The organism is Vibrio sp. Y20_XG_PY13 (assembly GCF_024181925.1).
GTDB lineage: Bacteria > Pseudomonadota > Gammaproteobacteria > Enterobacterales > Vibrionaceae > Vibrio > Vibrio parahaemolyticus.
This window is the reverse complement of the sequence record NZ_JAMZAL010000004.1, coordinates 1-57,671: the sequence shown is the minus strand read 5'-3', so window position 1 is coordinate 57,671 and position 57,671 is coordinate 1. Positions and strand designations below refer to the sequence as shown.

Below are 57,671 nucleotides of genomic sequence, written 5' to 3'. Positions count from 1 at the left end.
TCCTCGATATGCACGGCATGACACAACAAGAAGCTAAACGCGAACTTGGTGCCATGATCGCCTATTGCGTAAAAAACGAAATTCACTGTGCGTGTGTTCAACACGGTATTGGTAAACACATTCTGAAGCAAAAAGCCCCACTTTGGCTGGCTCAGCACCCTGATGTGATGGCCTTCCACCAAGCACCGTTAGAATTTGGCGGTGACGGCGCGCTGCTGGTTTTACTCTCTATTCCAGAGAAGTAACACATACACTCTAAGAATAAGAAAGGCAGGATATTCCTGCCTTTTGTTTATCTATATCTAATTTTTAAATGCTTATTTTAGATGTCTTTCTATTTAAGAGATCGATTTATCTTTAGATAACGATGACTTAGACGCTTAAGGCGTAATATGCCAAAGCACCTCACCACGCTGTGTTTGTGGTTCGTATTCGATGCACACTAAACCAGAGGTTGGGAACATTGGAGGCGTCATCTCTTTCACAAACTCAGACGTCAAATAACCAACTAACGGTAAATGAGAAACAAACAATAGAGACTCTAGTTTCTCGACTTCAATGAGCGCGTTCGCAAAATCAAACACGCAATCCGATTGACCGTATGGTGTGATGTCGTCACTGGTCTCGATGCTTTTTGTCGAGAAAAACGTACTGATTTCTTGCCAGGTTTGCTGAGCACGGATGTAGGGGCTCACCAACACTTTGTCAAATTGAGCAAAACCTTGCTCAGCACAAGCTCGTGCAACAGCCTCTGACTCGGTTCTGCCTCTTTGGGTCAGTTCTCTTGCTGCGTCTGAATCTGCGAAATGCTCAGCTTCGCCATGACGCATGATGAATATTTTCATGTTATTTCCTAGGGATAGCTAACGCTACCAAAAGGTTGACTGCTATCTTTATAGATAACCGTGGCTAATTTTAATAATGACGAAACAAAAATACTGATATAATTATCTGTTCATTATACCAATTCGCTTGCTAAAGATAGCGACTTTCTTAACAATCTATTAAAAAGAATATACTCAGTTCATCACATTCTACGATGAAGTCATGAACTCAGTGCATTCCTTCAAACAGCTCTACCCCATACGCAAAAGCGATGGGCCCAATGCAGTACTCTTACGAATAACAAAAATGCGGCAAGCAGTATTTGTCGGACGCAACATTTGCGCTACCCCCTTTGGGGTTCATAATTAATGTAATGCGAAATCTGGAGACGCATCGTGCACCTAAGTCCAAACGATTCAAACCAATACCGCTACCTTACTTTGAGTAATGGCTTGCGCGTATTGCTGATTCATTCTGATACAGCTCAACAGTCGGCAGCCGCCCTAGCTGTGAACGTTGGACACTTCGACGACCCAGTTGATCGTCAAGGTCTGGCTCACTATCTAGAACACATGCTTTTTTTGGGTACGGAAAAATACCCTAAAGTGGGCGAGTTTCAAAGTTATATTAGCCAACATGGTGGAACGAATAACGCGTGGACAGGAACGGAGCACACCTGCTTCTTTTTTGATGTCACTCCAAGTGCATTTGAAAACGCACTGGATCGCTTTAGCCAATTCTTTACCGCGCCACTGTTTAATGAAGAAGCATTAGATAAAGAGCGCCAAGCGGTCGACTCTGAGTACAAGCTGAAATTGAATGACGACTCGCGTCGCTTGTATCAAGTCAACAAAGAAGTCATCAATCCAGAACATCCATTTTCAAAATTCTCTGTCGGCAATTTAGATACGCTTGGCGACCGAGATGGTCAGTCTATTCGTGATGAAATTGTCGAGTTTCATCATTCTCAATATTCAGCCGATCTTATGACGCTGACGTTGTTTGGGCCTCAATCTCTTGATGAGCAGCAAGCTTGGGTAGAAGCCATGTTCGCTGACATCCCTAATCATCAATTAAGTGGCAAATCGATTGATGTACCGATTGGCACTGAAGACAGCACCGGAATTTTGGTTCAAATTGAGCCCATCAAAGAGTTTCGCAAACTCATTCTCACCTTCCCTATGCCGGGAATGGATAAACACTACGGCGTGAAGCCTCTCTCTTATTTCGCTCATTTGTTAGGTTACGAAGGCGAAGGGAGCTTGATGCTTCAACTGAAAAGCAAAGGCTGGATCACTTCCCTATCAGCCGGCGGCGGGGCAAGTGGCAGCAACTATCGTGATTTTACGGTCAGTTGTACACTCACACCAGAAGGGTTAGACCACGTTGATGACATCATTCAAGCTGTCTTCCAATATCTAACCATGATCAAACAAGACGGAATGAATGAGTGGCGCTACCTAGAGAAGCAAGCAGTATTGGAGTCTGCATTCCGCTTTCAAGAACCTTCACGCCCTCTCGATTTAGTTAGCCATTTAGTCATCAATATGCAGCATTATCAGCCACACGATATTATCTATGGCGACTACAAAATGTCGGGCTATGATGAAGATCTGCAACGTTCTCTGCTGCAATATTTATCTGTCGACAATGTCCGCGTTACGCTGATCGCCAAAGGACTTGAGTACAATCGCACTGCGGAGTGGTATTTCACCCCCTACTCCGTCACTCCATTCAGTAGCGAGCAAAAACGCTTCTTCCAACAAATTGATCCGCGTTGGCAGTTTGTTCTGCCAGAGAAGAACCCGTACATTTGTTACGACCTCGACCCAATGCCCTTTGCAAACGGGGGATCACTGCCGGAGTTGATTGAAGATCTCGAAGGTTTTCGCCTGTGGCATTTGCAAGATGATGAGTTCCGAGTGCCGAAAGGCGTAGTGTACGTTGCGATCGACAGTTCTCACGCGGTCGCATCGCCTAAAAATATTGTGAAAACACGTCTTTGTGTCGAAATGTTTTTGGACTCACTAGCCAAAGAAACCTACCAAGCTGAAATCGCGGGCATGGGCTACAACATGTATGCACACCAAGGAGGGGTAACTTTGACGTTGTCGGGCTTCAGCCAAAAACTGCCACAACTGCTTGAGATGATTTTACGCCGTTTCGCCGCTAGAGAGTTCAACCCGACTCGGTTTGAAACCATCAAACAACAATTATTACGTAATTGGCGAAATTCATCTCAAGATCGCCCAATTTCTCAACTGTTCAACGCATTAACAGGTTTGTTGCAGCCCAACAATCCTCCTTTCGCGACGCTTGCAGAAGCGCTGGAAGAGATTGAAGTCGATGAACTGTCGACATTCGTCGAGTCGATTTTGGCGGAACTCCACGTAGAAATGTTCGTTTATGGCGACTGGCAACGTCAACAAGCGCATGATATGGCAACAACCTTGAAAGATGCCTTGCGCGTAAAAGAACAGCGCTACGAAGAAGCACTGCGTCCGTTAATTATGCTCGGTCAAAATGGCAGTTTTCAGCGCGAAGTGCATTGTAATCAACAAGATTCTGCTGTGGTAATTTACCACCAGTGTGAAGACATCGAACCGCGCAGCATCGCTCTTTATTCTTTGGCCAATCACCTCATGTCGGCAACCTTCTTTCATGAGATTCGCACCAAGCAGCAACTCGGCTACATGGTCGGCACTGGTAACATGCCACTGAACCGTCATCCGGGGATTGTGCTTTATGTGCAATCGCCAAACGCAGCCCCTGCGGAATTGGTCACCTCTATCGATGAATTTTTAAATGCATTTTACATGGTGCTTTTGGAGCTCAACGACTACCAATGGCACAGCAGTAAACGTGGTCTTTGGAACCAAATCGCAACCCCAGACACGACTTTACGTGGACGAGCGCAACGCTTATGGGTAGCAATAGGCAACAAAGATACCGAGTTTAATCAACGCGAAAAAGTACTAGCCGAGCTCAAAAAGCTAACAAGAGCAGACATGATTCGCTTTGTCGTTAACGAACTGAAACCGAGAACAGCAAACCGGTTGGTCATGCACTCGCAAGGTCAAGCACATGCCGATGCTCCTCGAATTCACTTAGGGCAAGAAATTGGCTCTATCGAAGAATTTCAGTTACGACCAAAAGATTGTGGTCTGGGCTAAGACCACCTCCGTAATGGATAAATTGGGCGGAAGTCGAGCTGTAAAATATGTGAGAAACCCATCAATTTACTAATACGACTTGGATAGTCTTAACAGAAAATTGAAATTACGCGATTGCCGCTTATGCTCTAATTACCGCACAAAAAACATGTGCATGTAGATGAGGCACTCATGAAGAAACTATTACTACTTGCTGCAGTATTATTACCATTCGCATCCGCTCATGCAGAAATCACAGTAAAAGGTGACGATTTTGAGTTGAGCAAAGATTGTGTTCGCCTAAGCGGTGACAATATTTCCGTCAAATCCGACGATTGCTCTTCTAAAAACTGGGATGATAAAGACAAAAAAGGAAACGCTAGCGTGCATGGCGATGACAACCCAGGTAAAGGACATAACAAAGATAAAAAAGACAAGAAGAAATAAACGCTTCTGTTCGAAAAAAGGCTTGCGCGATGCAAGCCTTTTTAATGTTCAGCGTTTCAAGCACTTAGTAGAAGGTACGACCTTCACCCGCTCTAGTCAGCAGTCCGTCGCATGGCGCATAACGATCGCCATATTTCGATGCAAATTCGTTCATTTTCTCAACCAGTTCTTTCAAACCGAATTGATCCATATAACGGAATGGCCCGCCAAGGAACGGAGGGAAGCCAATACCAAAAATCGCACCAATATCGCCATCGCGCGGAGAGCGAATAATACCGTCGTCCAAGCATCGTACTGCTTCATTAAGCATTGGCAGTACACAGCGCAACGCAATATCGTTATCGCTGAGCTTCGATTCTGGCGTCAGTTTGAGTAGCTTGTAGATGGATTTATCGACTTCTTTCTTCTTACCTTTGTAAGTGTAGAAACCTTTCCCGCTCTTGCGTCCTTTGCGACCGTCATTCAATAAGATATCGAATACATCAGGACCTTTGAATCGCTCGCCCAACTCATTGACTAGAATCGGCATGATCTTCGCTCCAATATCAACACCAACTTCATCAAGTAACGTGATTGGCCCAACAGGGAAGCCGAAATCCAACAACGCACCATCTAACTTCTCAATCGGCTCATTTGCCAGCAAGATATGCGCAGCTTCATTCATGTAAGGCGCAAGAATGCGGTTTACGTAAAAGCCAGCTTTGTCCTTCACAACGATTGGGGTTTTACCCTGTTTCTTAGCCAATGCGACAACTGTCGAAATGGTTTCATCAGACGTTGTTTCATGCGGAATCACTTCCACCAGCGGCATTTTTTCTACTGGGCTAAAGTAATGTAAACCGACGATGTTTTCTGGTCGCTCTGCCTTTTCTGCAATCTTGTGGATTGGTAACGAAGACGTGTTCGTAGCAAAAATAGTTTCAGATTTTGCGTTTGCTTCAATGTCCGCAACCATCTGTTGCTTTAGATCCAAGTCTTCGAAAACCGCTTCGATCACAACATCAATGTGGTTGTAACTTGTAAAGTCTACGCCACCTGACAGTTGCAACATCTTCGCCTGTAAATCGGCTTTCGACAGGATGCGACGTTTGCGCTGCTTCTCAAACAACTTGTAGTTGTAGTTAAGCGCATTCAACACACCGTCATTGCTCACATCTTTGATTCGAACAGGCACTTTTGCTTTTGCAACCGTTACATGGCTGATCCCAGCGCCCATTAAGCCGCCACCAAGAACACCCACTTTTTTCACCGCTGCTGGCTGTGCATCCGTGCCGTGTTCCTTCTTCATTTCAGTTGTCGCGAAGAAGATAGAGCGCAATGCCTTCGATTCGGAGCTCATCACAAGCTCACCAAATCGTTTCGCTTCAAGCTCTTGCCCTTGTGCAAAGCCTTTTTCCAGACCGTGTTGAATCACTTCAAGAATCGCGACCGTTGCTGGATAGTTGCCACGGGTCTTCTGGTTGGTTTTCTTCGCAGCTTGTTCGAAAACAAGCTTACGACCTAACCCACTGCCCGACATCAACTTCTCTTTCGTCGATTGCTTTTTCTTGCCCTTGTTCTTGCCTTTGTCGATAAACTGTTTTGCTACGTCGAGCAAAATGGTGTCAGGGACACACGCGTCCACAACGCCCAGTTTTTTGGCTTTCTTCGCGCGAAGCTGTTTACCCGTCAGGATCAAGTCCAATGACGGTAACAGACCAATCAAACGTGGCAAACGCTGAGTACCGCCAGAGCCCGGTAATAGACCGAGTTGAACTTCTGGTAAGCCTAAGCGTGTCTTATCGGAATCCGTACAAACACGGTAATCACATGCAAGCGCAAGCTCTAAACCGCCGCCCAAACATGGGCCATGAATAGCCGCAACTACAGGGTAAGGTAAGTCAGACAGTTGTTGGAACAACTCTTGACCTTGTTTTGCCAATGCTTGTGCTTCATTCGCTGTGGTACATGCCTCCAACATACGAACATCGGCACCTGCCACAAAATTATCCGGTTTTAAGGAGTGAATGATCATCCCTTTGATGCCACTAGAGTCTTTTAGCTGAGCAAAAATTTCTTTCATTTCATCAGCAAAAGCTGCCTGTAGCGTGTTCATCTTTTCATTCGGTACGTCGATCGCTAACCATGCAATGTTCTGCTCATCAACGTTAAGACTAAATGCTTTTTGCTCGCTCATTACTCAACCTCCAGAATCATTGCTGCGCCAAGACCACCCGCAGCACAAGCGGTATTCAATGCAATACCACCACCACGACGTTTCAGTTCACGTAGAGTTTGCGTCATCATACGCGCACCCGTCGCCGCGAATGGGTGACCGTAAGCGATTGAGCCACCGAGCACGTTGAATTTATCCATGTCGATTTCACCGATCGCTTTCGAACGACCTAGGTTTTCTTGAGCAAACTTATCTGAGGCAAACATTTTCACGTTTGCCAATGCTTGAGCAGCAAACGCTTCATGCATATCGATCAGAGTCAGATCCGACAGTTCCAAGCCCGTATTTTCGAGCACTTTCGCAGTGGCGTAAGTCGGTCCCATCAGCATGTCTTTTTCCACACCAATCGCTGAGAATGCGTAGCCACGGATGTAGCCAAGAATTTCCATGCCCAACTCTTTCGCTTTACCTTCGCGCATCAGCATCACTGCCGCGCCGCCATCAGTCAGCGGCGTACTGTTTGCTGCGGTAACACTGCCGTACTGGCGGTCAAATGCAGGACGTAACTTTGCATAGCCCTCTAACGTCGAGTCGTGACGAACGTTGTTGTCTTCAGAAATCCACTTTTTGTAAGGTTCAGGGAAAGCGGTCATCACCTCACCTTGGATTTTGCCTTCTTTCCAAGCTTGGGATGCCAATGTATGAGAGCGATGAGCTAGCGCATCTTGTTCTGCGCGTGAGATACCGTGCGTCTTCGCCATTTGCTCTGCCGTTTGTCCCATCGACAAACCCGTCGAGTATTCCGCGACGGCTGGCGGAACAGGCATGAGATCTTTAAAACTCAGACTCTTGAGAATATTGAGCTTCTGACCCAATGTTTTGGTTTTGCTTAGAGCCAACAGGTTAGCAGCAAGTTTTTTGGACACACCGATAGGAAGTACAGAAGATGAATCCGCACCACCAGCGATACCAATTTCAATGGTGCCAGCCATGATGCTCTCTGCTACGTTTACCGCCGCTTGGAAGCTCGTCGCACACGCACGCGTCACGCTGTAAGCGTCGGTATGGATGTTCATCCCCGTGCCCAATACGATTTCTCGTGCTATGTTTGGTGCTTCAGGCATTTGAACCACTTGTCCAAACACCACTTGTTCAATTAATTTCGGATCAATATCTGTTCGAGCAAGCATTTCGCTTACTACCATTTTCCCTAAATCGACCGCTGGCACTTGGCTAAATTCCGTGCTTTGACGAGCAAAGGGAGTTCGAAGCCCCGCTACAATAGCAACACGCTCACCATTGCGTGTTTTTACTTCCTGCTTGCCCATTGTTTCTCCTTAAATACAAGAGGTCTGACCTGATGCATTGTAATCAATTTGTTAAATTTATCAAACGTGCGTTTAAATAAACGTGAAGCAAGTAGATCAATTGCTCTAGTTCATTGATTATATTGAATAACTATAGAAGCTAAAAACGGCAGAAAGTGTGTGGCAGGTAAAATTGAAGCAAAAAAAAACCACACATAACTGTGTGGTCGGAATATCTATAAAACAATTAACTTACGCCAATTGAAAATTAATCAGTTTCCTGATTAGGAGAAAGTAAAGTCAGCCTTCAAAAGGAAGTGTCATCTTGCTCAACATGTTAGTCACAAGGACTAACGAGATGACAAGATGTACTATAACCCCTTCACTGCTTGAGATTTTGAAATAGATCAATTTTATGGTGATTTTACGATCTTTGAACGCATCTAAATGCCGCCTCTATTCAAGTCCATTCACAAGCTTGCTACTCAAAATACGCATCAGATATATAAATCCAATGCATTTAACCAAGTCATTGATAACTAAATGATGATATTGTTAACAAGCAAAACTGCATCACTAAAGATAATATCGGTTATTTGTGTATACACTTTTATATACCGACTTAGCTTGTAACGAATGGATTTATCACTCGATACTGGCTTAGATTGGCTTAGCAATAAGTGATGGATTAGAAGTAAAGTCATGCTCAAAACGTATAATAAATACACAGAGCGAGGATGGAGGCTCCTGTGGCCATATTAAAAATGTTTGGAAAGAAAAATTCCAACAGTCCGGTCAACTCTGATATGGACAAACAAAGAAAATATGAAGCGCTCGTCCGGGGCTATCACCGCGATTTGTACCGCTATGCATACTGGTTGTGTAAGGACAAAGCAATTGCGGAAGATTTAGTGCAAGAGACCTGCTTACGTGCATGGAAGTCTCTCGATAGCCTTCAAGATGAAAAAGCTGCGAAATCTTGGCTTATTACTATATTAAGGCGAGAAAACGCGCGTCGCTTCGAACGCAAACAATTTGATTTAGTTGATATCGATGACTACGGCAACGATGCTAAGGTCAGCGACGATCCTCATCATCAACAAGAATGGCTTCAAGCACAGATCATGAGGTTGGATGTGGAATATCGTGAACCTCTGTTTCTTCAGGTTATTGGCGGTTTCAGTGGAGAAGAAATCGGCGACATTCTTGATTTAAATAAGAACACTGTAATGACTCGACTTTTCCGAGCTCGAAATCAACTTAAAGAGATGTTGGATTCTCAAGATACTAAGAGAGGACAAAAAAATGGATGATTTAGAATTTCGTCGTCGTATTTTGTCGGATCCAAAACAGAAGGATGAAGAGATTCTGCAAGCGTTGGCCGCTAGCGATGCCAACAGTAAGTTTGTTGATGACGTTTTGGATCTCGACGCGAAAATTAAGCAGGCCATGAATGTGGATGTGCCAGAGGATCTTGCGGATAAAATATTGTTTAGCCAAACCTCTAGCGCGCTTGACGAAAAAGTCGTCAAACCCAACTTTGTCCGCAAAGCCATGGCGCTTGCAGCTTCTGTTGCCTTTACTGCGGGTTTACTGGTGGGGCAAATCAACTGGGGTAACATTCTGGTGCCTCCTGCGCAAGCCAGTCTCGCAGATACGGCTATTAAACATGTCATTCATGAAGAGTCGTTTGTACGCCATTTAGATGAAAACGTGCCGAGTTCCCAGATCAACGCGAAGATGTCGCCATTTCATTATCAGTTTAGTGACAACTTCCCGTACCACGTTTACTACCTAAACCACTGTGGATTTGGTGAAGCTAATGCTCTGCACATGGTTTTTCAGGGTGTAAAGGGCAAAGTAACGCTCTTTATTACGGGAATTTCTAGCCAACAAACGGCAGATTTTGAAAAAGAAGGTATGACAGGTATCGTCCAACCCGTTGGTTCAACCAGCATGATTTTAGTCGGCGAACAAGGTGAAGACATTGACGCTATCGCCACTAAACTGGCGCCTATGCTAAAACCAATGTAACAACTTCACCAACTTTAGCTTAGAAACATTGAAATGCCGTCAAACGCTCTCATTTGGCGGCATTTTTGTATTAATCGCTCACAAAACATTCACCACATCGATTGCATTTAGAGTTTAAACTCTAAATTATGCACTTTAAGTGCAATTTCCCGTCTTTTAGACATCATTTCCGCAATTTTTATTCAATTTTATCTAATGGTCGGATTTGTCTAGCCCACTCTTGATACTACTATCTGCGCCACTGAGCAAAAGCTCAATTTATCGTCCAGAGAGACGAATCTAATAAGGAAAAACAAATGACTCAGAATACGCGTCTGTTTAAAAAGACTCTCCTAGCAGTAACGGTAGCTTTTGCCTCAGGTCAATCGATGGCAGCAGGTTTCCAAATTAACGCTCAATCAGCAACTGGCATCGGCCGTGCATTTGCTGGTGATGCAGTAATCGCCGATAACGCGTCAGTAATGGCTCGTAACCCAGCGGCAATGGCTCTTTTTGATAAAATGGAGCTGTCACTTGGTTTTGAAAGCATTACTTCAATGATTGAAGTGAAAGATGCGAAATACAGAAATTTCATGGGTCAGAGCGTTGATGTTGCTGACACAGATGATGTGGGCGACACGTCAATCGCGCCAAACATTCACCTAATCGTTCCAGTAAATGACAAGTTTGCTTGGGGCGTAAATGCTTACTCAAACTTCGGTACTAAAACTGAGTTTTCAGATAACTACACAGCAACTGAATACGGCGGCTTAACTGACGTTAAGAGCGCAAACTTTGGTCTTGCTGGCTCTTACCGCTTAAATGAACAATGGAGCTTTGGTGCAGGCGTTGATTTAATCTACGGTCAAGGCACGATGAAACGTACAACAAGCTCTTCTATTCCACTTGTTGGCGGCAAAAAAATACTAGATGTAGATAAAGCTGATGGTTGGGCTGTTGGTTTCAACGTTGGTACCGTGTACGAACTGGATGAAAACAACCGTTTTGGTCTAGCGTATCGTTATAGCCCAGAATTTACGGCAAAAGACGATAAAGGTCAGGAAATCACTCTACCTCTACCAGATATGGCTGAGTTTTCTGGCTTCCACAAAATCCAAGATACCAAGTTTGCCGTACATTACAGCATCCAATACATTGGTTGGAAAGATTTCGACCAAATTGATTTTGAAAACCTAAATCAAGGTTTGCTTAAAGGTGGTTACTCGAAAGACTATCAATGGCAAGATGGCTGGCACTACGCAATTGGTGGTACTTACTACCTAAACAATAACTGGACACTTCGTGCTGGTTACATGTACGACACCAGCGCTCAAGATAAGGTAACATCTATCTCGGTACCAGATTCAGATCGTCAGTGGTTCTCAACAGGTTTCTCTTACCATATCGACAACAGCTCAAACATTGATTTTGGCTTCACATACTTGCTAGGTGACGATGTAAAAGTCAATGAGAATACTCAATTGGCCCCTGGTCTTTCTACAGGTGTAACAGCTACAACGCACGCAGACGCTATCCTGTTTGGCTTACAATACAGCCGTAGCTTCTAAGAAAATTCCTTATATTTAATGTAAGTAAACTCTATATAAAAGGCTGGATTTCCAGCCTTTTTTCTTATCTAACACTTATCGTCCGCTCAATTTGAGTGAACACGTGTATCTAAAAATCACAATTAGACCTCACAGGTGTTCGCTGAGTTTTTTTCATTCTACTATCATGGTTAGATTATAAAACCATAAACAAACAACAAATTAGAACAAAACACCAAATACATTCATGTTCCGGATTTTCATTTCTAAAGTAATAACTCTACCTTTAGACTTTTGCCCCACGTTATAATTAATTCAGCGAACATTAGAATGAAAACCAACAAGACTTTCCTATCAACAGCAGTAGCACTTAGCCTACTTGGCACTTCAGGCATGGCAAATGCAGCAGGCTTCCAATTAGCTGAATATTCTGCAACAGGTCTAGGTCGTGCTTACGCTGGTGAAGCAGCAATGGCTGACAACGCAAGTTCTCAATGGCGTAACCCAGCAATGCTTACTTACCTAGAGGGCACTCAAGTGTCTGTTGGTGCCATCTATGTAAATCCAAACATTGATATCAATGGTCAAACCACACTTAAGCATCCAGTAAATCAGAGTGTAATTAACTCCTCTTCAACCTCTTCAGATGACTTCGCACATGATGCGATCATTCCAAACTTCTACCTATCACACCAATACAACGAACAATTCGCAATCGGCCTAGCGTTCGGTACGAACTACGGTATGGAAACGGATCTAGGCAAAGGCTTTGCCGCCTCTCATTTTGGTAACGAAGCAAGCGTAACCACAATGGAAGCAAACCTAAACGCAGCATACAAAATTAATAATGCGGTAAGTATTGGTGGTGGTATTCGTTACATCATCGGTGAAGGAAGTTTTGGCGCTACGACTCCTAAAGTAAACGTATTACAAAAACCTCAAGGTACGACTCTTAAGTACATGGAAGGTGACGATACGGCTTGGGGTTGGCAATTGGGTACAGCGTGGCAGATCAATGAAAACAACCGCATCGGTTTCACGTACAAATCTGAGGTTGAGCTAAAGCTTGAAGGTCATGCTGAGGGCCTTGGTTTTGGCTTCGGTACTCCTAAGCTTCCACAGCTGCGTGACAATGGCTACATGTACCTAAACCTACCAGCAACGGCTGAACTAGCGAGCTTCCACCAAGTAACAGACCAACTTGCGCTACACGCAAGTTTCAACTGGACTGACTGGAGTTCTTTCGAGAAGCTAGAAGCTCACCTAGAAACCGCTGGTACACACATGGTGAAAGTGGAAAACTGGGAAGATAACTACCGCTTTGCAGTTGGTGCGACTTACCAACTTCAACCTAAGGTAGCCCTACGTACTGGTATTGCATACGATACGTCTGCTGTAAGTGATAAGAACCGCACGATCACTATTCCAGAAACAGACCGTACTTGGTTAAGCATCGGTGCAACTTATGACTGGACGAAAGACTTCAGCCTAGACGCTGGCTTCACTTACATTATCGCAAAAGACGCACCAATCGTTGAGTCTCGTGGCTACAAGTCAGACGATTCAGCTGAAGTAGTTGGCGGTCAATTCGTTGGTGAAACAACGGGTAACGTTTGGCTAATCGGTGTTCAAGCGAACTACCGTTTCTAATTACTCGTTAAAAAATCGAGAGACAAAAAAGGCTTAGCACTTGCTAAGCCTTTTTTATTGCGTTCATTTTATTTGAAACATCAACGATTAGAATTCATCTAGATATTCGTCTAACAACGCTTCTTCTTCCGGATTCACTTCTTCTACCGTGTCGATTTCTGCTTTAAAGTTTTGACGCTGAATGTAGACATCTCGAGTCAGTACATAAGGATCTGGAGAACTATCAAGCTGTGCTTCTTGCGGTACAAGCAACGCTCGTTTTTCCAAACCTTCTAATGCCCACTTCCCTAAACCAGCCCAAATATTCAAGTAAGATAATGGGAGATACATACCATCGACGGTATCTGTCACTTCTCGCAAAGTATAAGGACCATAACCAGGTATCATAAAGTATGGGCCATTCCCTACGCCATAATGACCAACAGCACTGCTGAACTCTTTATTGTCGTACTTGGTGATACCCGCCGCAGTTGCGATGTCAAATACACCGAGAATACCGAACGTAGAGTTAATCCAAAAACGGTTAAAGTGATCCACCGCTTTGCTACCGTTACCCATCAAAAGGTTGTTCACCATGCTTGATGGTTCATCAAGGTTTGACAAGAAGTTGGCGATACCGGAACGAATAGGCACAGGTGTGTATTCAACGTACGCGATCGACACAGGACGAACCAAATACGGATCTAAGTACTCGTAGTTGATTTCCCACATCGTGCGGTTAAAGCCTTCTAACGGATCATACACATCAGAAGTCGTTTGATTTGTCTCTCCTTCACTTGTTACTGCCTCCTCAGGCGCACTCGAACAGCCAACAAGACCAAGTGCTAACAGTAACATTAGGTAGGATTTACCCTTGTTATACATTCTATATTCCATAACGACTATTAATATACTTAAGCAACCTCATTTAAAAATGTATGACCAACGCCAAAAAGCAAATGCAGGAACAACCAACAAGCTCAATGTTAGCGATAAATACATTTTAAAAGTCACTTGAGTATATAAACAAAGGCCAGCAAATGCTGGCCTTGGTCATTTTACTTGATAGTTTAGAGTCATACCACTAAATGGGCCCGACATTGACTAAGTGTCATATATCAGAGACAACAACTAACTATTGATACTGTTTATCGATGGTCACTGCAACCGGTTGACCGAATTCAACCACATCGCTTTCGCCATGCCAATCTTGGTCGCGCGTTGCAACATTGCCATCAGAATCAACACGTACACGCACGATAAGTTTTTCTAACGATGATAGTTTTTGCCCTTGCATCATCGCATTACCGTCATCTAGCACCACTGTTCGTGGGAACGAACCAAGTGGATAGCGAGCGGCTGCGACCGGCATTGGTGAACCATCAGCACGATGAATTGAGACAATTAATACCGCGTTAGGATCAAGCTGCGCTTCAGGTGCGACATTAATCGTTACTGCCACACTTTTATCCGGAGAAACCACTTCACCCATTTGTTTGCGTGCATGGTCGATACTGCGTGAAAGGCTTTCGTATCGGCTATCGTCAGGACCGATCATCTGCTGCATAATGCCCCAGTATTTAATTGCTGCGGGGTAATCTTTACGTTCAAATGCATCAAATGCGAGCAATGAGAACACGCGTAAATCCACGTAATCTTGTTGCATGAGCTTACCAAGTAAAGAACGAGCCGTTGCTTGGTCCATCTCGTCTTGAGAAAGCATTAACGCCTGAGCGTAACCTAACATAACGTCAGGATCTTTTGGCTCAAGAGCATACGACTTTTTCATAGAATCGATGGCTGTCGTCACATCGCGGTTCGCTAATGCAATACGACCGAGTAGCAACCAACCGGTTGAATCTTCTGGTTGATAATGCAGGCGCGTGCGCAGTGCCAACGTTAAATCAGCCATTTCATCATCGCTCAGAGGTTCAGAAGACGACGACATCAGCTTCTTAGAAAGCTCTGGCAAGTTAGACGTAACCTCTTGCCATTTCACAACATCTTGAGATGCGCCAAACTTGTAATAAAGCCCGTAACTTAACGCAACCGTAAGAATCACAGAAGGAATAAGCACAGCCATCGGCGAGACTTTGGTTTCCTGACTCATTTTCTGTGCAGGAATATCATCCAAAAGTGACTGCTTAAGATCAGAAATCAGATCTTCTTGACTCTCGACAAGACCTTCTTCTGTTTCTTCTTGAAGCTCAGAAAGACGATCTTTATAAAAAGCTTTGTTCAACTCATCACGTAAGATGTCGTCGTTGTTTGCTTTCTGCTTCAGAAGAGGCAGCGCAACTAACGCACAAGCAATCAACGTAAGAATAACGGTGGAAATCCAAAATAGAGTCATTACTTATTATCTCCGTTATTCTCTTCTTCAAGCAGTGCTTTTAAACGCGCTTCTTTTTGCTCGTCCCATTTCTCGTCGTTGTTTGCCGTGACTTTTGCTTTTGACTTTCGGCTACGAAGCACGATCAAACCAAAACCGCCCAAAACCACAGCCAGTGGACCAAGCCATAAAATCGCTGTCGACATAGTGAATGGCGGATTGTAAGTCACGAAGTTGCCGTAGCGCGCGATCATGTAATCGACGATCTCTTCTTTTGACTTGCCCTCTTTCGTCATTTCGTAGACCTTGTGGCGCAAGTCTTGAGCAAGTTCGGCATTCGAATCAGAGATGGTGTTGTTCTGACATTTAGGGCAGCGCAATGTGTGTCCTAGCTCTTTGAACTGTTGCTCCTGCTCTAAGTTGTCAAACTCATACACTTCAATTGCAGCATGTGCCGCCAACGAGAATGTTAGGGCTGCAAACACTGCTAAAATCACTTTTCTCATTGCTTCGCCTCCTCAACCAGCTGGTTGTACATCGGTGCTAACGTGTCAGCCCAATTTCGAGGGTTAACATCACCTACATGACGGTAACGAATGACACCATTCGCATCGATAATGAAGGTTTCCGGTGCGCCGTACACACCAAGATCCAGACCCAACATACCGCTGCCATCGAACAGACTAATTAGGTATGGGTTACCTAAATCGTTCAACCAACCGATCGCTTTGTTTCGATCATCTTTGTAGTTCATACCGATGATCTTCACGCCTTTACCAGCAAGTTCGTTGAGATATTTATGCTCTGCGTAACAGGTAGGACACCATGTAGCCCACACATTTAACAGCAGAGGCTCACCTTTAAAAATCGACTGATCGTACTGTTTACCCGGTTCGGCCAAGTCTTCTAAGTGAAACTTAGGAACAGGTTTGCCAACTAAAACAGATTCCAGCTTTGTTGGGTCGTCACCATCTTGGTTACGAACCAACTGTGTTGCGAAGATCCCCGCCAGAACTAAGAAAGCAACCAACGGGATAAACAAGATTTTCTTATTCATTTTATGCTACCTGCTCGTTTGACTTTGCGTTCTTTTTCGATGACTTACGGAAGCGGTAACGCTTATCAGAAATCGCTAGTGCGCCGCCTAATGCCATGATCAAAGAGCCAGCCCAGATCCAACGTACGAACGGCTTGTAGTAAATGCGCACCGCCCAAGAACGGTTATCTTCCAAACGCTCCCCCATCGCGATGTAAAGGTCGCGAGTGATGCCACGATCAATGGCCGCTTCTGTCATCATCGACTTCGCGGTGCGGTAGAAACGCTTCTCGGCATGAAGTGTATTGATGTGCTTACCATCGTGTGTGATTTCGAAATCAGCGATGTAACCATCATAGTTCGGACCGTCTTTATCGCGAAGACCCGAGAAGTAGAAATCATAACCTTCGATTTGGAAGTGTTCACCTGGCGCTAAACGCACATCACGCTCAATGCTGTAGTTTTGTACCATAGCGATACCAATGATCGTCACAGCAAGACCGATATGACCAAACATCATCGCCCAGTGGCTACGTTGAAGCTTACGAACACCTTCAGCAAAACTGTGACGGTGCGTCGCACGCTCATGCAATTCGAACGCATGCATTGCCACGATCCAAATCGACATAACCCAGCCGATGTACGCCATCACTGAGAAGAAATCAGCAAATAGGAATACACAAACCGCCGCCAACGCCAGAGACACAGTGCCCGACACAAGCATAGGCTTCACAATCGAAGACAACTGGTCACGCTTCCAACGGATAAGAGGACCGATACCTAGCAAGAAGGCAAACGGCATCATCAGCCATGCGAATAGCATATCGAAGAATGGGGCACCGATAGAAACCGAGCCCAAACCGAGCTGCTTGTGAACTAATGGCAACAGCGTACCAACTAAAACAACCACAAGAGCTGCAATTAGCAAGACGTTATTGGCAAGAAGTGCATTTTCGCGCGACACTAAATCAAAGTTACCACGAACACGTACCGCCGCACCTTTCACCGCGAATAGCAGTAAAGAACCACCGATAACGAAGACAAGGAAACCAAGGATAAACATACCGCGAGAAGGATCGGACGCGAACGCGTGTACCGACACCAAAATGCCCGAACGAACTAAGAAAGTACCTAACAAACTCAACGAGAATGCAGAGATCGCTAGCAATACTGTCCAAGCTTTAAATGTACCGCGTTTTTCCGTTACTGCTAGCGAGTGCATAAGTGCAGTACCTGCTAGCCAAGGCATAAAGGATGCGTTTTCTACTGGATCCCAGAACCACCAGCCGCCCCAACCAAGTTCGTAATAAGCCCACCAAGAACCTAGTGCGATACCCAAAGTTAGGAATACCCAAGCCGCCGTTGTCCAAGGACGAGACCAGCGCGCCCATGCTGTATCAAGACGACCGGTCATTAGAGAGGCAATCGCGAACGAAAACGCAACAGAGAAACCGACGTAACCCATGTACAGCATTGGTGGATGCACAATCAGCCCAGGGTCTTGCAGAAGCGGGTTCAAATCTCGACCATCAACAGGGAAGAACGGTAACGTACGTAGGAATGGGTTTGACGTTAAGATGATAAACAGTAGGAAACCTACTGAGATCATACCCATTACGGCAAGTACACGTGCAACCGACTCTTGTGGCATACCGCGGCTGAATGTAGCAACCGCGACGGTCCAACCTGCTTGGATAAGCACCCAAAGCAATAGGGAACCTTCGTGTGCACCCCATACCGCTGTCAAACGGTAGTACCAAGGCAGTTGGCTGTTTGAGTTACTTGCTACGTATTGCAGAGTGAAATCGTTAGTATAAAAACCCCAACACAAAATCACGAACGAGAAAAACAGCATGATGAACATCGACCAAGACAGCGGTCGAGCGGTATTCATCAGCATCGTATTATTGTTTGATGCGCCCCATAGCGGCAGTACAGAAAGCAGTACCGCCATCGCTAAAGATAAAATGAGGGCAAAATGGCCGATTTCAGCAATCATTCGCCGCTTCCTTGTTTTTGTTCACTGCTGTATTGCAATGGTTCATGCGTTTTCTTCATGGCTTCTGCAATTTCAGGTGGCATGTATTCTTCGTCGTGTTTAGCGAGAACTTCAAACGCTTCAACTGTCGTTGCGTCTTTTAGAACACCTTGCGCAACGATGCCCTGCCCTTCACGGAACAAATCAGGAAGAATACCTTCATAAGTGATCGTTACTTTTGGACCCACATCATGCAGATCAAAGCTCACTTTAAGAGAGTTAGGATCACGACGAACCGAGCCTACAACCACCATACCACCAATACGAAGACGCTGACCAACCTCAGGTTTAGTACCATCTGGCTTACCGTTGACCAGTTCAGTCGGCGTGTAGAAAAGGTCCATATTTTGGTTAAGCGCATATAGCATCAAACCGATGGTGGCACTGATACCGATAAAGATCGCCAGAACAATACCTAGCCTCTTTTTACGTCTCGGGTTCATAAGGTGTTCTCCATATTCTTCGCTGCGTCAATACGCGCTTGACGGTCAATTTTCGCTTTCACTTCTTTCATTAATGCATCACCGCGACGTAGGCTGGTGATTAGAAGGATAAGCATTGATAAAAAAGTAATGCCGAACGCGCTCCATACGTATGACGCATAGCCACCCATGGCAAAAAAGTCGCTCAGAGATTCAAAGTGCATCGTTAATTACCTCACTGAGTTTTGTCTATTGCGAGCTCGCGAACCCAAGGGCGATGACTTTCTTTACTGATGATTTCGTTACGGAAACGCACCATAGTCACAGCACCAAAGAAGAACGCAAAACCAAAGATGTTCAGCAACAGTGGCCAAAGCATGTCGGATGAAATTGAAGGTTGTTCGAATTTCGTAATTGTTGCGCCTTGGTGAAGCGTGTTCCACCACTCAACAGAGAAGTGGATGATTGGCAGGTTCACTACGCCAACAATCGCCAAAATACCCGCTGCTTTTGCTGCCGTTTTTTGGTCATCAAACGCGTGGTAAAGTGCTATCACACCAAGGTAAAGGAATAGAAGAATAAGTTCAGAAGTAAGACGAGCATCCCATACCCACCAAGTGCCCCACATCGGTTTGCCCCAAACGGCACCGGTCAGAAGAGCAATAAAGGTGAATACTGCGCCGATCGGTGCCATCGCAAGAGCGGCCATATCTGATAAGCGAACTTGCCAAACCAAACCGATAAAGGCAGCAATCGCCATCGACATGTACACGCCCATAGACCAAATAGCAGATGGAACATGAATATAAATAATTCGGAAACTGTCACCTTGTTGGTAATCAGAAGGCGCAAACGCCAGTCCCCAAACGGTACCTACCGCTAGGCATACGAGGGCCAATACAGAAAACCAAGGTAAGAACTTACCACTCAAACGGTAAGCTGCTTCTGGCTTGGCATAAGGATGTAGCCATTTCCACATGTTTAGTTCTCACTCTTACTTCAGGGACACTGTCTAAGGGGTCGAGACCGTAGCAGTGCTTTAATAATAATTCTTTGATCAAGCGTCGTGTTAATGACACTTTATTGAGTTAGTTAACACTAACTCGCAACGCGGCGCTGATTGCAAATGGCGTGAGAGTTATCGCGCCCATTAGCATTGCACCTAAAATCGCCAATTGACCGTTATACGCCATACCTAACGCAGCAGCATCAATCGCCGATGTTGCGAAAATCAGAATTGGGATATAGAGCGGAAGAATAAGCAAACTCAAAAGAACGCCGCCCTTTTGTAACCCAACTGTCAGCGCCACACCAATAGCACCGATAAAACTCAGTGTCGGGGTGCCAATCATTAACGTGAGCACCACAGACAACCAAGTGTTGAAATCCAGAGAAAGTAATACTGCCAATAGCGGGCTGATCAAAATCAGCGGTAATCCCGTTAGCACCCAATGAGCTATGACCTTAGATATCACCACAAGTTGCAAGGGAATTGGCATGAGCATCATTTGCTCTAACGCACCATCTTGAAAATCATCACGAAATAGACGTTCTAATGATAATAATGCCGATAGCAATGCGGCAACCCAAACAATGCCCGCTGCAATACGTGCTAACAAATTAGGTTCAGGCCCAATACTCAATGGAAACAAAGTAATAACAATAATAAAGAACCAAAGCGGGTTCAAAATGTCGGCTTGGCGACGAAATGCAATCAAGAGTTCGCGGCGAATAATAGTTGTCATGGCCGAAATCATATCAATCACCCAATTTTATTTTTCTAAGTTTAGGGCTGTCAGCAAACATATCTTGGTGCGTCGTTAACATCACAATGCCACCGTTATCGGCATGCTGAGCAAACAGAGCTTCAAGCACTTTGACACCTTGTTTGTCGATTGCTGTTAGTGGTTCATCCAAAATCCACAAAATCTGCTTACTTAGCCAAAGTCTAGCCAAAGCAACGCGACGCTGCTGACCCGCAGAAAGTTGTGCTACAGGTACATCTTCTCGCCCCGCAAGCCCCACTTGGGTTAAAGCAGTAAAGATTTCTTCATCGGAAGTGCTGTTATTTTGAATAGATTGGTAAAAACGTAAGTTTTCAAATGCGGTGAGTTCGCGCTTTACGCCAGTTTGATGGCCGAGAAATAGCAAGTCTTGGTGGAAGACATCACGAGATTTTTCAACCTCTTCACCTTTCCACTTGATCATTCCTTCTTCTCTATCGCCTAACCCTGTAATAATGCGCAGCAGCGTCGTTTTACCTGTGCCATTACGCCCTTCGATCTGGACTAACTCACCAGGCTTAATTTCAAATTGCAGGTTTTCAAACAGGACCCTTTCATCACGGATCGCAGTCAGGTTAGACACTTCTAACATAGGGCTTCAACTTCATAAGGAACGAAGGGCTATATTAACACAGCTTACTTGTGACAAAACAGGATAAGAAAGCAGGGATGTATGTAAGTTCATGTATTTTTGTTAACTTACTGTCACACTTTGATAAAATTAACCATAAGTGGCTATAAGTTTTTATTTTAGATATAAAAAAAGAAGCCGAAGCTTCTTTTTATTCTCTTTATCGTCGACGCCCACGCGGTGGGTAATTCGAATCATCGGAAGGTTGACTGCTTAATGGCGGGATCTTCTCTTTTCCAGCCAGTTTTTTCTGCAAAGAGAGCATCAACTCTGCTTCTGCTTTTGGCAGTTCACACTCTTCGATTAGCTCGTTGATATCAGCCCCTAACTGCACCATTTTGGTTGCTCTACTGTATAAGCGACCATCAGTATCAGCGTGTTCTAGTTCGCGAATTCGCTCATTAAGATGTTGGATGATATCTTGCTGCTCAGTTACTTTTTGGCCAAGGCCAACTACAACCGAACGTACCTCTAGTAGCTGTTTGTTCAGCTTCTGCACTTCTTTATCCGCGTGTCGTGCCTGCGCTCGCTGTTGGTCCATTTGCTTTTGCAAACTAGCACGAATGCGCAGCTGCAACACAACCAACACCAATACAATAAACGCAACGCCACCCGCGAGGAATGGTACAGATAAAAAAGTATCTTCAGCCATCATCATTCAGCCAATTATAGGTGAGCCATCTCGTCCCATTCGTCGTCAGTTAGCAGCTTGTTCAAATCAACAAGGATCAGAAGCTTACCGTCACGGTTGCTTACACCTTGGATGAATTTCGCGCTTTCGTCTGTACCTACAGAAGGCGTAGTGTCGATCTCAGAAGAACGTAGGTAAACCACCTCAGCAACGCTATCTACCAAGATGCCGATAACTTGACGCTCTGATTCGATCACGATGATACGTGTGTTATCAGTTACTTCGCCTTCCATCAAACCGAAGCGTGAACGTGTATCGATAACCGTTACAACGTTACCACGTAGGTTGATGATACCTAGTACGTAATCTGGCGCACCTGGAACTGGAGCAATTTCAGTGTAACGAAGAACTTCACGAACTTGCATTACATTGATGCCGTACGTTTCTTCTTCTAGTTGGAACGTCACCCACTGAAGAACTTCGTCATTCGATGTATCTTTCTTCACTTCTACTTCAAAAGCTTGAGACATAGTTAATCCTCGTTAATGTCGTTCCCGACTTAAATCTAATTCAGTGATTTTACATCTAAACCGGCGTTTAGCATGTCTATAAGTGCTTGGACATGAATTAAAGCACACATTTTTTCTTTCACCATGCCCGCTAGCCAAGGGCGTTTACCCGCTTGTTCTCGCCAACGAACATTGTCGCCATTTAGGGTTTCAGTACCCAATAGTTGGTTACTGGCCAAACCCCACATGCTTTCACCAAGCATGACAACGTATTGGTAGTTATCTTTGTATTCATCCCCACGGAGTTTGTCTGCCATCACCCACTTTGCAGTGTCGACGACATCAAACTGCTGTTCGCGGTTCGTCTGTAAACCTAAGTACCAGGCTGGTCGACCGATAAGGTGGTTGAGCTCGGTAATGCGATGAATGCCACCCAATTCATCGAGCGGTACGGCAAATGTCACTTCGTTGACATCAAAGTAAAGCACTTGAAAATCTTCACTTCTTTGCGTGCCTTCCCACGTATTGGGGATCGCAGGGCTCGCCTCGGTTTCCAGTTGCGTTTCGGTTTGCTGTTCTATCGCGATGTCTTGTTCTATCTCAGGAACAACTTCTACCGCTTCGACTTGAGCTACCTCAGTTTGAATTACTTCAGAAACAGGCTCTTCTATCACCCATTCTTGAATTTCTTCAACCACTTCTATTGGTGACTCAACAGCTACTTCAACGTCTGGTTGTATCGACTTTGCGTGAATCGCAATATCGATGGTGTTCTGTTCCAAAATGTCGTCTATGTCTAACTCATCTACGACATTGGTCGATTCGAGTTGACTCAATAACCTTTGAACGTCTTCTAAATTCGGCGCTTCCAGTTGCGGTGCGTAGTTTTCGCTAAACTGGTAAGAGTCTGACTCTGCGTATTGCATCTGGAGCTCTGGCTCTGGCTCTGGCTCTGGCTCTGGCTCTGGCTCTGGCTCTGGCTCTGGCTCTGGCTCTGGCTCTGGCTCTGCAGAGGATAGCTCCTGAGCGAGCAAGTCAAGCTCATGTTCGAGATCAGTCACCTCAACTTCTTCACCGAGTAATGCACTGAAGTAATCATCAAGCGCCTGCTCGCTGGAAAGTACGCTGTTACTGCTCATCGAACGCTAACCTCTCCAAGTAAATCAATAGCTGTTTGTACGCAAACACACCACGGCTACCGGATGCAAAGTGCGACGCTGGTAAGTGTTTCAAACTTGCGTCTCGGAACTTGGTGTCAATCGGTACTGCGGAAGTCCACACTTGGTTCGGGTAGTCTTTTTTCAGTTGCGTCAAAGTCTGCAACGAAGCGCGAGTTCGCTTGTCGTACATGGTTGGTACGATGGTGACTTTGAACCCATCTGGACGTGATTTCTGCATGATCGTCAACGTACGAATCATACGTTCCAAGCCTTTCATCGCGAGGAACTCAGTCTGTACTGGGATCAAGATACGATCACTCGCCGCGAGTGCATTAACCATCATCACACCGAGGATTGGCGGACAATCGATCAACACGTAGTCGTAATCTTGCGAAACCGCTTGAAGTGCGCGCTTCAAAATCAGCCCCATGCCACTGCGGTTACCCATTACGCGGTCTAGCGTAGCCAATGACATGTGCGCAGGAATGATGTCCATTCCTTCCAACTCGGTTTCTAAGATCAACGGCTTAACCGTATCGCGAGTGAACGTCTTTAGCTGAAACAGATCAAACAAGCTTGATGACACGGTATCTGAGTCGTAACCAAGATAAGTCGTCAGTGACGCATGAGGATCGGTGTCGACCATCAATACACGATGACCTTTCTGGCTCAACAAACCTGCTAGTGTCACTGTTGATGTGGTTTTACCTACCCCACCTTTTTGGTTAGCTACACTCCAAACGATCATGATTTATCCTACGCTAAACCCACTTCCACCAGCATGCGTTCTGCAATTCGGTCAAGAGGTAAATCTTCAGAAGAAATGCCCGCTTTAGCAACAGCTTGAGGCATACCGTAAACCACACAGCTTTCTTCGTCTTGTGCCCAAATGGTTGAGCCTGCCGATTTCAGCATACGTGCACCTTCTCGGCCATCTGCACCCATTCCGGTGAGCACCATAGAAAGCACTTTGTCGCCGTAAACTTTCGCCGCCGAGCCAAAGGTCACATCCACACACGGTTTGTAGTTCATGCGATCACCGCCATCAATGATGCGAAGGCGAGCAGCACCTGCACGACCATCAATCATCATTTGCTTGCCGCCTGGCGCTAGGTAAGCCACACCAGCTTGTAACACATCACCGTCTTGTGCTTCTTTCACTTGGATCTTACACAACGTGTTCAATCGACTTGCAAATGCCGCCGTAAATGTCGCAGGCATATGCTGAATCAGCACGATTGGATGTGGGTAGTTCATCGGCAGACGAGTAAGAATTTTTTGTAAAGCAACTGGGCCACCAGTGGATGTGCCAATCGCTGTTAACTGGTATTTCTTACCCGATGCGCGGAACTTGGTTGCTGCCGGCCGAGCTGGAGCCGATGCGGCAGGCGTAGCGGTTCTTGAAGCCAGTGGGCGCGCAGCACTAGTTGCAGCAGCTGGACGCGCTACAGGACGGCGCATGAAAGCACGCTTGGAGGCAATTTGAATGACACGTTGCTGAAGCAGCGAAACCGCTTCATCGCGGTTACGTGCAATATCTTCAAACTTCTTCGGTAAGAAGTCCAGAGCACCAGCGTCCAACGCATCAAGAGTTGCTTTCGCCCCATCATGAGTCAGGGACGAAAACATCAGAATTGGCGTTGGAGATGCAGCCATGATTTCACGCACAGCCGTAATGCCATCCATAACTGGCATTTCAATATCCATGGTGATGACGTCCGGCTTGAGAGCTTTGGCTTTTTCGACCGCTTCTCTGCCATTTACCGCAACGTCAATCACTTCTAGGCGCGATTCTGAGTTGATGATTTCGCTTACGCGACGACGGAAAAAACTCGAATCATCAACGACTAGTACTTTAATCGCCATTTTGTTCCTTTTCTTTACGTCAGCTTAGATGCGCGAAGCTGCTGCGTATTGCTTCAATAGATCTGGCACATCAAGAATCAATGCAATGTGACCATCACTGGTAATCGTCGCACCAGCCATACCTGGTGTACCTTGCAATAAGTTATCTAATGGCTTGATAACCACTTCTTCTTGACCGATAAGCGTGTCGACGACAAAACCAACGCGTTGGCTGCCGATCTGCACAATCACAACATGACCATGACCGATGCGTTGCTCCACGCGAGGAGACTTAGACGCCAACCAGTTTTGTAGGTAGAACAGTGGAATAGACTTATCGCGAACGATGATGGTTAACTGACCATCTACCACGTTGGTGCGGCTTAAATCTAAGTGGAAAATCTCGTTTACTGACGCAAGTGGTAGTGCAAACGGATGACCGCCAACACCCACCATTAAGGTCGGCAAAATCGCTAGAGTCAGTGGCACTTTGATGGTGATCTTCGTGCCCTTGCCCAGCTCTGAATCGATATCGATAGAACCGTTTAGGGTGTTGATCGCCGTCTTAACTACGTCCATACCCACACCGCGGCCTGAAATATCAGAGATCTTCTCTTTACTTGAGAAGCCAGGGGCGAAGATAAGGTTGAAACACTCTTTATCCGATAAACGCGCTGCTGCATCTTCGTCCATCATGCCGCGTTTTACCGCAATGCCACGAAGTTTATTAGGATCCATACCGCCACCGTCATCAACGATAGCCAATTCGATATGGTCACCTTCTTGTGAAGCAGATAGGATGACTTTACCAGTGCGCGATTTACCCGCTTTTACGCGGTCTTCTGGCATTTCAATGCCGTGGTCAACCGAGTTGCGTACCAAGTGGATCAATGGATCCGCTAGCGCTTCTACCAGGTTTTTATCGAGATCGGTTTCTTCACCGCGCATTTCCAGCACGATGTCTTTATTTAGGTTACGCGCCAAGTCACGTACAACGCGAGGGAAACGGCCAAATACTTTCTTAATTGGCTGCATGCGCGTTTTCATTACTGCACCTTGAAGGTCTGCAGTAACAACGTCTAGGTTTGCCACAGCTTTCGACATTTCTTCATTGTCGCTGTTCAAACCAAGACTTAATAAGCGGTTACGTACCAACACGAGCTCACCCACCATGTTCATGATGGTATCTAGCGTTGATGTATCAACACGTACCGTCGCTTCTGCTTGTGGCTTTTTCACCGCTGGTGCAGACGCTTTTGACTCCTCTTTCACCGCCACAGGTTTTGCTGCTGGCTTAGGAGCAGAGGCTGGCGTTGAAACCGGAGCAGGCTGTGCAACAGGTGCTGGTTTTGGCGCTTCTGGAGCTAGAGCGGAAGCAGGCTTAGTTGCCATATCAAGCTCTTCAAGCGTTGGGCCTTTGCCCGCACCGTGTAGCTCGTCAAGCAGCTTCTCAAACTCTTCATCTGTCATCAGGTCGCTATCGCCTGAAGCAGCTGAAACCGCAGGAGCAGCAGGTTCTGGTGCTTTAGGCGTCTCTACAGGAGCGGCTGTTGCTGCTGAAGGGCTCTGACCAACACCATGCAATTCATCGAGAAGACGTTCGAATTCGTCATCGGTGATATCGCCATTGTCCAGAACAGGCGCACTTGCTTGAACAGGTGCAGCCGCTGCTGGAGCTGATGTCGATGCGCCTGGTGCAGCACCTTTACCGTGCAGCTCATCAAGAAGCTTTTCAAACTCGTCTTGAGTAATTTCGTCGACAGAACCTATAGAACCCGCCTCCGTTATGTCGGCTGCAGGGGCAGCTGGCACTTCGTTAGCAGGTTCTGGGATAACTGGTTCTGGAGTAACGATAGGTTCTTCAACCACTGTAGCTACTTCGTCTTCAGACTCAGGCTTACATAGACGGTGCAGTTCATCTAGCAACGCAGGGTCTGCAGCTTCTAACGCTTCTCGATCTTGCACAGCTTGGAACTGGGTATTTACCGTATCCAACGCCTTCAACATGGTATCCATGAGGCTTGGCGTTACAGAACGTTGGCCATTTCGCAACACGTCGAACACGTTCTCTGCACCGTGGCAGGTGTCGACCAGTTCTGCTAAGGATAGGAAACCGGCACCACCTTTCACGGTATGGAAACCGCGGAAGATAGCATTAAGTAAGTCTTTGTCTTCTGGATTGTTTTCTAACTCAACCAGCTGCTCAGAAAGCAGCTCTAGGATTTCTCCGGCCTCAATTAGAAAGTCCTGAAGGATATCTTCGTCTAAATCGTAGCTCATACGTTACCTTTAAAATCCAAGACTGGACAACAAGTCATCGACTTCGTCCTGCGATGAAACCGCATCTTCTCTCAGTTCTGGATGAAGAATAGGGCCTTCGGCTTCGCTTGATTGTTTAATCTTTTTATCTGCCGGTTCTGACAAAACTTGAACCTGTTCTGCTGGTTTTTGGCCAGAGAATACGGTGAGGATTTCCACCAAACGGCCTTCTACTTCGTTTACCAGCGTAATTACGCGACGAATAATTTGACCCGTTAAGTCTTGGAAGTCTTGCGCCATAAGAATTTCGGTCAACTGACCACGCAATTCAGTGCTATCACCTTCGACCTGAACAAGCAGTTTGTCGATACGGTGACACAGAGCTTTGAATTCGCTTAATTCAATGCGCCCGTACATGAGTTCATTCCATTGAGGACGAACTTGTTGAAGGCAATCATGCAGGTTATCGGCGATTGGAAGGCAGCAATCTACTGCATCCATCGTCTTGTTTGCTGCCAGTTCCGTTTTCTCGATCACATAGTGCAGACGATCCCGAGCATTCGGGATTTCATCTTTAGCTATTTCGGTCATGCGTTGATCGAGGTTGAACTGCTTTAGTGAATCATGAAGGTCTCGAGTCAGCGTTCCGATTTCTTGCAAAACCGGATTCTCTGTACCTTCATATAGCGAGGCAACAAGCATGTTCGCTTGATCTTGTTCCCCGTTTTCTAGCATTTGAACGAGCGACTTCGCCTGCTCTAGTGAGATCATTCTGAATAGACCCTTTTACGTTTAGTTCTTCTTATCGCTTCGAAAACGTCAAACGAGTCATTTTATGTGTATGTATTATTTGGAATAAACGACTCGAATAACAAAGAGAAAGAGAGAGTTATAAACGTTCGAAAATTTTCTCTAATTTTTCTTTTAGTGTTGCAGCAGTAAATGGCTTAACAATGTAGCCGTTTACACCTGCTTGAGCAGCTTCGATGATCTGCTCACGCTTCGCTTCAGCCGTGATCATAAGTACAGGAAGGTGCTTAAGCTCTGCATCGGCACGGATGTGTTTAAGCAGATCGATACCTTGCATTCCTGGCATATTCCAGTCGGTTACAACAAAATCGAAGTCACCTTTTTTCAGCATTGGTAATGCAGTTAAACCGTCGTCGGCTTCTTGAGTGTTATTGAAACCCAAGTCACGAAGCAGGTTTTTAACAATACGGCGCATTGTTGAGAAATCGTCAACAATAAGGATCTTCATGTTTTTATTCAAAATTGCCTCCACTGAATCGTAAAATCAGTGTTTTTAGTCATTTTGTGTCCACGCACTGAGCTTGGTGCGTAAACGTTGCATCGCTTGGCTTAGTATTTGGCTTACACGAGATTCGCTTACACCTAATACATCACCAATTTCTTTCAAATTGAGTTCTTCGTCATAATAAAGCGAAAGTACTAAAGCTTCACGCTCTGGAAGCTGTTTTATTGATTCAACCAGTGCTTTTCTGAACGATTCATCTGCTACACCCTTAAATGGGTTGCTGTCATCAGTTTCATCTGCTGGTGAAATCACATCATCAGAAACGCCTAAATCTTCAATACCAACTAATCTTGAGCAGTTTATATCGGTCAGAGCACTATGATATTGATCCAGTGACATCCCGAGATGTGCTGCTACTTCAGAATCTGTCGGATCACGATTTAACACGCCTTCCAGCTCTGCGACCGCTTGATTAATTTCGCGATTATTCTTATGAACAGAACGCGGTACCCAGTCACCTTTGCGCATGTCATCTAACATGGCGCCACGAATGCGGATACCAGCATAAGTTTCAAAGCTCGCACCTTTAGAACCATCATAATTCTGCTGAGCTTCGATAAGACCGATCATGCCGGCCTGAATTAAATCCTCTACCTGAACACTCGGCGGTAAACGGCCTAACAGGTGGTGAGCAATACGCTTAACCAACACAGAGTAGCGTTCAATGAACGCTTGCTGACTATTAAACTTGCCATGCTGGTCATAGGTTATCGCTTTATTCACCAAAAGGGTCCTCTGCGAATTCGGTACGATTTAGCAACCTTTCCACAAAAAATTCCAAGTGTCCACTTGGTGTTTTCGGCAGTGGCCACATCAGCGCTTTGTTTGCCAATGAGCTGATAGCTAAAGCCGCAGGAGAGCGAGGGAACGCATCAACGACAATTTTTTGTCTTTTTACGGCTTGTCGTACTTTATCATCTAATGGAATACATGCTACGAGCTCAAGGCTTACATTCAAGAACCGCTCTGTGACTAGCGTCAACTTTGCAAACAATTCTCGACCTTCTCGGTAGCTTCTGACCATATTTGCAACAACTTTAAAGCGTTGGACTTGGTGTTCTTTGCTCAAAAGCTTAATTAGTGCATAAGCATCAGTGATAGAAGTCGGTTCGTCACAGACTACTACAACTACATCTTGAGCTGCACGAGAAAAACTAATAACCATATCAGAAATGCCAGCTGCTGTATCAATTAGCAGGATGTCCATTTCATCTTCAAGACTACCAAATGCGCGGATGAGTCCAGCATGTTGAGCATGAGAAAGCTCTGTCATGCTTTGTGTGCCAGAAGTTGCAGGGATTATCTTTATACCATAAGGGCCTTCAACAATCGCATCTTTTAGCTCACATTCACCCGCTAGCACATGTCCCAGGTTACGTTTTGAACGAATTCCGAGCATTACGTCAACATTAGCCAGACCTAGGTCAGCGTCGAGAACCATCACCTTTTTGCCTTGGCGAGCCATGCAGATCGCCAGACCCAGCGTTACGTTAGATTTCCCCACACCACCTTTGCCGCCAGTAACAGCAATCACTTTTGTCAACGATGGTTGTGTTAAGCGACGGAGGCCGCTTGCTTGATCGTGTATCATATTCTCAGTCATAGTAGTCCGCCGCCCTAGAGTCCTTCGTTGTCACTGTTCCAAAAGTGAGGTTCGTTCTCTGTCGACTTCTCTAACAGTTCGTTTGCTTTCGCAAGCATGTATTTTGGTTGTGCTATCACAATGTCTTCAGGCACGCGCTGACCATTTGCTATGTAAGCCACTGGCATTGCGTTTTGAATCACCACACTAATGAATTCACCTAAACTTAATGACTCATCAAGCTTAGTGAGAATACAACCCGACAGCGGAATGCGTCGGAAGTGATCAAGAGTTTCTTGTAGAACTCGACGTTGTGCGGTAGCTGGCAAAACAAGGTAGCTATGAATCACTTCACCACTCTCTTGCATTAGGGTATCGAGCTGCTCGGAAAGCCTCACATCTCTTTGTCCCATCCCTGCCGTATCGACCAAAATCAGTCTTCTGTTTCTTAGCTGATATATAACATCGGCTAATTCGTTAGAATCTTTAGCAACTCTTACAGGACAACCCATAATTCTCCCGTAAATGGAGAGTTGCTCATGTGCACCTATGCGATATGTATCTGTTGTCACAAGGGCCACATTGTCGGCACCGTATTCCATGGCTGCGCGTGCAGCAAGCTTCGCGACAGTTGTCGTTTTTCCGACGCCTGTAGGGCCAAGCAATGCAACCACACCACCACGTTTTAAAATATCTTGTTTTGGTATGTTAATTTGATCCGCAACGAGTGACAGCAAAGCCTTCCACGCACGTGCAGGCTTGGTGTCTTCTGGGATGTAACATGCCATTTGGTCTGCAAGCTCAGGAGACACGCCCATACGCTCTAAGCGTTTGATAAGCATGGCTCTTAATGGCTCACGACGTTCTACTTCTTGCCACATTAACCCGGAGACTTGATGTTCCAGCAGACGACGAATCGAGGTCATCTCTTCGCGCATGTTCTCCAGCTCTTTTGCTGACTCGTCACGCTCTTCAGAGGATGGGCGACGACGGTCATAGCGCGTAGGATCTAACTTCGGCGTTGGTCGCTCAAAACGGTTATCTTGAGCAATCAATTTCGCCAAAGGAGAGTCCGGCTGGTATGGCACGGGCTTTTCTTGGTTGTAGCTTTCGCGGTGCTTATTTTGGCGTTGCAATAGGGCTGATAACGAATCTTCGTTTTCCGCAACATGATCGTCAGATTCTGCTGCGCCACCACTGTATTGCTTCAGCATGTTCGCGAATCGCTGTGTCATCGAGCCTGATTTTTCTTTGCTGTTTTGTAGGCTAATTTTATCTTCATCTAAACTGCGATCTTGAAAACGATCGGCCGCTGATGACGACATTTGACGATGTTCGTTATAGCGATTCGATTGAGAAGCACCACGATTTGATTGCGAAGAAGCACTGGATGAAGACGGATTGGATTCATTATCCACTGCAGCAACAATCGCTACACCGCCTGCCACTTTCTTGTTTGACATGATCACCGCATCTGCACCCAACTCCTCTTTCACTTGGAGCAGCGCTGATCGCATGTCTTTGGCAAAAAATCGCTTTATTTTCAAACTATGAATCCATTAATGATGCGTGAGATTAATTACCCACGGCTTGCACAATTCTGATCTGTTTTTCATCCGGTATTTCTTGATAAGACAGTACCCGGAGATTAGGTATTGTGTTCTTCACAAACTTAGCCAGTGTGGATCGCAACACGCCAGACGTAAGTAGAACGGCAGGTTCGCCCTTCAACTCTTGCTCTTGCGTTGCATGGCTTAGTGAAGACTGCAAACGTTCAGCGAGTCCTGGCTCAATGCCAGCAGATTCGCCTCCCGAGGCTTGCATAGTTTGATGCAATATTTGTTCCAGATCAGGAATCAAGGTAATCACAGGCAGTTCTGGCTCTATACCATTGATTTCCTGAACAATTAGACGTTTCAGACTGATTCGAACCGCCGCTGTTAATATGTCAGGTTCTTGACTCTTACTTGAGTACTCAGCCAAGGTTTGTACGATGGTACGAATGTCGCGAATTGGAATGGCTTCATTCAACAAGTTCTGCAACACTTTCACCACCACACCTAATGGGAGTTGATCCGGTACAAAGTTCTCCACCAATTTCGGTGCACTTCGGCCTAGCATCTCCAATAAATTCTGTACTTCTTCATGACCAATCAACTGCGATGCGTTGTTGGTTAATAACTGACTTAGATGCGTAGCCAAAACCGTCGATGAATCCACCACGGTATAACCGAGAGCCTGAGCGTGCTCGCGCTGCTCTTCACGAATCCACACGGCTTCTAGGCCGAATGCCGGGTCCATGGTCGGTTCGCCATCAATCATGCCGTAAACCTGACCTGGGTTAATCGCCAATTCTTGGTCTGGGCGAATTTCCGCTTCACCCACCGCAACGCCCATCAGGGTAATTCTGTAGCTGTTTGGCGTCAGCTCAAGGTTGTCACGAATGTGTACTGCTGGGATCAAGAAACCAAAATCTTGTGAGAGCTTTTTACGAACGCCTTTCACGCGCTCTAATAACTCTCCGCCTTGGTCACGATCCACCAGCGGGATCAATCGATACCCCACTTCTAAACCAATAATATCAACAGGTTGAACGTCATCCCACGACAACTCACGTTGAGAAATCGGCTCGCTGCCATCTTCTGCTTTCGCAGGTAATGCTGGTTCTTTTGCTTTCTGCTTCTGACGCTTGTCAATCAAGTAAGCACCCGTGCCAGCAGCGACGGCCAACGTTAAGAAAGCAAAATGCGGCATGCCTGGTACGATACCCATCACGCCTAAAATTGCCGCCGTGATCATCAACGCTTTCGGGTTGTCGAACATTTGGAAAACCAGCTGCTCGCCCATGTCTTCATCGGTGTTTTGGCGCGTTACCATCATCGCCGCTGCAATTGACAGCAATAGCGATGGAATTTGAGCAACCAGACCATCACCAATCGTTAGCAAGGTATAGATTTGGATCGCTTCACCAAAGCCTAACCCGTACTGCGCCATACCAATCGACAGACCGCCGATGATGTTGATAAACAGAATCAAAATACCGGCTATCGCATCGCCTTTTACAAACTTGGACGCACCATCCATTGAGCCGTAGAAGTCTGCCTCTTTGGTCACTTCAAAACGACGCACGCGCGCTTGCTCTTGGTCGATAAGGCCTGCGTTTAAGTCCGCATCAATCGCCATCTGTTTACCAGGCAACGCATCAAGGGTGAAACGAGCGCTCACCTCAGAAATACGCCCCGCACCTTTGGTCACAACCATAAAGTTAATGATCATCAAGATGAGGAAGACGACTAAACCGACTGCGTAGTTACCGCCAATTACAACGTTACCAAACGCCTCGATAACGTTACCTGCCGCATTGCCCCCTTCATGACCATGAAGTAACACGACACGGGTGGACGCAACGTTCAGCGCCAAACGCAACAACGTCGCGATCAGCAGCACCGTTGGGAACGCGGCGAAATCTAACGGGCGGCGTGTATATACCGTCACCAACAACACCACCATGGCTAAGGCGATGTTAAAGGTGAAGAACATATCCAGTAGGAACGCGGGTATCGGTAATACCACCATCGCAAGGGTGGCCAAAACCATGACAGGCGCGCCAATAGCTGGCATCTCACGCTGACGAATTCGTGGCAATTTATCTGCAAACGGCAGGCTTAACTTCATACTGCGAGGTATCTCAATCGAATTGAAGCGTCACGCGAATACGCACTTTAATACGTATGTCTAATGTTTATACGCGACCACTTTCGCCTAAAAGTTTAGGTATAGTTGATAATTAGTCGACTTAAGCAATCTATGTACCAAAATCAACGCCAAAATAATGACTCAAAGCTAAATAACAGCACAATCCATTGATTGTTTTATATTTTTCTTAATTTTGCTTTTTGCACGATTAATGACGATGTTCCGGCGGGATTGGCAAGTCATAATCTTGAATTTTCGGTCGCTGACCACCACGTTTGCGGTACTGTTTTAACTGGAACACAAACGCCAGCACTTGCGCGACCGCGGTAAACAGACCGTCAGGAATTTCTTGTTCCAACTCAGTGGTATGGTAAAGCGCACGTGCAAGTGGTGGAGCAGGCACAATCGTAATGTCGTGCTCACGTGCCACTTCTCGAATTTTCATCGCCATGTGATCCGTACCTTTCGCAATCACGACTGGCGCACGATCTGTTTTCTGCTTATAACGCAGCGCCACTGAATAGTGCTCCGGGTTGGTGACAATAACGTCAGCTTGAGGCACATCGGCCATCATCCGGCGTTGTGCCGCTTCCCTTTGCAGCATACGAATACGACCTTTCACCTCTGGCTTACCTTCGGTTTCTTTGTATTCGTCTTTCACTTCTTGCTTGGTCATCTTCAACTGATCGGCGTGCTGCCAAATCTGGAACGGTATATCGATGGCCACAACAATCAATAACGAGCAGCTGATCAACAAGATGAAGTTGAGCAAAATATCCAGCGCGTGGAAAATATTCTGCGGATAAACATCCATGCTAAGTTGGATCAAATCCGCTTGCGATGCTTGGATCAAATACATAGCAACGCCTGTCACCAACACCACTTTCAAGATCGATTTGATCAGTTCAACCCAACTTTGCATGCCCACCATGCGTTTTAAACCGCTCAGAGGGTTCATTTTGGACAGCTTAGGCATTGCCGCTTCGGCAGAAAAGCTAATGCCCCCAACCCCTGCAGCACCAATCGTCGCCGCCACAAACAACGTGATAAGGATGAGAAACAGTGGAAAAAGCAAATCTGTCATTGCGCCTAATGCGATATCAAACAGCTTTGTTGTGTCAAAGATTTCGTCGCGTTTGAGGTCGAACAAACGACTCATAATGGAAAACAGCGAACGTGCAAGTGACTCGCCAAACCACATCAGAGCGATAGCACCCACAATCAGCACTGACGCCGATGCGAGCTCTTTTGAGCGTGCGACCTGCCCCTTTTCTCTGGCTTGTTGTAACCGTCGGGGCGTGGCTTCTTCGGTGCGTTCCTGACCGTCTGACTCTGCCAAACCAGCCTCCTAACAATCCAAGCGAATGAGGCTACAAATCTGCTCCTCACCCAATGCCCAATACAATTCATAATGACTGTATAGACCAGCCAAGATGTACCAACAAATCAATAGACCCACCATCAACGCAAATGCAAAACCGAGCGAGAAAATGTTCAGCTGAGGCGCGGCACGCGTCATTACACCAAACGACAGGTTGATAGTAAGCAGCGCGATGATGCCTGATAGCGACATACTCAGAGCAGTTTTGAACATAATGCCAAGCCAACCCGCCATATCACGAAAATCCACCGCGGTAAGCGTGCCCGACCCTATCGGTAGGGTTTTAAAGCTGAACACCACCAGTTGCAGCATTTTTAAGTGACCATCGGTTGCGAGGAAAAACATGGTGGTCAAGAACATGAATAATTGACCAAGCAATGGCGTGTTCTGACCATTGGCAGGATCAACCATCGACGCAAAACCCAAGCTCGATTGCATACCAAGGATTTGCCCGAGCAACACAAACGTTTGGATCATAAATTGCGTCACCATGCCCATCGCGACGCCAATGATCATCTGCTCTGCGATGGTCATAAAACCACGAAATGAGAGCAGTTGAATGTCTTGCGGAACAGCAGGAATAGCGGGCATCACGGCAAAAGTAATCGCAAGGCCGAGATACAAACGAATACGAGGAGAAACAAAGCGAGCGCCAGTAACGGTCATCACCATCAACATCGACGAGATACGAACGTACGGCCAAAAATAATTGGCTATCCAGTCTAAGATGATTTGAGTAGGATACTCCATACCAGCCTCTAGTACAGAACCTGAGGCAAGCGCTCAATCAAGCCGAAGAAATATTCCATCAGCATTTGGGTCATCCAGTGACCAAACAGCATCAAAGCTAACAAAGTCACGATCAAACGAGGTAAGAAGCTTAATGTCTGTTCGTTAATTGACGTCGCGGCTTGAAAAATCGCCACGACCAAACCGATGAGCAAACTGGGGATAATAATGGCACAGACCATGATCAACACCATCCACAGTGCCTCACGGAAAAGCTCGACAAACATTTCAGGAGTCATGTCTTACCTCTTTTCTCTGTGCCAACCTAAAGGGCGAAACTGCCGGCTAAGGTCGACAATATCAAGTTCCAACCATCCACCAACACAAACAACATCAACTTAAACGGTAGCGATACAATCATTGGCGATAGCATCATCATACCCATGGCCATCAAAACCGATGCCACCACCAAGTCGATGATCAAGAACGGCAGAAACAACATGAAACCGATTTGGAACGCCGTTTTCAGCTCCGAGGTGATAAAAGCGGGAATCAACACCGCCATCGAGACATCTTCTGGATTGGTTACTTGCTCGCCCGACATATTTACGAAGGTTTCCAAATCCTTAATACGCGTTTGCTTAAGCATGAAGGCCTTCATCGGCACTTGCGCTGCATCGAATGCTTCGCGCGCTGTCACTTGTTCGTTGAGGTATGGCTGGATAGCCGTGTCATTGATTTCGTTGAGCACAGGAGACATGACAAAGAAGGTCAAGAAAAGCGCGATGCCAATGATCACCTGATTCGATGGTGTTTGTTGTAAGCCCATCGCCTGACGCAGAATCGACATTACCACCACAATTCGGGTGAAAGACGTCATCAAAATCACCATTGCTGGCAAGAAGCCCAGCATGGTCATTAAGGCGAGAATTTGCAATGTAACAGAATAGTCTTCACTGCCATCCGGGTTGGTGGTCATGGTGAAAGCTGGAATACCAGCACCGTTGCCAACCGACATAGAGCGACTTGCTCCGGTATCGCTTTGCATGGCCTGAACCGTCACACTGCTCCCTTCTGCTAAATTCGCAGGCAGCGGTGATTCCTCTGCCTCAGCAAACGAAAATGAAGAAAACAGCACGCCAACCAGTAGCACCAAAGTGCTAAAAAGCAGACGGATTGGATTACCCTTTGTCATTTTTCTTGATCAGTTGGCTGAACTGACTGGCAAAAGCATTGGTCGCCAACTCTTCCTCTTTCAATGGCTTTTCTAGCTTGGCTAAGGTTTGGATCGATTGACTGGTGATGCCCACCAAAAACTGCTCTTCTCCAACCTGAACCACGGCGATTCGCTCTTTGGTGCCGACAGGTAATTGGCTCACGATGCGTAAACCTTTCTGCTGCCCTAACGCCGGCACTTGCATGCGTTTAAGCAACCATGCCAACAGCAAAATGACACCAATAACCAGCACAAGTGAACCCAAGGTGGTCGCTAAATCGAGATTACTGGGTGCAGCCGCAAATGCATAAGGAGCACTCAGCATTAAACCGAGTGCTCCTGTGATTTGCTTCAATCTCTTTGTGATTGAACTTGTCATATTAACGCAGCTTTTTGATGCGTTCAGTTTGGCTGATCACATCAGTCAAACGGATACCAAACTTGTCGTTCACTACCACGACTTCACCGTGCGCAATCAACGTACCGTTAACCAAGACATCAAGCGATTCACCCGCTAGGCGGTCTAGCTCTACGACCGAACCTTGGTTCAATTGCAATAGGTTACGAATGCTGATTTGCGAACGTCCCACTTCCATCGAGATGGTAACGGGAATGTCCATGATGGTATCGAGTTTACGACGTTCATCGTCGGTAATTGGTCGAGAAGTATCTTTCAGCTCTTCCAGTGGCGCTGCCAATACTTCATCTACATCAATAGAAGGTGCAGACGGGTCTTCGCCAAGAGCGGCTGCCCATTCGTCTGCTAGCTTTTGATCGTCACTTGGTTCCATTTTTCTATCCTGTGTTAAGCCTTACTCAATCAAATCAACGAGTAAGGAGTCTTAATCATCTCTATCATCGTCATTCTCAAGCTCAGACATGATGTCTTTGCCCAAGAAGGCTAAATCAGTTTTCACTACGTGTGGGCGTTCAATCTCTTGAGAGACTTGCACGGCAAGCTTGTCTTCAGAGCGACCCATTTTTACGCGGTAAGTCGGTAAATCTTCGATAAACATGGTAGCGTGCTCAGGCATTTCAATCGGAATAATGTCGCCTGGTTGCAGCTCCATCAAATCGCGCAACGATATGTCTTTTTCCAGCAAGTTCACTCGGAAGTTTACCGGACAGTCCATGATCTCTTCGCGCAGCGCTGAACTCCAACGTACGTCGGTTTCCATCTTGTCCGACTGAACACCAGCATCAAGCAACTCGCGGATTGGCTCGACCATGGAATACGGCATTACGACATGGAAGTCACCGCCACCGCCATCCACTTCAATATGGAATGAGCTCACAACAATCACTTCGGTCGGGCTCACGATGTTTGCCATACTTGGGTTTACTTCAGAATCGAGGTATTCGAACTCGACGCCCATGACTGGCGACCACGCTTCTTTGTAGTCTTCAAACACGATTTTCAGCAGTAGCTGAATAATGCGACGCTCAGTTGGCGTAAATTCACGGCCTTCAATTTTTGCGTGGAAGCGGCCATCACCACCAAAGAAGTTTTCTACCAGAATGAAGACAAGACGTGCTTCCATGGTAATCAATGCCGTACCTTTGAGAGGACGGAAGCGAACCATGTTCAAACTGGTTGGCACGTACAACGTATTTTGGTACTCGCCAAACTTCATCATCTGTACGCCGTTGATCGACACTTCGGCCGTTTTGCGCAGCATGTTAAACAGACTGATCCGCATGTGTCGTGCAAAACGCTCGTTAATCAGTTCGAGCGTTGGCATTCGACCACGGACAATCCTGTCTTGAGACGAGAAATCGAAACTGACGGCACCTTCCGTGTCGTTATCTAAGGGCTCATCAATGTCATCGACATCATCAACCCCGTGTAGTAGCGCATCAATTTCGTCTTGGCTTAATAGATCGGTCACGTTTTACCTATTGAATAACAAAATCTGTAAACAGTACTTTTTCAATCACTGGCTTGCCGACCGCAGCATTTAAAGCTGCTTTAATATCTTCGGAAGCTCGGTCTCGCAGTTCCACTCGACCCGTTGGAGAACGAAGCTGCTCTACCGTTGCCGATGCAAATGTTGATAACAAAGAGCTCTCAACCAACGGAGAATGGTAACGCGCCAACTGCTCATTCTCAGAGCCACGTACCATAAGCTGCGCTTTGATTTGCACCAGTCTATCGCGACGGTCACCCGTCACGTTAAAAATGAACGGTTGCGGAAGATTCACGTACGCAATTGGGTTAGCCGCTGCGGCCTGTGTTTGCTGCGACTCCGCCTCTGCAGCTTGAGCCGAATCATCCGATCCCATTAAAAAGAACGCCGCCGCGCCACCACCACCGAGCAGAACCACGACTGCAATAATGATGATCAGTAGCTTGCTTTTACCTTTTGGTGCATCGGCACCTTGTAGCTGTTCTTCTGCCATTGTTTTCTCTAGTTATTTGTTCTTGTTCAAGATGGTTGAGGTTACGACATTAGGCGTAAAAACTAATTCCATCACGCTTTGAAACCACATTCAAATCAAGATTCACGTCGGCATCAAAGTTTTCGTCTGACTGGCCAGAAAAATCGCGTCCAGACGTGCCTTGGCCATGTTGTTCAGCCGCTGCGTAGCCACTTTGCTGTTGTCCACTGCTTTGCTGCTGAACCGAGGAATCCGCCAGTTGCATCCCTTGTTGAGCCAACATTTCACGTAAACGAGGCAACGTTTGTTCAATAATGTCACGCGCTTGGGGGTTGGTAACCGTAAAATGCACGTTGGCCAAATCGTTGTTCATCGTCATGCGAATTTGCATACGGCCAAGCTCTGGTGGGTCAAGTCGGATGTCGAGGTTCTTCAAGTTCTTCGACATCATCATTTGTACTTTTTCCGCCACTTGCTCATTAGCGAGCTCTTTTGTTAATTGCAGAGGCAGTTGCACTTGCTGAGCGGCTTCCGCTCGGGTTTGCTGTTGGGCTGCTACACCTTGTTGACCTGCTGCCGCTTGCAGCTGTCCTGCTAATCCGTATTGCGACTCTGGCTTATCTTGCTGGCTCGCCGTAGCTTTCAACGCACCTGCACTTAACGCGGCATTGATCGCTTTGTGGCTCACTTCCCCATTAGCAGCCATTTGAACTGCTGGGTTGAAATTATTCGCCACCAGCGCATCAGGCATTGGTGCGGACGTAAGTTTATCGGCATGTTGAGCCATTGGCGCTTGCGCAGCGACGTGCTTCATCTCTTGCGCGTTTACGTATTGTGCTTGTTGCCCCATCGCGATTGTAGCGGCTGTTCGTTCGCTGCCGTTTCGTACATTGTTATGCTGCGTTGTATTTTGCTCCGCAAGAATGGCTTTCACGTCCGTTGGCAGCGCAACCAACTGGGCTAGCTCTTGCTCAGGAATATCCGCGACGACGTCACCCGTTCTCAAACCTTCAATGACATCGATTTCTTGTTCGCTCAGAGGTTTGCCTTGCGCCAACTTGGTATCAATGACTTCCAGCTCATCAATTGAAACCAGCTGAACCGCCTTACCTTCAAAGCCGACCGTCGCAGGGTCAAGTGACACCGAACCATCCAATGCACCTGAGGTGTTCGCCTGAGCTTGTTGCATTGCTGAAGCATCCATTACAGGAGGCGCAGTCAGGTTTTGCCATTCAGTTGATTGAGACTGTAGCTTCTCAATATCAATCGGCTTTCCATTGGCATCTAAGATTGGTTCCAGTTGCTGCTCGGCCGCCAAATTCACTTGCTCAACAGAAGGCGTCGATTGCAACGCTGCTAGCGCTTTTGCGTCATCTGTTTCGACCAGTTTCGACACTGGAGCAGAGAAAGAGGTTGCTTGCGTCGCCTGTAGAGGCAAACCCTTGCCGCTATCAACAAAAGCATCATTGGTTTGCAATGCTTGATTCGCTTGTTCAATACGACCGAGTAGTTGCTGACCTTCTCCCATCGCACTGGCCACCGCTATCTTATCTTGCGAGTCTGTGTTCTGAGCGCTTTGTTTTGAATCCAACTGAGCCTCTGACTCCATTGGCGACAAAGCTTGCTTAGCTACGACGGGGTCTTTACCTTCTTCTTGAAGTGATTCCGAAGTTTGCTCGGATTCGTCAGCAACGGCTTTTACGCCTTCATGCTCTAGCAATGCATCAGCCGCTTTTCCGTCGACACTCTCACGGTTCGCGACTGATTCTTGGCTCTCGCCATTCTTCTCGACCGTTTCACCTTCTGTGGCGCTAACGTCGGTCTTTACATCTGTACTTGCTGTTTGAGTGACCGCTTTTTCTGCTTTTTGTGAACCTGTAAAAACTCCCGCTAAGGTTTCAAAAAAACCTTTGCTTTCAGAGCTTTCTGTAGGTGCTTGTGCGGAAGACTCAGAAGTTGAGGTCTTGCTAGTCGCAGAAACATTAGACAAATTCACATTCATAAAAACTTTCTCGTTTTTAGCTACGCCTTTTTATGGCGTGACCAGATTGCCCATCAGAGGCAAAATTAGATAATTAAACCATGAATTTGCAAAAATCACGCCAACGCATAAGGCTATTTTCCTGACGAACAACGCACACGAGAAGAGTGGAAGCGAGATCAACTTCAACAAAAATTAGAACGGCTTGGCCTTACGGCTAAACAACAGCGTGGAAAACTCATCCATTTGCTTTTGCTCACGTTTGGCTTCCGCGATTTGCTTTTCTTTCGCTTTCTTTTCGATCATCCACTCGTAAGACATGCGTTCTTGGCGCATCTTGAGCCAGTAGTCTTTGCAGTTTTCGACTTGTTCTTTGAAGTGATGCTCTGCTTGCTTTTGCTTTGATAGTGTCTCGTCAAGCTGACATAAGAATCGGTTGAGATGCCCGTATTGGCTGGCGGTTAAACCCGCTTGGCCACGATCCACCAGCTGTTGGCAGTAATCGAGACGATACTTTTCGATTTGCTCAACCTGACGGTAATAGTCTTCAAGCTCAGAGCGCGCTTTGTTCAGCGCAAGTACGGCTTGGTCTTCGCGCTCTTTGGTCTGCTCAAGTAGGAATTCCATCGCATTATTCATACGCTATTACCCACCCAAAATATTTCTGAGCATATTGACGCACATATCGTATGGCACCGATTCTTTCATACGCTGCTGCAAGTATTCGTCTAGCTTCGGCTTTAATGTAAATGCGCCATCGATAGCCGGATCGGTGCCCGGCTTATACGCCCCAATCGACACCAAATCTTGATTTTTGCGACAAATAGACAAGACCTGACGTACCGCTTTCGACATCAACACATGTTCTTCGGTAGTGATCTGAGGCATCACACGGCTGACCGATTTCTCGACATCAATCGCAGGGTAATGGCCCGCGTCTGCCATTTCACGCGACAAAACAATGTGACCATCGAGAATGGCACGAGACGCATCGGCGATCGGGTCTTGCAGATCGTCACCTTCGGTTAAAACGGTAAAGAAAGCGGTGATCGAGCCTTGCTCTGGGCTGCCATTACCCGCACGTTCCACCAGCGCAGGCAACTTGGCAAATACCGAAGGCGGATAACCTTTGGTGGCTGGCGGTTCACCAACCGACAAGGCAATCTCACGCTGCGCTTGAGCAAAACGGGTCAGTGAATCCATCAGCAACAGCACATCCAAACCTTGGTCGCGGAAGTACTCGGCAATCGTAAGTGCCGTTTGACACCCCTTCAAACGCATCAACGGAGACGCATCAGCTGGTGCAGCCACCACAACTGAGCGACGACGTCCGTCTTCGCCCAAAATCTCTTCAATAAACTCTTTAACTTCTCGTCCACGTTCACCAATCAGGCCTACCACCACCACTTGCGCCGTAGTGCCTCGTGTCATCATGCCTAGCGTGACCGATTTACCCACACCAGAACCCGCAAACAAGCCAATACGCTGGCCTTTGCCTACCGTCAACAAACCGTTGATCGCTTTTAAGCCAACATCGAGTGGTTCAGAGATCGGTTTTCGTGCCAGTGGGTTGATGGGTTCCGCATTAAATGACGCACGGTGCTCAGTGTAAATCGGGCCAAGTCCATCCAGCGGATTGCCCACGCCATCAATAACGCGGCCAAGCAATTCCATACCAACAGGCAAACCTGCTTCGCTGGTTAATGGCGTCACTTTTGCACCGGGCAAAATACCGGTGATTTGCTCACTCGGCATCAAATACAAGTTGTCGCCAGAAAAACCAACCACTTCAGCTTCCATGTGACCAGACATGGTTTCAACCAAACATAGACTGCCGATCGGCGCACGACAGCCCGTTGCTTCTAGGGTCAAACCAACAACGCGCACCAATTTGCCAGAAGCGACCGGGCGTGTGGTTAAGCCTTCAACTTTGTAGTTTTTGAGGCGATCGGCCAAAGCTTGCATGGATTACTCGCCCTCTTGGTGACGGTTCGCGCCACAAAAGCTGTGCAGCACACTCTTGATGCGCTCTTCCATGCGGTAGTTAATGCTCGATTCGCCTGCTTCGATTTGCACATCGCCACGATTAAGTGATGGCTCAGAAACCAGTGTCCAGTTACGGCAATCTAAATCTTCTTCACCATACGCAGAGCGAATGATGGCAACATCTTCAGGGTTGAGATGCAATGTGATTGGATGGCCAGAAATCGGCAGCGCTTCTACCGACTGCTTAACCGTATCGAGGATAATTTGTGGATTGGTTTGAACCTCAACATGCACCACTTCTTTGACTAAGCACAGCACCATGTCCACCAGTTGCTTCTCTACCTGAGCATTCATCAGCTCCAAAGGTTGAGCGAACTGGTTGGCGAGATTCATAAACACTTCAACCTGCTGTTGAATAAACTCTTGGCCAGCAGAAACGCCTTCTGCTTTACCCAGCTCTAAGCCCTCAGCATGGCCTGCTTGCAAGCCTTCTTCTTTGCCTTTGTCGTACCCTTGCTTAAAGCCAGCTTCTTGACCTTGGTACAAACCTTCTTGATAAGCGCCTTGCTTGATCAGTTCGATCTGTTCTTCTGTCAGTTCAAGAGCTTGCTCTTCTTCTGGCTCGTCAAAGTTTGGCACCCAGCTAGGATCGTAGTTAAACGCAGTCTGTTTGGCTTTTTTTTCCTTTGAATCGCCATAGTCGGGCAAACCCCAACGTTGCGGTTCGATCAGCGCATCATCTTCATCAGGACGGATAAATCCACGTTTTCTATCGCCAGCCATGGGTTACCTACTGTGTATTAGATTTGAAGTGAAGGTGCCCCGCAACAAGAAGGTCGCAGGGCTATAGAGATTATAAGAACTCGTCTGCGCCGCCAGAAAGCATGATTTCACCAGCGTCGGCCATACGACGAGCAATCGCTAGGATTTCTTTCTGCGCCGCTTCTACGTCTGCCACACGCACAGGTGGCATCGCTTCGATGTCGTCACGCATCATCTCAGCGGCACGCTTAGACATGTTCTTGAAGACTTTCTCGCGTAGAGAATCATCGGCACCTTTGAGTGCTTTTTGTAGAACGTCTTGCGGCACATCACGCAGCAATTTCTGAATACCTTGGTCGTCCACTTCGACCAAGTTCTCGAAGACGAACATAAGATCTTGGATTTGCGTCGCCATGTCTTCGTCTTGATCGCGGATTTGCTCCATCAAGATACCTTCGACGTTGTTGTCTAGGTAGTTCATGATCTCGGCTGCTGCCTTCAGGCCGCCAATTTTGGCTGCTTGTGCACCCGCTTGACCCGCGAACTGCTTCTCCATGATCTCGTTCAGCTCTGCCAATGCTGATGGCTGAACCTCTTCAAGGTTGGCAATACGCATCATCAGATCCAAACGCACACGCTCTGGGAACTGAGAAAGAATTTCCGCCGATTGATCCGCTTCTAAGTACGACAATACGATGGTTTGAATTTGCGGGTGTTCGTTGACGATAATGCTTGCCACTTGGCGTGGGTCCATCCATTTCAATGAATCCAGACCTTTCGAACCGGTACCCAGCAGAATTTGATCAACCAAGTTGTTCGCTTTGTCTTCACCCAGCGCGGCCACCAAGGCATTACGCATAAAGTCTTCGCTGCCCATACCAATGTTGGTGTATTTCTGGATATCTTCCAAAAACGTACGGTGCACCGCCGATACTTTCTCTTGGCTTAAATCTTTTGCACGCGCCATTGCACTACCAACACGCTGTACTTGTTTCGGTTCTAAATGACGGATGATGCCAGCCGCATCTTGCTCATTCAGACTTAATAACAAAATGGCCGCTTTCTCTTCACCAGTAATGGTGGAGGCATCAAACTCAACTGGCATGCCTGCGCCGTTTTCATCTTGAGGTACGATATCGTTAGCCATTTTCGTTCATCCAGTTTTTCACAACTTGAGCCGCTAGCTCTGGTTCATTCGCTACAAGTGCACGAACCGCTTTCAGTACGTCTTCATCTTTATGAAGGTTAGGCAGATCGATACTTGAACCAAATTCAAACAGCTCACTGCTTTCAATGTCGCTACCAATTAGGCTGGTTTCGCCATCGGCACCAATTGGCAAGCCGTCTGGGCCGTACATTTCATCGTCGTCATCACCAGCTGGGTTAAGCAGTTTCTTCATTGCAGGGCGAACCAGTACAAGCACAACCACGATGATAACTAAAGCGCTGGCGAACCAACGAACCCAATCGTTGAAGTTCGGGTGTTCCCAAATTGGTTGGTCAACAAGCTGCTCGGTTTCTGGCTCGGCAAACTTGACGCTCAATACGTTAAGTAAATCACCACGAGATTGATCAAAGCCGACGGAGCCAATCAACACCTGACGAATCGCGTTGATTTCACCTTCCGACATCGGTGTGTAAGTCACTTCACCTGTATCTGGATTAACTTGGCGACGGTCTTTGATGGCAACTGAAACAGTCTGGCGCGCCACGGTGCCCGTTTGCTTACGCTCATGGCTAATCGTGGTATCTAGCTCGAAGTTGCGGGTCGATTCTTTACGTACAGAGCCTTGCCCCATTACCGAGCCGTCTTTCATTTGCGCGACGTCTTGCGGAATAGAAGCATCCGCCGGAGGCTGATTACTAAGCGCACCCGGAATGCCTGCTACCATGTTGCCGTTGTTGTAATCTTCTAGCGCGTACTCGCTGCGGGTCGATGGCGTATTTGGGTCGAAACGTTTACGAGTTTGCTCAACCGCGCTGAAATCCATTTGGATATCCACTTGCGCGGTGTAGTTACCAAAACCAAGAATAGGCAACAGAACAGAGTCGATTTTTTCACGCAATGCTTGTTCTTGGCTGCGTTCTAACTCTTGCTCTTTACGACGCGCGGCAGATGCCGGATCTTGCGAACCAGAGCTCAACAAACGTCCATGCTGATCAGTGACGGTAATGCGCGATGTCTTCATGCCTGGAACGGCACTCGCGACCATATCGACAATCGAGTCCACTTCTTGCTGTTTGAGGTTGGCGCCTGTCGATAGCGTCAAAAATACTGAGGCGGAAGCTTCTTGGTTATGACGCACAAACACACTGTGTTTCGGCAACGCCAACAACACTCGCGCTTTGCGAACCTGCTTCATTTCTTCAATGGCTTGAGCTAGCTGACGCTCACGGCTGAGCTTAAGACGTTCCTGCTCTAAGCGCTGAGAAACGCCAAAGCCCATGTCTTGCAGCAGAATGTCATCACCCGCTTCGGTCGCTTGATTGACGCCCGAACGCACCATGCCTAACTTGATTGAGTTGTACTCGCTCGACTCCACCGAAACGGTATTACCATCGAGTTTGTAATTGATTTTTTGCTGGTCAAGGTAATCCAGAACAGGGATCAGTTCTTCAGTGTCGTAAGCGCCAAGCGGACGCATTTCTGGTTCTTTTACCCAGAAGAACAACATCACGATTAACGCAACACAGATAGAGATCGATAGCACAAGCACGACCTGTCGAAGCAAATCGAGGTCGCCCACGGCCATATCGAATTTTGATGCACTGCGCTCTTCTAAATCTGGATTTTGGCTTTCCACATCCATATCGGAGCTAGAAACCAGTGCGCCATCTGAGCCGCCATCAGTGACGGTTAAATCTGTAGACTTGTCTGCCACACTTATTACCTAAATTACACTGGCATGTTCATGAGGTCTTTGTAGGCCTCAACGAGCTTATTGCGGATTTGAACAGTGGCTTCAAAAGCAACACTGGATTTGTTACGAGCAATCATGACGTCAGATAAGGAAACATCGGCATCACCACGATCAAAACGCGTTTGTAGATCGCCAGATGATTTTTGAAGTGAGTTTACGTTATTGATGGCTTTGGTTAGGAGATCATTGAAATCTGCACCCACTTTCGCGCCCGTTCCTGTCGGAGTGGTGTTGGTCGCTTCAACCATCATGGCGCGCATTTCGGCCTGAATACCATCAACTTTCATTATCACCTCTGAGCCAAAAGTTTGACTATCTATTTAAACTAAATATTGACACAGCAATTTATGTGCCATAAGACGCCAGCAGTATAGTTTACTCACACTTTTGTCTTATGGCTACGCGTGTGAAACCTAACTCGGAATATCTATACCCGCGTCACGCATTTTGGCAAGTTTGTAGCGCAGAGTACGTGGGCTTATGCCCAATTTCTCTGCCATTTCTTTGCGTCGGCCATTACATTCCACCAAGGTTTCTAGAATGATCGCATACTCTTGATCGCGTAGCTCGCCACCCAACCCCTCGCCGCCAGTGTTAACGCGGTTGACGGATTCAGTTTGAGCAACAGGCTTGACATCAGGGACCAATGTTTCTGCACTATGCACAACGTATTGCAAGCTGTTGGCATCTTGCCAATCCACGCCTTCTAACAAGATGTGTTCTGCACCGATATCGCCGTTTTCACTCAAAATCAGCGCGCGTTGTACAACGTTATCCAGCTCTCGAACATTACCTGGCCATGGGTACTGCAATAGTTTTTCCACTGCAACTGACGAGAACTGAGGAACAGGCATACCCATTTTGCTACAGTGACGCTCGGCAAGATGCTTCGCAAGTGGCGCAATGTCCCCTTTACGCTCATTCAGCGCTGGCCATGCGATTGGGAACACATTCAGGCGGTAGTACAAGTCTTCACGGAAATTACCTTCCGACACATACTGTTTGAGATCACGGTTACTGGTCGCTAGCACACGAACATCTAGCTTGATGCTCTTACGGCTACCAAGACGCTCTACTTCGCGCTCTTGCAAAACACGCAATAACTTCGCTTGCAGGTTTAAGTCCATCTCGCTGATTTCATCAAGTAAGATTGTGCCGCCTTGCGCTTGTTCGAACTTACCCGGACACGCCTGAACAGCACCAGTGAATGCACCTTTTTCGTAACCGAATAGCGTCGCTTCCAGCATGTTGTCAGGAATCGCCGCACAGTTAATCGCAACGAATGGGCCGTCTTTACGGTTTGATGCTTTGTGAATGTAACGCGACATCACTTCTTTACCCGAACCGCTTGGGCCTAAGATCATCACGTTCGCATCCGTGCGAGCCACTTTATCAGCCAAAGCAAGTAAGCGCAGACTCTTTTCATCAGCAACGACAGCATCACCGTTGTCATCACTTTTGATAGGAGCATAGCGGCTTACCATATTAAGCAGCACTTCTGGTGCAAATGGTTTCGCCATGTAATCAATCGCGCCGTCTTTCATTGCAGAAACGGCATCTTCGATATTGGCGTAAGCCGTCATTAGCAGCACTGGTAAGTTCGGCCAATTTTGTTTGATGTTACGCAGCAGCGCTAAGCCACCCATACCTGCCATTTGCACGTCAGATACCACGATATCAACCGCATTTGATTTCAGCTTTACTAATGCGTCTTCTGCACTATCGGCTTCTAACCATTCATACCCTGCCAGAGCCAGAGTATCCACGAGGGCTTCACGAAGACCTTCGTCGTCTTCTACGATCAGCACTTTGCTTTGCGCCATTCTGATTCTCCAGTAATTGTTATTACCAGAAGCCGCTTATTGCGCTTCTGATTGCACTCGCTCCAGCGGAATGCACATGGTGAAGCAGGCTCCATCACCCTGCTCTGAAATAAGTTCCAATCGGCCGTCATGGGCACGGCAAACCATTTGAACGACAGCCAAACCTAACCCGGTTCCTTGAGAACGTGTGGTAAAAAATGGCTCCATAATTTTGGCCTGTAGTTCTTGTGGTACACCCGGGCCGCTGTCTTGCACAGAAATGCGCAGTTCACCGTTCACCGGGCGGAAAAAGATGTCGATTTGCGACTCTTTGCCTGACATTTGAATCGCGTTCATCACCAAGTTACTCAGTGCAGAGGCGATAGCATTCGCGTTGCCAAGCAATTCGGTCTGTTCTTCTTCTACTTCGAGGAAGTAATCAATGTTGTTGTTTTTAAGAGCGGTTTCGACCATTGGTTGGTATTCAGCAACCAATTGAGCAATCGTAAATGGCTTAATGACTTTATTATCACCACCTTTGGCAAAAAGCAGCATATCATTAACCTGCTTCTCCAAATCGTGCAGTCGATCCATTAATTTACTTTGGAAGCGCTCTCTCGTCGCTGGCGGAAGATTAGGCGCGCCCAAATTAGAGGCGTACAACATTGCGCTCGACAGCGGCGTTCTTACTTGATGCGCTAGCGATGCAACCATACGCCCTAATGAAGAAAGACGTTGTAGATCACTCACACGAGCTTGCAGTAAACGGGTTTCGGTTAAGTCGGTGATGAGGATCAGCTGCCCTGTCGCGGAGGCAGAAATCGCCAAACGCACTTTGCGACCATTACGCAGTGACACTTCGTGGCCATCATCTTCACGCGGATCAAAAGCCGCTTGAATGATGTTGAACCATTTCTCGTTAACCAGTGGGATTTCTAGAATTCGGTGCGCCTCGGGGTTGGCTTCTCGCACAACACCATACGTGTCGAGCAAAATAACCCCAGCGGGCATCACATCCAATACCTGCTTATAGCGCTCAACTTGGTTTTCTACTGAGTCTAAATGTGATTGGTTGGTGTTATTGTCCATTCACTGCCTGTCGAAATATCGCCACTAAAAAGTAAAATAGCTTGGTAAGCAATTAGCGTACCAAGCTATTTTTTATATTTATCATGACGTTATGTTATCGACAATAAGTTGACACCGAGAAATGTCTGATTTTAATGTCAGAAAAGATAACTTTTGTGATTGAACTGAAGCTCGATCTAACGCTGCAAATTATACTTGCGCATTTTCTCAACCAACGTTGTACGGCGCATACCCAGCATATCTGCAGCCCTTGCAACGACCCCACCTTGCGCTTCTAACGCTTGGCTGATCATGTTGACTTCCAAATCTGCTAATAGCTCTTTTAGGTTCACCCCTTCTGGTGGCAACGCTTGAGGCGCATTCATGTTGTGATCCAGATCGCTTTGCTCGTCAAAGCTGAAATCTTCCGAGAAGATGTCTTGGAACACATCGCGTTCTTGCTCTTCAATCGAAGTGAACGGATTACCTTCAGGTTGGAACTCTGGAATATCACTGTAGCGATATTTCGTCGGAAGATGGTTCACATCAACCAGACTGTTTGGGTACAAAATGATCATGCGCTCAACAAGGTTAGCTAACTCGCGCACGTTACCCGGCCAGTGGTGTTCCATCAAAGAGTTGATCGCACGCGGCGTGAAACAGATTGGCTGGCCGCCTTCGGCTTCCAGACGTGTCATCAGCTCCTGCAATAACAATGGGATATCTTGCTTACGCTCTTTTAGCGCTGGCATTTCGATTGGGAAAACGTTCAAACGATAGAACAAATCTTCACGGAACGTGCCTTCTTCGATCATGCTTTCCAAATTACGGTGTGTCGCAGCGACCACACGCACGTTGACTTTGATTGTCGAGTTTCCGCCAACTCGCTCAAAACAACGTTCTTGAAGTACACGCAATAACTTCACTTGCATCGACATTGGCATGTCGCCAATTTCATCAAGGAAGATCGTGCCACCGTCTGCTAATTCAAATCGACCTTTACGCGCCGTTAACGCACCAGTAAACGCGCCTTTTTCGTGGCCAAACAATTCGCTTTCGAGTAGCTCCGGTGGGATTGCACCACAGTTAATTGGCACAAACGCACCATTGCGGTATGACGAATGGTAGTGAATGTTACGTGCTACCACTTCTTTACCCGTACCCGATTCACCAAGGATCAAGACATTGGCTTCTGTACCCGATACTTGCTCAATAAGATGACGAACTTCTTGAATGCCGCGACTCTGCCCTACTAAGCTACGAAACAGCGTGTTTTTACGCGCACTAGCAACAACATTGACCCCTTTACGGCCAAGAAAATCTTTGCAGTGACGTAACGCTTCACTAAGCTGTGGGTAATTTAGCGGTTGCTCTAATTCGCCAACAAAGTTTGGGAGATCGTCCACAGGCAAAGGAAAGCTGCCCAAGACAAGAAGTGGGATATGGTATGCATCGTTGAGACGAGCCATCACGGCAGTTGCCGCTCGACCTGCTGAGATATTGCCAACGATACAGCCTGACCATACGCTAGACCAATCAACATCGCCTAGCTGTTCAGAACCGACAGCTTCGCAACTTTCTCCAACAAATTCCAATATATTGCTTAAATTTAAACGACTTGATACGTCATCATCAATTACAAGCAGCTTTGCCAAACCTTGCATAAGTAAGAATGATTGCCTTTATTTTAGGTGCGTTGCGGCCAAACCTGGATTTGCGCAATTGGGTGCTAAAGAAGGCGGAAACACCACACTCAATTTACGATCGACAAAATAGGAAAATCAGCAACAAAAAAAGCCATTAGGGCTACTAATGGCTTCTATTTTATTTGAATATGAAAATAAGGCAACCAAGCAATATAGAGGTGTGAGCTCGATTGTAACTTTCATGCGCAACTTGTTGCTAATGCAGTCTTAATGTTTTAAGTCGATCCTAAAGCATTGTTTTGATTATTAAATGCCGACTTCTGCTGCCGTCAAGTTGTGGAACTCTGTTGGGATCTGATCCCAAGCCGATTTAATCTCACGAATAATGTCAATAACGTCGTCGATCGGCTGTGGATCATTCTGGTGGTTTGCCGCAGAAATCTGCGTGATCATAAACTCATACAATGAATCTAAGTTTGAAGCGATGTCACCACCATCTTCCATCGACAAACAGCTGCGTAGCGCAATAATAATGTCGAGTGCTTTACCTAAACGCTCGCCTTTTGCTGGGATATTGCCTGCTTGCATGGCTGCTTTGCCTTGAATAAGGCGCTCAATTGCACCAGCCATAAGCATTTGAATGACTTTGTGCGGAGAAGCCGCGCTTAGCTGGCTGTCGACTGATACTTTTTTGTATGCTTGCAAAGAACCGCGCATAGTAATCCTCTTTTAAATAAATTTTTTGTACTGCTGAAGCGAACGTTGGCCATAACGGAATTTGTGAAGCTCTTTTCCGACCTTTGACGTTTCTGATTGCATCAGCTCGACAATTCTTTTGGTACGAGTCAGCAAGTCTTGCCACTCTGCATCCTGCTTTACCAAGGGACTTTGTTGAATAATTGGTAACAGGTTTTGCAATAACCGTTCCCTGATATCGACCAAGCGAAGAATTTCTTCAGTATTAAAGTCAACTTTTTCCAGCTCTTGCGTAATTAGTTGATCTATATCACTAATTTCTATGAGTTCATTTTGCATTTATTAACCTAACGCACTCATAAGAGCCCCAAGTTGACCCTGCATCTTACCTGTCGCGTCTTGCATCGCGGTAAATTTCGCATGGGTACGCTTTTCCAGCCCTTCCATGCGGCGATCTAATGCCGCTTGGTCATCATTCAAACGGTAGTTTTGTTCTGTGAGACTTTTCTCTCGCGTACGAATGCTGCCCGTAATACCGGTGATGCCGTGAATCGCATCTTCGATACGCTTCGCAAAACCAGTGTTACCACCGAAGAATTTTTCTAACTCGTTGAAGTTATTGTTCAACTGACGGTCAAGCATGTCATAGTTGATTTCAAGCGTGCCTTGACGCGTCGTGGTGATACCAAATTCTGTCAATGATTTCAGATTTTCTGGTGCTTGATCGATTCGGCTTGAAAAGACGGCTTTCAATCGTGAATCGGCACTTCGCACCGTGCTGTCACCAGCTAGCGGCCCTTTTTGGCCGGTAGTTGGGTCCACACTCGAGAGTGCTTGCGAAGTTTGGTAAAACGAGTTGTACGCCGAAACAAAGTTTTCGATGTCGCTGCGTACACTTTGACGGTCGTACTCGACACCGATTTCTGCCGGCGGCTTGTTTGGTTCTGACTTGCCTTTAAGTGTCAAATCTACGCCTTCAATGGCATCTTCAATTACGTTGTTATGGCTTGAAAGTTTTGCCACGCCGTCAAGCAGCACTTCAGAGTCTTGCCCCGCTTGTACCTCTGTCATACCAAGGTATTCTTCGAATGAGGATTGCGCTTTTGCGATTTTGGCTTCTGCTTCGTTGATTTTTTCTAGACGTTCACGCTCTTGAGGATCGAGTTTCGCACGATGAATTTGCTTGGCTTGCTCTTCGGAAAGCTCACCACGTTCGACTTTTGCGTCGAGTTCTTGCTTTTCATCCGCAATTTTCTGCTCGATTTCTGCTTTTTCTTGTTCTAGGAGCTGCTTAGCTTCTTTGGTCGTAACGTAAGAATCCGTCAATGTGCCTGAGGCGGCATTATTCCAACCTGGAACATCCGGCGCTTTCTCTATCGCCTTTTCGTCCAGTTCCAGTTCTGGCTCTTCGTATGAATCCAGCAAGGTGCCTGACGCAGTTTCTGTCCAACCTGGAATGCGCTCTTCAGGTCGCAAGCTCGAACGTTGATTGGCCTTATCAATGGCTTCTTGTCCGGCTTTAGCAGCCTCTGCACCAGCAGCAGAGATCGGCTCTTGCGATGCATCATCTTGTGCATTATCTGCCGCTTTTTGCGCTTCTGGAGGTAGAGGGTTGCCGCTCTCATCCAGAATTTCTGGTTGATCCGGTTGTTGCGGTGCTTGTAATGGCCCTAACACTTCTTCTGCCGCAGCACGTGCTTCTTCAAGCGCGTTAACTCGGTCTTCAAGTGTTTGGTATTCGAAATATTTCAGAGGGTTGCCTCTTTCGGCTTCCACGCTGACTTTGATTTGATGATCCTTACCAGAGAGGTTTGAGGCAAGGATGAGACGCGGCCCTTCGACATCATTAATGACGGAAGCACGAACGCCAGGGTTGTCTTTAGCGCCATTGATGCCGCGTACGACATCGATGAGCTTAGATCGAGAACGAACCTCGATATTAACACGGTCATCACCAAGCGAAATCTGCAGCTTACCAGGACCAAATTTTGCGTCTTCTGGCAATACGTCAGAAGCGACTTTGTGGCTCTGTGCAAGCTGCAACACATCGATAGCATACTTACCGGCTATAGCGTCAGTGGTTGCGGTGGCCGATACGATATTGTCGTCCGTGGTTTCAACCGTGCGGACGGCAAACGCTTTCTCCTGACGAAAGTTCGCCATGAGATTTTTCATCGTATCCAACGATTCTCTGAGTCGCCCATAGGCACTGATACTGGCATTGATTGTCGTGCGATCGTTGTCGATGCGTTGCTGCTTAGGCACACGTTCCGCATCCACAATTTTGCTGACCATGGAATTAATATCCATGCCGCCAGACATCCCCACAGGGCCTAAACTCATTAAATCACCTCAAAAACGACTTACACTTTTTCAACTAACAAACCGCTGTTAGCTGTGTGCTCAGCTAGGCGACGCAATACCACTAGCAGTTCTTCATCAGGAAATTGACGAATCACATCACCAGTATTGGTTTCGTAAATCGTCACAACGTCTCTGCCGGATTCTTCATCCACACGAAACGCTACTCCTTTGTTGATGGACGAGACAAACTCATTCATTTGTTCGACCATTTTTTCACGTTCTTCTCTGTTTAGCTCCTGACGGCTTTCCGCCATCTCGATTGCCGCTTGAACAGAGAAGTCGTGCTCGGTGCCTTTCGCTTTTTGCGGCGAAACGTCACCGGTTGAACTTGCTGTGCTAGGCGTACCTATGCCGTTGCCATTTTTATTTGCAACATTTGTGCCATTCGGTGTGCCGTAAGGCTGGATGTTCGATGCGTAGGAGGATATTTCCATTACAATCTCCCTTCCACCTTATGAGCTAACGATAGGATCTATCGTTTTGGTGACCTAAGCACTAGGCTGGGTCGACCTTGTTAGCCCAACAAGCTTAGCGCTGCAGATGGTGACTGCTTCGCTTGAGCCAGGATTGAAGTACTTGCTTGCTGAAGAATTTGCGACTTAGTCATCGCTGTTGTTTCTTTCGCGTAATCAGTATCTTTAATACGGCTGTTAGATGCATTAACGTTTTCGTTAATGTTGTCTAGGTTGCTGATTGCGTGGTTGAAACGGTTCTGGAAAGCACCTAGTGACGCACGTTGGCTGTCTACTGATTTAAGTGCACCGTCGATAACTGCTACAGCTTCTTGAGAGCCTGCAACCGTTGTTACGTCGATGTCTTTAACCGTTACGTCTTTCGCATCACCAAAACCGATCTCGCCAGCTAGGTTGCCAGAGAACTCAACTTCACCATTTACTTTCTGAGTAGAAGCAAATACTTGTAGCTTGCCGTCTTCACCAACAGACGCTTTTACATCTTCGCTTTGACCGTTGATGTAAGTTGCTAGCTGCTCAATGTCGTCGCCTTGCTTAGCCTTGATGGTAAGTTCTTTCTCTTCACCTTGTTTGTTGGTGTAGCTCATTTTAAGCTCAGTTTTATCACCAACTGTCCAAGATGCATCTTTACCTTCTTCTGCTGAGTAGCTCTTACCACCCATTGCTGAAGTATCAGAACGTAGGCTGCCCATAGAAAGCATTACTGCTTCGCCAGAGTCCGCACCGATTTGAAAAGATTGAGTACCGTACGTACCGTTAAGCAGTTTGTTACCACCGAAAGAGGTTGTTTCAGCGATACGGTTTAGTTCGTCGTTTAGCGCTGTTACTTCTTCTTGGATCGCTACACGTTCTGCTTTTGAGTTAGAACCGTTCGCAGATTGAAGCGATAGGTCACGCATACGTTGTAGGATGTTGGTAGATTCATTCATTGCACCTTCAGCAACCTGTGCAATGGAGATACCGTCGTTCGCGTTTTTCACAGCCATGTCTAGGCCACGGCTTTGAGCGTTCAAACGGTTTGAAATCTGTAGACCTGCAGCATCATCTTTCGCGCTATTGATTTTATAACCCGAAGACAAACGCTCCATTGATTTTTGTTGACCTTCAGCCGCGTGGTTTAGGTAACGCTGTGCGGTCATCGCAGAAACGTTAGTATTAACGTTAATCGCCATAATTGATCTCCTTAAGGCTTAGTGAATGTACCGTCGTGTCTCTCACCTCACTTAGGTACATCTCATTTCTCTCAGTCCCTTTAACGGCGACGTATGCATATCCTTTAGGAGAAATTTTCAATTTTTTGCGATTATTTTCTTTGGCTTACTGAAGTGTGATAAAGCTCTAATATTGCCGTTGATGAATACCTTCGATCTTTTAAAGGCAGAAAAAAACCCAGCCGAAGCTGGGTTTACTCGCTCATCTCTCACCACGAGCCAATGAGGTTCTCGTCTTAGGTTTAAAATTAACCTAGAAGACTTAGCGCTGAGTTTGGCGCTTGTTTCGCTTGCGCAAGGATTGAGCTTGACGCTTGCGATAGAATTTGTGACTTGGTCATTGCCGTCGTTTCTTTCGCGAAGTCGGTATCTTTGATACGGCTCTTCGACGCGTTCACGTTCTCGTTAATGTTGTCCAAGTTGCTGATTGCATGGTTGAAACGGTTCTGGAATGCACCCAGCTCTGCACGGTGGCTGTCTACGTATTTCAGTGCCGCATCAATGATTGCTACTGATTCTTGTGCGCCGCCAACTGAAGTTACGTCGATAGTATCAACCGTAACGTTTTTCTTGTCGTCGCCTAGACCTAGCTCACCAGACAAACCGCCAGAGAATGACACTTCGCCTTCTACTTTGTTGTTACCAGCAAAGATTTGCAGTTTGCCATCTTGGTCTACTGACGCTTTCACTAGGTCTGTTTGACCGTTGATGTACGTTGCTAGCTCTTCGATGTCATCGCCC

56 protein-coding genes (1 of these 56 running past the window's edge) are annotated in these 57,671 nt (G+C 46.6%); 7 read left to right on the top strand and 49 right to left on the bottom strand.

Annotated elements, in window-relative coordinates; all coding sequences use genetic code 11:
* Positions 1 to 245, top strand: partial view of an endonuclease SmrB gene (gene smrB, locus NL646_RS11585; protein ID WP_021453613.1) — the 3' end only. 286 nt of this gene lie to the left of the window's left edge; 245 of the gene's 531 nt are visible here — the last part of the coding sequence; the start codon falls outside the window, past its left edge; its stop codon occupies positions 243 to 245.
* A gap of 135 nt (positions 246 to 380) precedes the next feature.
* Here smrB and sixA read toward each other — a convergent pair whose 3' ends face one another.
* Positions 381 to 845, bottom strand: a complete 465-nt coding sequence (gene sixA / locus NL646_RS11580; protein WP_005457775.1) for a phosphohistidine phosphatase SixA — start codon at positions 843 to 845, stop codon at positions 381 to 383.
* 375 nt (positions 846 to 1,220) lie between these two features.
* Between sixA and NL646_RS11575 the strand changes: the two genes are divergently transcribed.
* Complete coding sequence (locus NL646_RS11575) at positions 1,221 to 3,998, top strand: insulinase family protein (protein ID WP_029999820.1); 2,778 nt, start codon at positions 1,221 to 1,223, stop codon at positions 3,996 to 3,998.
* A 171-nt stretch (positions 3,999 to 4,169) separates the two neighbouring features.
* Positions 4,170 to 4,424 (top strand): hypothetical protein, encoded by a 255-nt coding sequence (locus NL646_RS11570; protein ID WP_005457697.1) that lies wholly within the window; start codon positions 4,170 to 4,172, stop codon positions 4,422 to 4,424.
* A 64-nt stretch (positions 4,425 to 4,488) separates the two neighbouring features.
* On the opposite strand, the gene fadJ is transcribed toward NL646_RS11570, so the two are convergent.
* Positions 4,489 to 6,600 carry a fatty acid oxidation complex subunit alpha FadJ gene (gene fadJ / locus NL646_RS11565; protein ID WP_005457741.1) on the bottom strand — a complete coding sequence of 704 codons (2,112 nt, stop codon included), beginning with the start codon at positions 6,598 to 6,600 and terminating at the stop codon, positions 4,489 to 4,491.
* A complete protein-coding gene (gene fadI / locus NL646_RS11560) occupies positions 6,600 to 7,907 on the bottom strand; it encodes an acetyl-CoA C-acyltransferase FadI (RefSeq protein ID WP_005457699.1) in 1,308 nt (435 codons plus the stop codon). The genes fadJ and fadI overlap by 1 nt, the downstream gene beginning before the upstream one ends.
* 716 nt (positions 7,908 to 8,623) lie before the next feature.
* Between fadI and NL646_RS11555 the strand changes: the two genes are divergently transcribed.
* The 4 genes from NL646_RS11555 (at position 8,624) to NL646_RS11540 (ending at position 13,096) form a co-directional block, all read left to right on the top strand.
* Positions 8,624 to 9,199 (top strand): sigma-70 family RNA polymerase sigma factor, encoded by a 576-nt coding sequence (locus tag NL646_RS11555; protein WP_005479482.1) that lies wholly within the window; start codon positions 8,624 to 8,626, stop codon positions 9,197 to 9,199.
* On the top strand, positions 9,192 to 9,920 hold the full coding sequence (locus NL646_RS11550) for a DUF3379 domain-containing protein (protein WP_024700083.1): 729 nt from the start codon (positions 9,192 to 9,194) through the stop codon (positions 9,918 to 9,920). The genes NL646_RS11555 and NL646_RS11550 overlap by 8 nt, the downstream gene beginning before the upstream one ends.
* 296 nt (positions 9,921 to 10,216) lie before the next feature.
* Entirely contained in the window at positions 10,217 to 11,467 is a 1,251-nt protein-coding gene (locus NL646_RS11545; protein WP_005457664.1) for an outer membrane protein transport protein, read from the top strand.
* Between the two features lie 309 nt (positions 11,468 to 11,776).
* The gene (locus tag NL646_RS11540; RefSeq protein WP_005457681.1) at positions 11,777 to 13,096 is read left to right on the top strand and encodes an outer membrane protein transport protein; all 1,320 of its coding nucleotides are present in this window, start codon (positions 11,777 to 11,779) and stop codon (positions 13,094 to 13,096) included.
* Between the two features lie 87 nt (positions 13,097 to 13,183).
* Here the strand turns inward: NL646_RS11540 and NL646_RS11535 are convergent, their stop codons facing one another.
* The 46 genes from NL646_RS11535 to NL646_RS11310 form a co-directional block, all read right to left on the bottom strand.
* Complete coding sequence (locus NL646_RS11535; protein ID WP_011106038.1) at positions 13,184 to 13,960, bottom strand: VacJ family lipoprotein; 777 nt, start codon at positions 13,958 to 13,960, stop codon at positions 13,184 to 13,186.
* A gap of 250 nt (positions 13,961 to 14,210) precedes the next feature.
* Positions 14,211 to 15,428 (bottom strand): c-type cytochrome biogenesis protein CcmI, encoded by a 1,218-nt coding sequence (gene ccmI, locus NL646_RS11530; RefSeq protein ID WP_005494385.1) that lies wholly within the window; start codon positions 15,426 to 15,428, stop codon positions 14,211 to 14,213.
* The gene (locus tag NL646_RS11525) at positions 15,428 to 15,913 is read right to left on the bottom strand and encodes a cytochrome c-type biogenesis protein (RefSeq protein WP_005457737.1); all 486 of its coding nucleotides are present in this window, start codon (positions 15,911 to 15,913) and stop codon (positions 15,428 to 15,430) included. Before NL646_RS11525 ends, ccmI begins: the two co-directional genes overlap by 1 nt.
* The gene (locus NL646_RS11520) at positions 15,910 to 16,464 is read right to left on the bottom strand and encodes a DsbE family thiol:disulfide interchange protein (protein WP_005457723.1); all 555 of its coding nucleotides are present in this window, start codon (positions 16,462 to 16,464) and stop codon (positions 15,910 to 15,912) included. The genes NL646_RS11525 and NL646_RS11520 overlap by 4 nt, the downstream gene beginning before the upstream one ends.
* A 1-nt stretch (position 16,465) precedes the next feature.
* A complete protein-coding gene (locus NL646_RS11515) occupies positions 16,466 to 18,442 on the bottom strand; it encodes a heme lyase CcmF/NrfE family subunit (RefSeq protein WP_140166475.1) in 1,977 nt (658 codons plus the stop codon).
* Positions 18,439 to 18,924 (bottom strand): cytochrome c maturation protein CcmE, encoded by a 486-nt coding sequence (gene ccmE / locus NL646_RS11510; RefSeq protein ID WP_005457727.1) that lies wholly within the window; start codon positions 18,922 to 18,924, stop codon positions 18,439 to 18,441. The genes NL646_RS11515 and ccmE overlap by 4 nt, the downstream gene beginning before the upstream one ends.
* Positions 18,921 to 19,127, bottom strand: coding sequence for a heme exporter protein CcmD (ccmD, locus tag NL646_RS11505; protein WP_005457743.1), 207 nt, complete (start codon positions 19,125 to 19,127; stop codon positions 18,921 to 18,923). The genes ccmE and ccmD overlap by 4 nt, the downstream gene beginning before the upstream one ends.
* Positions 19,128 to 19,138: 11 nt before the next feature.
* A complete protein-coding gene (locus tag NL646_RS11500) occupies positions 19,139 to 19,882 on the bottom strand; it encodes a heme ABC transporter permease (RefSeq protein ID WP_253664252.1) in 744 nt (247 codons plus the stop codon).
* A gap of 109 nt (positions 19,883 to 19,991) precedes the next feature.
* On the bottom strand, positions 19,992 to 20,660 hold the full coding sequence (gene ccmB, locus NL646_RS11495) for a heme exporter protein CcmB (protein ID WP_005457672.1): 669 nt from the start codon (positions 20,658 to 20,660) through the stop codon (positions 19,992 to 19,994).
* A 1-nt stretch (position 20,661) separates the two neighbouring features.
* A complete protein-coding gene (gene ccmA / locus NL646_RS11490) occupies positions 20,662 to 21,279 on the bottom strand; it encodes a cytochrome c biogenesis heme-transporting ATPase CcmA (RefSeq protein ID WP_005457758.1) in 618 nt (205 codons plus the stop codon).
* A 199-nt stretch (positions 21,280 to 21,478) separates the two neighbouring features.
* Positions 21,479 to 21,970 (bottom strand): DUF2802 domain-containing protein, encoded by a 492-nt coding sequence (locus tag NL646_RS11485; protein WP_021449899.1) that lies wholly within the window; start codon positions 21,968 to 21,970, stop codon positions 21,479 to 21,481.
* 14 nt (positions 21,971 to 21,984) lie between these two features.
* A complete protein-coding gene (locus NL646_RS11480; protein ID WP_005438733.1) occupies positions 21,985 to 22,479 on the bottom strand; it encodes a chemotaxis protein CheW in 495 nt (164 codons plus the stop codon).
* 35 nt (positions 22,480 to 22,514) lie between these two features.
* On the bottom strand, positions 22,515 to 23,597 hold the full coding sequence (locus NL646_RS11475) for a chemotaxis protein CheW (RefSeq protein WP_159356590.1): 1,083 nt from the start codon (positions 23,595 to 23,597) through the stop codon (positions 22,515 to 22,517).
* Positions 23,587 to 24,366, bottom strand: coding sequence for a ParA family protein (locus NL646_RS11470; RefSeq protein ID WP_005479466.1), 780 nt, complete (start codon positions 24,364 to 24,366; stop codon positions 23,587 to 23,589). The genes NL646_RS11475 and NL646_RS11470 overlap by 11 nt, the downstream gene beginning before the upstream one ends.
* A gap of 8 nt (positions 24,367 to 24,374) precedes the next feature.
* A complete protein-coding gene (locus tag NL646_RS11465; RefSeq protein WP_023623284.1) occupies positions 24,375 to 25,484 on the bottom strand; it encodes a chemotaxis response regulator protein-glutamate methylesterase in 1,110 nt (369 codons plus the stop codon).
* Between the two features lie 24 nt (positions 25,485 to 25,508).
* Positions 25,509 to 27,743 (bottom strand): chemotaxis protein CheA, encoded by a 2,235-nt coding sequence (locus NL646_RS11460; protein ID WP_005484467.1) that lies wholly within the window; start codon positions 27,741 to 27,743, stop codon positions 25,509 to 25,511.
* Between the two features lie 9 nt (positions 27,744 to 27,752).
* The gene (locus NL646_RS11455; protein ID WP_005457755.1) at positions 27,753 to 28,493 is read right to left on the bottom strand and encodes a protein phosphatase CheZ; all 741 of its coding nucleotides are present in this window, start codon (positions 28,491 to 28,493) and stop codon (positions 27,753 to 27,755) included.
* A 118-nt stretch (positions 28,494 to 28,611) separates the two neighbouring features.
* On the bottom strand, positions 28,612 to 28,980 hold the full coding sequence (cheY, locus tag NL646_RS11450; RefSeq protein WP_021451399.1) for a chemotaxis response regulator CheY: 369 nt from the start codon (positions 28,978 to 28,980) through the stop codon (positions 28,612 to 28,614).
* A 45-nt stretch (positions 28,981 to 29,025) separates the two neighbouring features.
* Positions 29,026 to 29,760 carry an RNA polymerase sigma factor FliA gene (locus NL646_RS11445; RefSeq protein WP_005457739.1) on the bottom strand — a complete coding sequence of 245 codons (735 nt, stop codon included), beginning with the start codon at positions 29,758 to 29,760 and terminating at the stop codon, positions 29,026 to 29,028.
* A complete protein-coding gene (locus tag NL646_RS11440; protein ID WP_005457698.1) occupies positions 29,753 to 30,640 on the bottom strand; it encodes a MinD/ParA family protein in 888 nt (295 codons plus the stop codon). The genes NL646_RS11445 and NL646_RS11440 overlap by 8 nt, the downstream gene beginning before the upstream one ends.
* A 14-nt stretch (positions 30,641 to 30,654) precedes the next feature.
* Entirely contained in the window at positions 30,655 to 32,166 is a 1,512-nt protein-coding gene (gene flhF / locus NL646_RS11435) for a flagellar biosynthesis protein FlhF (RefSeq protein ID WP_005457694.1), read from the bottom strand.
* A gap of 28 nt (positions 32,167 to 32,194) precedes the next feature.
* The gene (gene flhA / locus NL646_RS11430) at positions 32,195 to 34,294 is read right to left on the bottom strand and encodes a flagellar biosynthesis protein FlhA (RefSeq protein WP_253664251.1); all 2,100 of its coding nucleotides are present in this window, start codon (positions 34,292 to 34,294) and stop codon (positions 32,195 to 32,197) included.
* A 229-nt stretch (positions 34,295 to 34,523) separates the two neighbouring features.
* Positions 34,524 to 35,654 carry a flagellar biosynthesis protein FlhB gene (flhB, locus tag NL646_RS11425; protein WP_005457645.1) on the bottom strand — a complete coding sequence of 377 codons (1,131 nt, stop codon included), beginning with the start codon at positions 35,652 to 35,654 and terminating at the stop codon, positions 34,524 to 34,526.
* A 9-nt stretch (positions 35,655 to 35,663) separates the two neighbouring features.
* Positions 35,664 to 36,446, bottom strand: coding sequence for a flagellar biosynthetic protein FliR (gene fliR / locus NL646_RS11420; protein ID WP_005481059.1), 783 nt, complete (start codon positions 36,444 to 36,446; stop codon positions 35,664 to 35,666).
* 8 nt (positions 36,447 to 36,454) lie between these two features.
* Positions 36,455 to 36,724 carry a flagellar biosynthesis protein FliQ gene (gene fliQ, locus NL646_RS11415; RefSeq protein ID WP_005457784.1) on the bottom strand — a complete coding sequence of 90 codons (270 nt, stop codon included), beginning with the start codon at positions 36,722 to 36,724 and terminating at the stop codon, positions 36,455 to 36,457.
* Positions 36,725 to 36,750: 26 nt separating this feature from the next.
* On the bottom strand, positions 36,751 to 37,620 hold the full coding sequence (gene fliP / locus NL646_RS11410; RefSeq protein ID WP_005494365.1) for a flagellar type III secretion system pore protein FliP: 870 nt from the start codon (positions 37,618 to 37,620) through the stop codon (positions 36,751 to 36,753).
* A complete protein-coding gene (gene fliO / locus NL646_RS11405) occupies positions 37,607 to 38,020 on the bottom strand; it encodes a flagellar biosynthetic protein FliO (protein WP_005457659.1) in 414 nt (137 codons plus the stop codon). Before fliO ends, fliP begins: the two co-directional genes overlap by 14 nt.
* A gap of 1 nt (position 38,021) precedes the next feature.
* Positions 38,022 to 38,432: a flagellar motor switch protein FliN gene (fliN, locus tag NL646_RS11400; RefSeq protein ID WP_005457660.1), complete on the bottom strand. Its 411-nt coding sequence runs from the start codon at positions 38,430 to 38,432 to the stop codon at positions 38,022 to 38,024.
* A 51-nt stretch (positions 38,433 to 38,483) separates the two neighbouring features.
* The gene (gene fliM, locus NL646_RS11395) at positions 38,484 to 39,530 is read right to left on the bottom strand and encodes a flagellar motor switch protein FliM (protein WP_005457756.1); all 1,047 of its coding nucleotides are present in this window, start codon (positions 39,528 to 39,530) and stop codon (positions 38,484 to 38,486) included.
* Between the two features lie 7 nt (positions 39,531 to 39,537).
* Positions 39,538 to 40,041 (bottom strand): flagellar basal body-associated protein FliL, encoded by a 504-nt coding sequence (gene fliL / locus NL646_RS11390; protein WP_005457696.1) that lies wholly within the window; start codon positions 40,039 to 40,041, stop codon positions 39,538 to 39,540.
* Between the two features lie 49 nt (positions 40,042 to 40,090).
* A complete protein-coding gene (locus tag NL646_RS11385) occupies positions 40,091 to 42,022 on the bottom strand; it encodes a flagellar hook-length control protein FliK (protein WP_253664250.1) in 1,932 nt (643 codons plus the stop codon).
* A gap of 174 nt (positions 42,023 to 42,196) precedes the next feature.
* Positions 42,197 to 42,640 carry a flagellar export protein FliJ gene (gene fliJ, locus NL646_RS11380; protein WP_005457733.1) on the bottom strand — a complete coding sequence of 148 codons (444 nt, stop codon included), beginning with the start codon at positions 42,638 to 42,640 and terminating at the stop codon, positions 42,197 to 42,199.
* A 6-nt stretch (positions 42,641 to 42,646) separates the two neighbouring features.
* Positions 42,647 to 43,966 (bottom strand): flagellar protein export ATPase FliI, encoded by a 1,320-nt coding sequence (fliI, locus tag NL646_RS11375; RefSeq protein WP_005457757.1) that lies wholly within the window; start codon positions 43,964 to 43,966, stop codon positions 42,647 to 42,649.
* 3 nt (positions 43,967 to 43,969) lie between these two features.
* Positions 43,970 to 44,770 (bottom strand): flagellar assembly protein FliH, encoded by an 801-nt coding sequence (gene fliH, locus NL646_RS11370; protein WP_005457705.1) that lies wholly within the window; start codon positions 44,768 to 44,770, stop codon positions 43,970 to 43,972.
* 70 nt (positions 44,771 to 44,840) lie between these two features.
* A complete protein-coding gene (gene fliG, locus NL646_RS11365) occupies positions 44,841 to 45,896 on the bottom strand; it encodes a flagellar motor switch protein FliG (RefSeq protein ID WP_005457745.1) in 1,056 nt (351 codons plus the stop codon).
* Positions 45,889 to 47,631, bottom strand: coding sequence for a flagellar basal-body MS-ring/collar protein FliF (gene fliF, locus NL646_RS11360; RefSeq protein ID WP_025500253.1), 1,743 nt, complete (start codon positions 47,629 to 47,631; stop codon positions 45,889 to 45,891). Before fliF ends, fliG begins: the two co-directional genes overlap by 8 nt.
* Positions 47,632 to 47,645: 14 nt before the next feature.
* Positions 47,646 to 47,957 carry a flagellar hook-basal body complex protein FliE gene (gene fliE / locus NL646_RS11355; RefSeq protein ID WP_005457685.1) on the bottom strand — a complete coding sequence of 104 codons (312 nt, stop codon included), beginning with the start codon at positions 47,955 to 47,957 and terminating at the stop codon, positions 47,646 to 47,648.
* Between the two features lie 126 nt (positions 47,958 to 48,083).
* Complete coding sequence (locus NL646_RS11350) at positions 48,084 to 49,493, bottom strand: sigma-54 dependent transcriptional regulator (protein ID WP_140264685.1); 1,410 nt, start codon at positions 49,491 to 49,493, stop codon at positions 48,084 to 48,086.
* A 36-nt stretch (positions 49,494 to 49,529) separates the two neighbouring features.
* Positions 49,530 to 50,561, bottom strand: coding sequence for a PAS domain-containing sensor histidine kinase (locus tag NL646_RS11345; protein WP_005457625.1), 1,032 nt, complete (start codon positions 50,559 to 50,561; stop codon positions 49,530 to 49,532).
* A gap of 176 nt (positions 50,562 to 50,737) precedes the next feature.
* Positions 50,738 to 52,204 (bottom strand): sigma-54 dependent transcriptional regulator, encoded by a 1,467-nt coding sequence (locus NL646_RS11340; RefSeq protein ID WP_029798186.1) that lies wholly within the window; start codon positions 52,202 to 52,204, stop codon positions 50,738 to 50,740.
* Between the two features lie 288 nt (positions 52,205 to 52,492).
* Positions 52,493 to 52,903, bottom strand: a complete 411-nt coding sequence (fliS, locus tag NL646_RS11335) for a flagellar export chaperone FliS (protein WP_005433081.1) — start codon at positions 52,901 to 52,903, stop codon at positions 52,493 to 52,495.
* A 12-nt stretch (positions 52,904 to 52,915) separates the two neighbouring features.
* Complete coding sequence (locus NL646_RS11330) at positions 52,916 to 53,221, bottom strand: flagellar protein FliT (RefSeq protein WP_253664249.1); 306 nt, start codon at positions 53,219 to 53,221, stop codon at positions 52,916 to 52,918.
* A 3-nt stretch (positions 53,222 to 53,224) separates the two neighbouring features.
* A complete protein-coding gene (gene fliD / locus NL646_RS11325) occupies positions 53,225 to 55,225 on the bottom strand; it encodes a flagellar filament capping protein FliD (RefSeq protein ID WP_253664248.1) in 2,001 nt (666 codons plus the stop codon).
* Positions 55,226 to 55,245: 20 nt separating this feature from the next.
* Positions 55,246 to 55,680: a flagellar protein FlaG gene (gene flaG / locus NL646_RS11320; RefSeq protein ID WP_005457768.1), complete on the bottom strand. Its 435-nt coding sequence runs from the start codon at positions 55,678 to 55,680 to the stop codon at positions 55,246 to 55,248.
* 80 nt (positions 55,681 to 55,760) lie between these two features.
* Complete coding sequence (locus NL646_RS11315) at positions 55,761 to 56,891, bottom strand: flagellin (RefSeq protein ID WP_005457770.1); 1,131 nt, start codon at positions 56,889 to 56,891, stop codon at positions 55,761 to 55,763.
* Positions 56,892 to 57,178: 287 nt separating this feature from the next.
* The coding region (locus NL646_RS11310; protein WP_253664247.1) for a flagellin at positions 57,179 to 57,671 on the bottom strand (493 nt) is incomplete at its 5' end.

Excerpts from the sequence above, each read along its gene's own strand:
- sixA (WP_005457775.1), bottom strand. The coding sequence starts at position 845 with ATGAAAATATTCATCATGCGTCATGGCGAAGCTGAGCATTTCGCAGAT.
- NL646_RS11570 (WP_005457697.1), top strand. The coding sequence starts at position 4,170 with ATGAAGAAACTATTACTACTTGCTGCAGTATTATTACCATTCGCATCC.
- fadJ (WP_005457741.1), bottom strand. The coding sequence starts at position 6,600 with ATGAGCGAGCAAAAAGCATTTAGTCTTAACGTTGATGAGCAGAACATT.
- fadI (WP_005457699.1), bottom strand. The coding sequence starts at position 7,907 with ATGGGCAAGCAGGAAGTAAAAACACGCAATGGTGAGCGTGTTGCTATT.
- NL646_RS11555 (WP_005479482.1), top strand. The coding sequence starts at position 8,624 with ATGGAGGCTCCTGTGGCCATATTAAAAATGTTTGGAAAGAAAAATTCC.
- NL646_RS11550 (WP_024700083.1), top strand. The coding sequence starts at position 9,192 with ATGGATGATTTAGAATTTCGTCGTCGTATTTTGTCGGATCCAAAACAG.
- NL646_RS11545 (WP_005457664.1), top strand. The coding sequence starts at position 10,217 with ATGACTCAGAATACGCGTCTGTTTAAAAAGACTCTCCTAGCAGTAACG.
- NL646_RS11540 (WP_005457681.1), top strand. The coding sequence starts at position 11,777 with ATGAAAACCAACAAGACTTTCCTATCAACAGCAGTAGCACTTAGCCTA.
- NL646_RS11535 (WP_011106038.1), bottom strand. The coding sequence starts at position 13,960 with ATGTATAACAAGGGTAAATCCTACCTAATGTTACTGTTAGCACTTGGT.
- ccmI (WP_005494385.1), bottom strand. The coding sequence starts at position 15,428 with ATGACTCTATTTTGGATTTCCACCGTTATTCTTACGTTGATTGCTTGT.
- NL646_RS11525 (WP_005457737.1), bottom strand. The coding sequence starts at position 15,913 with ATGAGAAAAGTGATTTTAGCAGTGTTTGCAGCCCTAACATTCTCGTTG.
- NL646_RS11520 (WP_005457723.1), bottom strand. The coding sequence starts at position 16,464 with ATGAATAAGAAAATCTTGTTTATCCCGTTGGTTGCTTTCTTAGTTCTG.
- NL646_RS11515 (WP_140166475.1), bottom strand. The coding sequence starts at position 18,442 with ATGATTGCTGAAATCGGCCATTTTGCCCTCATTTTATCTTTAGCGATG.
- ccmE (WP_005457727.1), bottom strand. The coding sequence starts at position 18,924 with ATGAACCCGAGACGTAAAAAGAGGCTAGGTATTGTTCTGGCGATCTTT.
- ccmD (WP_005457743.1), bottom strand. The coding sequence starts at position 19,127 with ATGCACTTTGAATCTCTGAGCGACTTTTTTGCCATGGGTGGCTATGCG.
- NL646_RS11500 (WP_253664252.1), bottom strand. The coding sequence starts at position 19,882 with ATGTGGAAATGGCTACATCCTTATGCCAAGCCAGAAGCAGCTTACCGT.
- ccmB (WP_005457672.1), bottom strand. The coding sequence starts at position 20,660 with ATGATTTCGGCCATGACAACTATTATTCGCCGCGAACTCTTGATTGCA.
- ccmA (WP_005457758.1), bottom strand. The coding sequence starts at position 21,279 with ATGTTAGAAGTGTCTAACCTGACTGCGATCCGTGATGAAAGGGTCCTG.
- NL646_RS11485 (WP_021449899.1), bottom strand. The coding sequence starts at position 21,970 with ATGGCTGAAGATACTTTTTTATCTGTACCATTCCTCGCGGGTGGCGTT.
- NL646_RS11480 (WP_005438733.1), bottom strand. The coding sequence starts at position 22,479 with ATGTCTCAAGCTTTTGAAGTAGAAGTGAAGAAAGATACATCGAATGAC.
- NL646_RS11475 (WP_159356590.1), bottom strand. The coding sequence starts at position 23,597 with ATGAGCAGTAACAGCGTACTTTCCAGCGAGCAGGCGCTTGATGATTAC.
- NL646_RS11470 (WP_005479466.1), bottom strand. The coding sequence starts at position 24,366 with ATGATCGTTTGGAGTGTAGCTAACCAAAAAGGTGGGGTAGGTAAAACC.
- NL646_RS11465 (WP_023623284.1), bottom strand. The coding sequence starts at position 25,484 with ATGGCGATTAAAGTACTAGTCGTTGATGATTCGAGTTTTTTCCGTCGT.
- NL646_RS11460 (WP_005484467.1), bottom strand. The coding sequence starts at position 27,743 with ATGAGCTACGATTTAGACGAAGATATCCTTCAGGACTTTCTAATTGAG.
- NL646_RS11455 (WP_005457755.1), bottom strand. The coding sequence starts at position 28,493 with ATGATCTCACTAGAGCAGGCGAAGTCGCTCGTTCAAATGCTAGAAAAC.
- cheY (WP_021451399.1), bottom strand. The coding sequence starts at position 28,980 with ATGAAGATCCTTATTGTTGACGATTTCTCAACAATGCGCCGTATTGTT.
- NL646_RS11440 (WP_005457698.1), bottom strand. The coding sequence starts at position 30,640 with ATGACTGAGAATATGATACACGATCAAGCAAGCGGCCTCCGTCGCTTA.
- flhA (WP_253664251.1), bottom strand. The coding sequence starts at position 34,294 with ATGAAGTTAAGCCTGCCGTTTGCAGATAAATTGCCACGAATTCGTCAG.
- fliR (WP_005481059.1), bottom strand. The coding sequence starts at position 36,446 with ATGGAGTATCCTACTCAAATCATCTTAGACTGGATAGCCAATTATTTT.
- fliQ (WP_005457784.1), bottom strand. The coding sequence starts at position 36,724 with ATGACTCCTGAAATGTTTGTCGAGCTTTTCCGTGAGGCACTGTGGATG.
- fliP (WP_005494365.1), bottom strand. The coding sequence starts at position 37,620 with ATGACAAAGGGTAATCCAATCCGTCTGCTTTTTAGCACTTTGGTGCTA.
- fliO (WP_005457659.1), bottom strand. The coding sequence starts at position 38,020 with ATGACAAGTTCAATCACAAAGAGATTGAAGCAAATCACAGGAGCACTC.
- fliN (WP_005457660.1), bottom strand. The coding sequence starts at position 38,432 with ATGGAACCAAGTGACGATCAAAAGCTAGCAGACGAATGGGCAGCCGCT.
- fliL (WP_005457696.1), bottom strand. The coding sequence starts at position 40,041 with ATGGCAGAAGAACAGCTACAAGGTGCCGATGCACCAAAAGGTAAAAGC.
- NL646_RS11385 (WP_253664250.1), bottom strand. The coding sequence starts at position 42,022 with ATGAATGTGAATTTGTCTAATGTTTCTGCGACTAGCAAGACCTCAACT.
- fliJ (WP_005457733.1), bottom strand. The coding sequence starts at position 42,640 with ATGAATAATGCGATGGAATTCCTACTTGAGCAGACCAAAGAGCGCGAA.
- fliI (WP_005457757.1), bottom strand. The coding sequence starts at position 43,966 with ATGCAAGCTTTGGCCGATCGCCTCAAAAACTACAAAGTTGAAGGCTTA.
- fliH (WP_005457705.1), bottom strand. The coding sequence starts at position 44,770 with ATGGCTGGCGATAGAAAACGTGGATTTATCCGTCCTGATGAAGATGAT.
- fliG (WP_005457745.1), bottom strand. The coding sequence starts at position 45,896 with ATGGCTAACGATATCGTACCTCAAGATGAAAACGGCGCAGGCATGCCA.
- fliE (WP_005457685.1), bottom strand. The coding sequence starts at position 47,957 with ATGAAAGTTGATGGTATTCAGGCCGAAATGCGCGCCATGATGGTTGAA.
- NL646_RS11350 (WP_140264685.1), bottom strand. The coding sequence starts at position 49,493 with ATGGCGCAAAGCAAAGTGCTGATCGTAGAAGACGACGAAGGTCTTCGT.
- NL646_RS11345 (WP_005457625.1), bottom strand. The coding sequence starts at position 50,561 with ATGGACAATAACACCAACCAATCACATTTAGACTCAGTAGAAAACCAA.
- NL646_RS11340 (WP_029798186.1), bottom strand. The coding sequence starts at position 52,204 with ATGCAAGGTTTGGCAAAGCTGCTTGTAATTGATGATGACGTATCAAGT.
- fliS (WP_005433081.1), bottom strand. The coding sequence starts at position 52,903 with ATGCGCGGTTCTTTGCAAGCATACAAAAAAGTATCAGTCGACAGCCAG.
- NL646_RS11330 (WP_253664249.1), bottom strand. The coding sequence starts at position 53,221 with ATGCAAAATGAACTCATAGAAATTAGTGATATAGATCAACTAATTACG.
- fliD (WP_253664248.1), bottom strand. The coding sequence starts at position 55,225 with ATGAGTTTAGGCCCTGTGGGGATGTCTGGCGGCATGGATATTAATTCC.
- flaG (WP_005457768.1), bottom strand. The coding sequence starts at position 55,680 with ATGGAAATATCCTCCTACGCATCGAACATCCAGCCTTACGGCACACCG.
- NL646_RS11315 (WP_005457770.1), bottom strand. The coding sequence starts at position 56,891 with ATGGCGATTAACGTTAATACTAACGTTTCTGCGATGACCGCACAGCGT.